The organism is Klebsiella sp. CN_Kp113, assembly GCF_040064585.1.
In the GTDB taxonomy this organism is placed as follows: domain Bacteria; phylum Pseudomonadota; class Gammaproteobacteria; order Enterobacterales; family Enterobacteriaceae; genus Klebsiella; species Klebsiella michiganensis.
This window is the reverse complement of sequence record NZ_JBEAID010000017.1, coordinates 230,177-287,847: the sequence shown is the minus strand read 5'-3', so window position 1 is coordinate 287,847 and position 57,671 is coordinate 230,177. Positions and strand designations below refer to the sequence as shown.

Annotated in this window: 52 protein-coding genes and 7 tRNA genes (1 of these 59 cut by a window edge); 47 read left to right on the top strand and 12 right to left on the bottom strand. The window is 54.6% G+C overall.

Going from position 1 to position 57,671, the window contains the following annotated elements:
• The 5 genes from ABLV30_RS09755 to seqA form a co-directional block, all read right to left on the bottom strand.
• Positions 1-519, bottom strand: partial view of an erythritol/L-threitol dehydrogenase gene (locus ABLV30_RS09755; RefSeq protein WP_004848867.1) — the 5' portion only. 555 nt of this gene lie to the left of the window's left edge; only the first 519 of its 1,074 coding nucleotides appear in the window; the start codon lies at positions 517-519; its stop codon lies off the left edge, out of view.
• Positions 520-635: 116 nt separating this feature from the next.
• A complete protein-coding gene (locus ABLV30_RS09750; protein WP_057173517.1) occupies positions 636-1,433 on the bottom strand; it encodes a DeoR/GlpR family DNA-binding transcription regulator in 798 nt (265 codons plus the stop codon).
• A 322-nt stretch (positions 1,434-1,755) separates the two neighbouring features.
• Positions 1,756-2,175, bottom strand: a complete 420-nt coding sequence (locus ABLV30_RS09745) for an arginine:ornithine antiporter (RefSeq protein WP_219558079.1) — start codon at positions 2,173-2,175, stop codon at positions 1,756-1,758.
• Between the two features lie 57 nt (positions 2,176-2,232).
• Positions 2,233-3,873: a phosphoglucomutase (alpha-D-glucose-1,6-bisphosphate-dependent) gene (gene pgm, locus ABLV30_RS09740; RefSeq protein ID WP_014228422.1), complete on the bottom strand. Its 1,641-nt coding sequence runs from the start codon at positions 3,871-3,873 to the stop codon at positions 2,233-2,235.
• A 31-nt stretch (positions 3,874-3,904) separates the two neighbouring features.
• Entirely contained in the window at positions 3,905-4,453 is a 549-nt protein-coding gene (gene seqA / locus ABLV30_RS09735; RefSeq protein ID WP_049104014.1) for a replication initiation negative regulator SeqA, read from the bottom strand.
• 184 nt (positions 4,454-4,637) lie between these two features.
• Here seqA and ybfF point away from each other — a divergent pair, with 184 nt between their 5' ends.
• The 8 genes from ybfF to ABLV30_RS09695 all read left to right on the top strand — a co-directional run bounded on the left by ybfF (position 4,638) and on the right by ABLV30_RS09695 (position 12,295).
• Entirely contained in the window at positions 4,638-5,411 is a 774-nt protein-coding gene (gene ybfF, locus ABLV30_RS09730) for an esterase (RefSeq protein WP_014837821.1), read from the top strand.
• Between the two features lie 133 nt (positions 5,412-5,544).
• Positions 5,545-5,838: a LexA regulated protein gene (gene ybfE, locus ABLV30_RS09725; RefSeq protein ID WP_025106386.1), complete on the top strand. Its 294-nt coding sequence runs from the start codon at positions 5,545-5,547 to the stop codon at positions 5,836-5,838.
• A gap of 149 nt (positions 5,839-5,987) precedes the next feature.
• Positions 5,988-6,518: a flavodoxin FldA gene (gene fldA, locus ABLV30_RS09720; RefSeq protein ID WP_004100234.1), complete on the top strand. Its 531-nt coding sequence runs from the start codon at positions 5,988-5,990 to the stop codon at positions 6,516-6,518.
• 291 nt (positions 6,519-6,809) lie between these two features.
• On the top strand, positions 6,810-7,262 hold the full coding sequence (fur, locus tag ABLV30_RS09715; RefSeq protein WP_004130476.1) for a ferric iron uptake transcriptional regulator: 453 nt from the start codon (positions 6,810-6,812) through the stop codon (positions 7,260-7,262).
• A gap of 129 nt (positions 7,263-7,391) precedes the next feature.
• The gene (gene tcuR, locus ABLV30_RS09710) at positions 7,392-8,318 is read left to right on the top strand and encodes a tricarballylate utilization LysR family transcriptional regulator TcuR (protein WP_148851328.1); all 927 of its coding nucleotides are present in this window, start codon (positions 7,392-7,394) and stop codon (positions 8,316-8,318) included.
• 97 nt (positions 8,319-8,415) lie between these two features.
• A complete protein-coding gene (tcuA, locus tag ABLV30_RS09705) occupies positions 8,416-9,819 on the top strand; it encodes an FAD-dependent tricarballylate dehydrogenase TcuA (RefSeq protein WP_049083030.1) in 1,404 nt (467 codons plus the stop codon).
• Complete coding sequence (gene tcuB, locus ABLV30_RS09700; RefSeq protein ID WP_154924786.1) at positions 9,806-10,945, top strand: tricarballylate utilization 4Fe-4S protein TcuB; 1,140 nt, start codon at positions 9,806-9,808, stop codon at positions 10,943-10,945. Before tcuA ends, tcuB begins: the two co-directional genes overlap by 14 nt.
• A gap of 54 nt (positions 10,946-10,999) precedes the next feature.
• Entirely contained in the window at positions 11,000-12,295 is a 1,296-nt protein-coding gene (locus ABLV30_RS09695; RefSeq protein WP_265801481.1) for an MFS transporter, read from the top strand.
• 52 nt (positions 12,296-12,347) lie between these two features.
• Here ABLV30_RS09695 and chiQ read toward each other — a convergent pair whose 3' ends face one another.
• From chiQ to nagE, 4 genes are all read right to left on the bottom strand, one after another.
• Positions 12,348-12,680, bottom strand: coding sequence for a ChiQ/YbfN family lipoprotein (gene chiQ / locus ABLV30_RS09690; RefSeq protein ID WP_004848843.1), 333 nt, complete (start codon positions 12,678-12,680; stop codon positions 12,348-12,350).
• Between the two features lie 46 nt (positions 12,681-12,726).
• The gene (gene chiP, locus ABLV30_RS09685) at positions 12,727-14,130 is read right to left on the bottom strand and encodes a chitoporin (RefSeq protein ID WP_004130464.1); all 1,404 of its coding nucleotides are present in this window, start codon (positions 14,128-14,130) and stop codon (positions 12,727-12,729) included.
• 437 nt (positions 14,131-14,567) lie between these two features.
• On the bottom strand, positions 14,568-16,235 hold the full coding sequence (glnS, locus tag ABLV30_RS09680) for a glutamine--tRNA ligase (RefSeq protein WP_116280171.1): 1,668 nt from the start codon (positions 16,233-16,235) through the stop codon (positions 14,568-14,570).
• 178 nt (positions 16,236-16,413) lie between these two features.
• Positions 16,414-18,366, bottom strand: a complete 1,953-nt coding sequence (gene nagE / locus ABLV30_RS09675; protein WP_004848836.1) for a PTS N-acetyl glucosamine transporter subunit IIABC — start codon at positions 18,364-18,366, stop codon at positions 16,414-16,416.
• A 312-nt stretch (positions 18,367-18,678) separates the two neighbouring features.
• Between nagE and nagB the strand changes: the two genes are divergently transcribed.
• From nagB to ABLV30_RS09610, 13 genes are all read left to right on the top strand, one after another.
• Positions 18,679-19,479, top strand: coding sequence for a glucosamine-6-phosphate deaminase (gene nagB / locus ABLV30_RS09670; RefSeq protein WP_004130458.1), 801 nt, complete (start codon positions 18,679-18,681; stop codon positions 19,477-19,479).
• A 60-nt stretch (positions 19,480-19,539) separates the two neighbouring features.
• On the top strand, positions 19,540-20,688 hold the full coding sequence (gene nagA, locus ABLV30_RS09665; RefSeq protein ID WP_014228413.1) for an N-acetylglucosamine-6-phosphate deacetylase: 1,149 nt from the start codon (positions 19,540-19,542) through the stop codon (positions 20,686-20,688).
• An 8-nt stretch (positions 20,689-20,696) separates the two neighbouring features.
• Positions 20,697-21,917, top strand: coding sequence for an N-acetylglucosamine repressor (locus tag ABLV30_RS09660; RefSeq protein ID WP_025106389.1), 1,221 nt, complete (start codon positions 20,697-20,699; stop codon positions 21,915-21,917).
• Between the two features lie 45 nt (positions 21,918-21,962).
• Complete coding sequence (locus ABLV30_RS09655) at positions 21,963-22,715, top strand: HAD-IIA family hydrolase (protein WP_004100215.1); 753 nt, start codon at positions 21,963-21,965, stop codon at positions 22,713-22,715.
• Between the two features lie 278 nt (positions 22,716-22,993).
• Positions 22,994-24,655, top strand: a complete 1,662-nt coding sequence (gene asnB, locus ABLV30_RS09650) for an asparagine synthase B (protein WP_025106390.1) — start codon at positions 22,994-22,996, stop codon at positions 24,653-24,655.
• 229 nt (positions 24,656-24,884) lie between these two features.
• Positions 24,885-24,961: transfer RNA gene (locus ABLV30_RS09645), tRNA-Met, on the top strand.
• A gap of 8 nt (positions 24,962-24,969) precedes the next feature.
• Positions 24,970-25,054, top strand: a tRNA-Leu gene (locus ABLV30_RS09640).
• A 34-nt stretch (positions 25,055-25,088) separates the two neighbouring features.
• Positions 25,089-25,163: transfer RNA gene (locus tag ABLV30_RS09635), tRNA-Gln, on the top strand.
• Positions 25,164-25,197: 34 nt separating this feature from the next.
• Positions 25,198-25,272: transfer RNA gene (locus ABLV30_RS09630), tRNA-Gln, on the top strand.
• 21 nt (positions 25,273-25,293) lie between these two features.
• Positions 25,294-25,370, top strand: a tRNA-Met gene (locus ABLV30_RS09625).
• 45 nt (positions 25,371-25,415) lie between these two features.
• Positions 25,416-25,490, top strand: a tRNA-Gln gene (locus ABLV30_RS09620).
• 97 nt (positions 25,491-25,587) lie between these two features.
• Positions 25,588-25,662 (top strand) — tRNA-Gln (locus tag ABLV30_RS09615).
• A gap of 124 nt (positions 25,663-25,786) precedes the next feature.
• On the top strand, positions 25,787-26,368 hold the full coding sequence (locus ABLV30_RS09610) for a hypothetical protein (protein WP_025106391.1): 582 nt from the start codon (positions 25,787-25,789) through the stop codon (positions 26,366-26,368).
• Between the two features lie 7 nt (positions 26,369-26,375).
• On the opposite strand, the gene ubiF is transcribed toward ABLV30_RS09610, so the two are convergent.
• Positions 26,376-27,551, bottom strand: coding sequence for a 3-demethoxyubiquinol 3-hydroxylase (ubiF, locus tag ABLV30_RS09605; protein WP_025106392.1), 1,176 nt, complete (start codon positions 27,549-27,551; stop codon positions 26,376-26,378).
• Positions 27,552-27,759: 208 nt separating this feature from the next.
• On the opposite strand from ubiF, the gene miaB reads away from it, so the two are divergent.
• The 11 genes from miaB to ABLV30_RS09550 all read left to right on the top strand — a co-directional run bounded on the left by miaB (position 27,760) and on the right by ABLV30_RS09550 (position 40,830).
• The gene (gene miaB, locus ABLV30_RS09600) at positions 27,760-29,184 is read left to right on the top strand and encodes a tRNA (N6-isopentenyl adenosine(37)-C2)-methylthiotransferase MiaB (RefSeq protein WP_004111391.1); all 1,425 of its coding nucleotides are present in this window, start codon (positions 27,760-27,762) and stop codon (positions 29,182-29,184) included.
• A gap of 144 nt (positions 29,185-29,328) precedes the next feature.
• Positions 29,329-30,375, top strand: coding sequence for a PhoH family protein (locus tag ABLV30_RS09595; protein ID WP_004134159.1), 1,047 nt, complete (start codon positions 29,329-29,331; stop codon positions 30,373-30,375).
• Positions 30,372-30,839, top strand: a complete 468-nt coding sequence (gene ybeY / locus ABLV30_RS09590; RefSeq protein ID WP_004130446.1) for an rRNA maturation RNase YbeY — start codon at positions 30,372-30,374, stop codon at positions 30,837-30,839. The genes ABLV30_RS09595 and ybeY overlap by 4 nt, the downstream gene beginning before the upstream one ends.
• 98 nt (positions 30,840-30,937) lie before the next feature.
• Positions 30,938-31,816: a CNNM family magnesium/cobalt transport protein CorC gene (gene corC / locus ABLV30_RS09585; RefSeq protein WP_004130445.1), complete on the top strand. Its 879-nt coding sequence runs from the start codon at positions 30,938-30,940 to the stop codon at positions 31,814-31,816.
• Between the two features lie 22 nt (positions 31,817-31,838).
• Complete coding sequence (gene lnt, locus ABLV30_RS09580; RefSeq protein WP_265801486.1) at positions 31,839-33,377, top strand: apolipoprotein N-acyltransferase; 1,539 nt, start codon at positions 31,839-31,841, stop codon at positions 33,375-33,377.
• 356 nt (positions 33,378-33,733) lie between these two features.
• Positions 33,734-34,645: an amino acid ABC transporter substrate-binding protein gene (locus ABLV30_RS09575; RefSeq protein WP_004848819.1), complete on the top strand. Its 912-nt coding sequence runs from the start codon at positions 33,734-33,736 to the stop codon at positions 34,643-34,645.
• Positions 34,646-34,808: 163 nt separating this feature from the next.
• Positions 34,809-35,549 carry an amino acid ABC transporter permease gene (locus ABLV30_RS09570; RefSeq protein ID WP_014837812.1) on the top strand — a complete coding sequence of 247 codons (741 nt, stop codon included), beginning with the start codon at positions 34,809-34,811 and terminating at the stop codon, positions 35,547-35,549.
• A complete protein-coding gene (gene gltK, locus ABLV30_RS09565) occupies positions 35,549-36,223 on the top strand; it encodes a glutamate/aspartate ABC transporter permease GltK (protein WP_004848815.1) in 675 nt (224 codons plus the stop codon). The genes ABLV30_RS09570 and gltK overlap by 1 nt, the downstream gene beginning before the upstream one ends.
• On the top strand, positions 36,223-36,948 hold the full coding sequence (locus ABLV30_RS09560) for an amino acid ABC transporter ATP-binding protein (protein WP_004848813.1): 726 nt from the start codon (positions 36,223-36,225) through the stop codon (positions 36,946-36,948). Before gltK ends, ABLV30_RS09560 begins: the two co-directional genes overlap by 1 nt.
• A gap of 410 nt (positions 36,949-37,358) precedes the next feature.
• Positions 37,359-38,987 carry a ShlB/FhaC/HecB family hemolysin secretion/activation protein gene (locus tag ABLV30_RS09555; RefSeq protein WP_265801529.1) on the top strand — a complete coding sequence of 543 codons (1,629 nt, stop codon included), beginning with the start codon at positions 37,359-37,361 and terminating at the stop codon, positions 38,985-38,987.
• Between the two features lie 55 nt (positions 38,988-39,042).
• Positions 39,043-40,830, top strand: coding sequence for a filamentous hemagglutinin N-terminal domain-containing protein (locus tag ABLV30_RS09550; protein ID WP_048261230.1), 1,788 nt, complete (start codon positions 39,043-39,045; stop codon positions 40,828-40,830).
• A 198-nt stretch (positions 40,831-41,028) separates the two neighbouring features.
• On the opposite strand, the gene ABLV30_RS09545 is transcribed toward ABLV30_RS09550, so the two are convergent.
• Positions 41,029-41,511, bottom strand: a complete 483-nt coding sequence (locus ABLV30_RS09545; protein WP_014228404.1) for a zinc ribbon-containing protein — start codon at positions 41,509-41,511, stop codon at positions 41,029-41,031.
• A 226-nt stretch (positions 41,512-41,737) separates the two neighbouring features.
• On the opposite strand from ABLV30_RS09545, the gene leuS reads away from it, so the two are divergent.
• The 15 genes from leuS (at position 41,738) to lipA (ending at position 57,139) form a co-directional block, all read left to right on the top strand.
• Positions 41,738-44,320, top strand: coding sequence for a leucine--tRNA ligase (gene leuS, locus ABLV30_RS09540; protein WP_265801488.1), 2,583 nt, complete (start codon positions 41,738-41,740; stop codon positions 44,318-44,320).
• 14 nt (positions 44,321-44,334) lie between these two features.
• A complete protein-coding gene (gene lptE, locus ABLV30_RS09535) occupies positions 44,335-44,925 on the top strand; it encodes an LPS assembly lipoprotein LptE (RefSeq protein ID WP_004130425.1) in 591 nt (196 codons plus the stop codon).
• Complete coding sequence (gene holA / locus ABLV30_RS09530; protein WP_265801490.1) at positions 44,925-45,956, top strand: DNA polymerase III subunit delta; 1,032 nt, start codon at positions 44,925-44,927, stop codon at positions 45,954-45,956. The genes lptE and holA overlap by 1 nt, the downstream gene beginning before the upstream one ends.
• Complete coding sequence (gene nadD / locus ABLV30_RS09525) at positions 45,949-46,599, top strand: nicotinate-nucleotide adenylyltransferase (protein ID WP_004848799.1); 651 nt, start codon at positions 45,949-45,951, stop codon at positions 46,597-46,599. The genes holA and nadD overlap by 8 nt, the downstream gene beginning before the upstream one ends.
• A 46-nt stretch (positions 46,600-46,645) precedes the next feature.
• Positions 46,646-47,275 carry an adenosylcobalamin/alpha-ribazole phosphatase gene (locus ABLV30_RS09520; protein WP_064358430.1) on the top strand — a complete coding sequence of 210 codons (630 nt, stop codon included), beginning with the start codon at positions 46,646-46,648 and terminating at the stop codon, positions 47,273-47,275.
• A gap of 221 nt (positions 47,276-47,496) precedes the next feature.
• On the top strand, positions 47,497-47,814 hold the full coding sequence (gene rsfS, locus ABLV30_RS09515; RefSeq protein ID WP_004100162.1) for a ribosome silencing factor: 318 nt from the start codon (positions 47,497-47,499) through the stop codon (positions 47,812-47,814).
• Positions 47,815-47,817: 3 nt separating this feature from the next.
• Positions 47,818-48,285: a 23S rRNA (pseudouridine(1915)-N(3))-methyltransferase RlmH gene (rlmH, locus tag ABLV30_RS09510; protein WP_348865595.1), complete on the top strand. Its 468-nt coding sequence runs from the start codon at positions 47,818-47,820 to the stop codon at positions 48,283-48,285.
• Between the two features lie 27 nt (positions 48,286-48,312).
• Complete coding sequence (gene mrdA, locus ABLV30_RS09505; protein ID WP_004130417.1) at positions 48,313-50,214, top strand: peptidoglycan DD-transpeptidase MrdA; 1,902 nt, start codon at positions 48,313-48,315, stop codon at positions 50,212-50,214.
• Positions 50,214-51,326 carry a peptidoglycan glycosyltransferase MrdB gene (gene mrdB / locus ABLV30_RS09500; RefSeq protein ID WP_004100156.1) on the top strand — a complete coding sequence of 371 codons (1,113 nt, stop codon included), beginning with the start codon at positions 50,214-50,216 and terminating at the stop codon, positions 51,324-51,326. The genes mrdA and mrdB overlap by 1 nt, the downstream gene beginning before the upstream one ends.
• 10 nt (positions 51,327-51,336) lie before the next feature.
• Positions 51,337-52,437, top strand: coding sequence for an endolytic peptidoglycan transglycosylase RlpA (gene rlpA / locus ABLV30_RS09495; protein ID WP_348865594.1), 1,101 nt, complete (start codon positions 51,337-51,339; stop codon positions 52,435-52,437).
• Positions 52,438-52,580: 143 nt separating this feature from the next.
• The gene (dacA, locus tag ABLV30_RS09490) at positions 52,581-53,780 is read left to right on the top strand and encodes a D-alanyl-D-alanine carboxypeptidase DacA (RefSeq protein ID WP_014228398.1); all 1,200 of its coding nucleotides are present in this window, start codon (positions 52,581-52,583) and stop codon (positions 53,778-53,780) included.
• 106 nt (positions 53,781-53,886) lie between these two features.
• A complete protein-coding gene (gene ybeD / locus ABLV30_RS09485) occupies positions 53,887-54,150 on the top strand; it encodes a DUF493 family protein YbeD (protein WP_004100153.1) in 264 nt (87 codons plus the stop codon).
• 100 nt (positions 54,151-54,250) lie between these two features.
• Entirely contained in the window at positions 54,251-54,895 is a 645-nt protein-coding gene (gene lipB / locus ABLV30_RS09480) for a lipoyl(octanoyl) transferase LipB (RefSeq protein WP_014228397.1), read from the top strand.
• Between the two features lie 137 nt (positions 54,896-55,032).
• The gene (locus ABLV30_RS09475) at positions 55,033-55,986 is read left to right on the top strand and encodes a YbeF family transcriptional regulator (RefSeq protein ID WP_049079605.1); all 954 of its coding nucleotides are present in this window, start codon (positions 55,033-55,035) and stop codon (positions 55,984-55,986) included.
• Positions 55,987-56,173: 187 nt separating this feature from the next.
• On the top strand, positions 56,174-57,139 hold the full coding sequence (gene lipA / locus ABLV30_RS09470; protein WP_004848774.1) for a lipoyl synthase: 966 nt from the start codon (positions 56,174-56,176) through the stop codon (positions 57,137-57,139).
• A gap of 226 nt (positions 57,140-57,365) precedes the next feature.
• Here lipA and tatE read toward each other — a convergent pair whose 3' ends face one another.
• Positions 57,366-57,569 (bottom strand): twin-arginine translocase subunit TatE, encoded by a 204-nt coding sequence (gene tatE, locus ABLV30_RS09465; protein WP_004130411.1) that lies wholly within the window; start codon positions 57,567-57,569, stop codon positions 57,366-57,368.
• Positions 57,570-57,671: the final 102 nt, after the last annotated feature.

The following is a 57,671-nucleotide window of genomic DNA, read 5'->3' as shown; positions in this document are numbered from 1 at the left end:
TACCGTGTGGATTGCGCAGGCCATAGGTTCGATCAGCGCGGCATCTTCTTCGCTTAATGATTCAGGAATTTTGTGAATAATCGCCCGTTCGGAAAAACGCATATATTCAGCCATACCGCCATCGGCGACATCCTTCTGGAAACCGTAAATATCATGGGTTTCGCACATCCAGTATTTGCCTGTTTTACAGAAACGGCACTCATGGCAGGGGACAATCTGTTCAGCCAGGATGCGATCGCCAATTTTTAATTGATATTTTTCAGCGGAGCCCGGGCCTAATTCGGCAACCCGACCGTAAAACTCATGGCCGGGCACCACCGGCGTTTTCACCCACGGATTATCGCCCCAGAACATCGGCGCGCCGTCCTGGGCCTTGCAGTCGCCGGCGCAGATTCCACACCCGTCAACCTTAATGACCACTTCCTTTTCTTTGGCGACCGGGCGGGGAATTTTCTCAAAGCGATAATCCTGGGGACCATGGCAGACAACCGCTTTCATATCTTCAGGTAATTGTTCCATCGTAAACCTCTTTTTCGGATAAATAATGAAGAGGGATGGTATTGCTGGCGCAATACCCCTCCATCGGGCACAAGGGCTATTCAATAATAATGCCGGTAGAATATCTGGCAGAGCGGCTATTTAGTCTCGACAATATGTACCTGGTGCTGGCGATAGGTATCAGCTGGTAATTCGTTAGTGATCAACACATCAATATCCGCCAGATCGCATATTTTATAGAGTGAATAGCGTTCAAACTTACTGCTATCGACCATCAGGATTTTTTGATCGGCAACTTTCAGCATCTCCTGCTTCAGCCGGACGTTGACTTCATTGCTGTCTTTTATTTCCAGCCCGACGTCGAGACCCTGGCAAGAAAAAAACAGCTTATTGACCTTAAAGTTGTTGATAATGAACTCGGCGACCGGACCGTGAAAATCACCGTGGCGCTCAGAATATTCACCCCCAACGCTGACTATTCTTATTTTCTTACGACAGGCTAAGGTTTGAATAATATTCAAAGAATTGGTAATCACGGTCAGCTCGATGTCAGGCAGCTGGCGCGCTAAAAACCAGCAGGAGCTGCTATTATCCATGATAATGCACTCATGCTCATGAATAAACTGCAGCGCGCCTTTAGCAATACGCATCTTACGTTCCGGCTGCTCTTTGGTGCGCTTAATAAAGGCCTCGGCTTTATCGACAAAGTTCCCGTGATTTGTCGGCGTATCGGCAGCTAAAAATGATGCATTATTTTCAGAAATCATTGCACCGCCAAAGCTGCGAACTATTTTTTTATTTCTCGCCAGCGCGGTTAAATCCCGGCGAATGGTTTCTGGAGATACACCGAATATCTGTGAGAGCTCATTAACTCTGGCGCATCCTTTTTCTACGACATATTCCACAATTAATGAATGACGTTTAACTTGTAACATAGACGTTCTCAAGAAAGCATTCAGGATTTAATGACATAAATATAACAAAATCGTCCATATCAGTAAGTGACATAAATCATACAAAATCAAAACAAGTTTTTAGCTTTTTTTAGTTTGAAGTTGATCATATATATGAGGCAACTTTCATTTTGGATGGAATAAATTTGTGATTAAAATCGCAGAATTAGCCGTGATTGTTCGTTTGCTTTAGCCGTATATTCGCTAAAACGGGCAAACCCGGTCAAAGCAATAATACCCGTTTATGCCCGATTCAGTCAGCGTAATATCCGCCAGGCCTGTGCCGTCTGGATAACACATAACGTCAAACCTTGCGGCATCGCCATAGTGTCACGACTTTTGCCGCCTCTGAGACCAGCAGCAGAGCAATAAAGAAGGCCGCGCTTTTCAACGCCACCGCCTGCGCCAGCCAGACCACCAGCGAAAGCGACGGGAGCATAAAGGCCAGACGCAGCGGCGTCTGCGCATAGGCCAGCCACGGCGCATAGCGGCTCTGGTGCCAGAAGAGAATCATCGACGCGGGAATGCTGATAGTCAGAATAAAATGAAGGGTAAACAGCCAGGCGGCCGCGGAGCCCCAGGTTTGCAGCAGCGGTAAAAATGAGAGGATATCGTCGTAAAGCGGTACTCGCCGGTGGTAGATGTTCCAGCCAATAAACTGCAAGAGATAAAAGAGATCCATCCCACCCCAAAACCAAAAAACCTTCTTTCGTTCCAGATTCATCGCTATCCCTGCGAAAAAAAACAGGCCCTGAAAAGGGCCTGTTTATCGTGCGGTCAATTACGCGTTTTTCAACACTTCGCTGACAATCTCTACCGCTTCCTTCTCAATCTGCTGACGATGTTCAGCGCCGAGGAAGCTTTCGCAGTAGATTTTATAGGCATCTTCGGTACCTGACGGACGCGCGGCGAACCAGCCGTTGTCGGTCATCACCTTCAGACCGCCAATCGCCGCCCCGTTGCCCGGCGCCGCGGTCAGACGCGCGGTAATCGGATCGCCTGCCAGGGTACTGGCGCTCACCATTTCCGGGGAGAGCTTAGACAGCGCCGCTTTCTGGGCAGACGTCGCGGAAGCCTGCAGACGGTTGTAGCTTGGCGCACCAAAGCGCTCTGCCAGTTCGTCGTAGTGCTGCTGCGGGTTTTTGCCGGTGACTGCGGTGATTTCCGCCGCCAGCAGGCACATGATGATGCCGTCTTTGTCGGTAGACCACGGCGTGCCGTCAAAGCGCAGGAACGACGCTCCCGCGCTCTCTTCGCCGCCGAAGCCGAAGCTGCCGTCAAACAGGCCGTCAACGAACCACTTAAAGCCAACCGGTACTTCCACCAGTTTGCGCCCCAGATCGTTGACTACGCGGTCAATCATCGCCGAGGAGACCAGGGTTTTACCGACGGCCACATCTTTGCCCCACTGCGGGCGATGCTGGAACAGGTAGTTAATCGCCACCGCCAGGTAGTGGTTCGGGTTCATTAACCCGGCCGGCGTGACGATACCGTGACGGTCGTAATCCGGGTCATTGGCGAAGGCCAGGTCAAACTTGTCGCGCAGCGCCAGCAGGCCCGCCATCGCGCACTCGGAGGAGCAGTCCATGCGGATTGCGCCGTCTTTATCGAGGTGCATAAAGCGGAAGGTCTGATCGACGTGGTCGTTAACGATGGTCAGGTTGAGATTGTAATGCTCAGCGATACGCTTCCAGTATTCGATACCGGAGCCGCCCAGCGGATCGACGCCCAGCGTCAGTCCGGCTTTCTGGATCGCCGCCATATCGACGATATCCGCCAGCCCTTCAATAAACGGCTGCACCAGATCCTGCTCTGTGACGTGGCCGGAGGCCAGCGCCGCATCAAGAGAAATACGCTTCACGCCCTGCAGACCGGCAGCCAGCAGTTCGTTGGCGCGATTCTCTACCACCTTAGTCACGTTGGTATCCGCCGGGCCGCCGTTAGGCGGGTTGTACTTGATACCACCGTCTTCCGGCGGGTTGTGGGACGGCGTGATAACAATACCGTCAGCCAGCGGGCCGCCCTTCTTGTTGTGCACCAGAATCGCATTGGAAATCGCCGGCGTCGGGGTGAAGCCGTTGTTTTCCTGAACGATGACGTCAACGCCGTTCGCCGCCAGCACTTCCAGTACGGAAATGAAAGCCGGTTCGGAGAGTGCGTGAGTGTCCTTACCGACATAGCATGGGCCGGTGATCCCGTTCTTCGCGCGATCTTCAGCAATTGCCTGAGCAATCGCCAGAATATGCTGCTCGTTGAAGTTGTGGCGCGCCGCGCTGCCGCGGTGACCGGAGGTGCCAAACTTCACTGCATGTTCCGCGTTGCCAACTTCCGGCTTCAGCACATAGTACTGGGCAGTCAGTTGGGCGACGTTAATCAAATCACTCTGTTGCGCAGGTTGACCCGCGCGCTTATCGATTGCCATTGCCTGATCCTTCTGGTGCAAAGTTAACTAACTAGATCGTACCGCAAACCTTTTCGATCAATTCCGCAGGGAACTGCATTGACTGCATGATATGTTCGATCATGCTGCATTTGCGACCGGTATTGGTATTTGTAATGACCCACCACGGCGTTCCCGGTACCTGCTTAGGTTTCGTCTGATTACCGTTTTTCTGCAGCGTGCGTTCATCCTCAGCGAAATAAACGCGGGTGCGCCCGTGCAGGGACTCGGTCGCCTCGGCAAACGCTTTGCTGTCTAAGGCGTAGAGGGTGGTCAGAACCAGCATGAAACGGTTTACCGCGCGCTTTTGTTCGGCGTACTCATCAGATAACAGCAGCTCACGCATGGCGCGAACTTTATCTTTCAGAGGATTAGCGGGTTTCACTTCAGCGACAGGCGTTGGCGCAGGGACCGGAGCGGCTTTCGCTACCGGTGCGACAGGCTGGGAAACGGCGGAAAACTTCAACATGCGCCGTAAAATGTCGGATGCGCTCTCGCCAATATGCTTGGTGTGGCTGGCAATATAGCTATAGAGTTCATCATCAACTTCAATTGTTTTCATCTTAATCCAGTGCGATATCTTTTTCTGAATACAAGTTGTCGGGATTATAGGGACAAATCCCAACCGCGGATAGCGTCAAACCAGGATGGCGGTAAAACTCGGATATCTTCCGGGTCTTGCAGCCGGATGGCAGAATGTCCAACATAATACCCTAACCCGACGGAGCGAAAAAAAGAACTTTGCCATGAAATTAAATAGCCGAGCGCAATCTGCACAGAATCCGCACAATAATCCCCCTATCGTCCTGGTCCACGGCCTTTTTGGCAGCCTGGATAATCTTGGGATCCTCGCCCGCGATCTGGTTCTCGATCGCGATATTATCCAGGTCGACATGCGAAACCACGGCCTTTCGCCGCGCTCGCCTGACATGACCTATCCCGCGATGGCCCAGGATCTGCTTGATATTCTCAATGAATCACAGATTGAGAAAGCCACCTTTATTGGTCACTCAATGGGCGGTAAAGCGGTGATGGCGCTGAGCGCGCTGGCCCCGGAGCGCATCGCGGGCCTGGTCGCCATTGATATCGCCCCGGTGGATTATCACGTCCGCCGCCATGATGAAATCTTCGCCGCCATCAATGCCGTCACCGACGCGGGGGCCGCTACGCGTCAGCAGGCGGCGACGGTCATGCGCCAGCACCTTAACGAAGAGGGCGTGATTCAGTTTCTGTTAAAATCTTTCGTGGACGGCCAGTGGCGGTTTAACGTACCGGTGCTGTGGGAGCAGTACGATAATATCGTCGGCTGGCAAACCGTTCCGCCCTGGCCGCATCCGGCGCTGTTTATTCCGGGCGGCAACTCCCCCTACGTCACCGATGCCTACCGCGAGACTTTATTAGCTCAGTTTCCCCAGGCGCGCGCGCACGTTATCGCCGGCGCCGGGCACTGGGTGCATGCAGAAAAACCGGAGGCCGTTATCCGCGCGATCCGTCGTTATTTGACCTCTATCGCCGCGTAACTGCCTAAAATATACTCGACCGCGCGGCTTAATGCCCGCGGCCGTTGGCGCAGCCCGTCGCCTGATGTATTATGGCGCGCTGTCTGCATCGGCTATGCCCGATAGCTTGTTTCCCCCGAAGTCACTCTGAATCATGGCAAAAGAACAAACGGACCGTACGACATTAGATTTGTTCGCAACTGAGCGTCGGCCGGGTAGACCGAAAACGAATCCGCTTTCGCGCGATGAACAGCTGCGCATCAACAAACGCAATCAGCTTAAACGCGATAAGAGTCGCGGTCTGAAGCGCGTGGAGCTAAAGCTCAATGCCGATGCTGTCGATGCGCTTAATGAGCTGGCCGAAGCCCGTAACATGAACCGCAGCGATCTCATCGAAGAGATGCTGATGAACCAGCTGGCAGCCCTGCGCGACCAGGATAAAGCCTAAAACCCTCAAAAAATAAGCTTTCGTGTAGCAGAGTGTGCAGTTGGGCGTGATTGCTGTTTCCGCGCCCTTCTCAGTTCTGCTATCATTGCCCCTATCTGCGGGCATTACGCCACTACCACATCATTAAGTTTCAAGAGGTTATTTTACTCATGGCAATCATCGGCATCTTTTTTGGCAGCGACACCGGCAACACCGAAAATATTGCAAAAATGATCCAAAAGCAGCTTGGTAAAGACGTTGCTGATGTTCACGACATTGCCAAAAGCAGCAAAGAGGATCTGGAGGCTCACGATATCCTGCTGCTCGGCATTCCCACCTGGTACTACGGCGAAGCCCAGTGCGACTGGGACGATTTTTTCCCGACGCTGGAAGAGATCGATTTCAATGGCAAACTGGTGGCTCTGTTTGGCTGTGGCGATCAGGAGGACTATGCTGAATACTTCTGTGATGCGCTGGGGACTATCCGCGATATCATCGAACCGCGCGGCGCAACTATCGTTGGCCATTGGCCGACCGCCGGCTACCATTTTGAAGCCTCTAAAGGCCTGGCCGATGACGATCACTTTGTTGGCCTGGCCATTGACGAAGACCGTCAGCCTGAGCTGACTAACGAACGCGTGGAAAAATGGGTAAAACAGATTTCTGAAGAGCTGCACCTCGAAGAAATCAAGAATGCCTGAGTCTGAACGGCGTAATCCTCAGGTTTCGCCGAATTGATAGATAAAAGCAATCAAAGTTATAGCTACAAGTTTTTAACTTTTAATCACATATCTGTACAATGTCCTCTGATTTAACGGGGTCGCGTGAAGCACTTTGTAGCGAGTGCCTCGTTTTTGACAGCATACAAGGCCCGATGCTTGCAGTTTTCATTTCACCATGGCAGTTCTATAATGAGACGCATTACATCGGGTGATTCTCTGTATTACTTCCGCTGATGGAAGTAGATCGTTTAGCAACAGGACAGATTCCGCATGACTGACAACAATACCGCATTAAAGAAAGCTGGCCTGAAAGTGACGCTTCCGAGATTAAAAATCCTGGAAGTGCTGCAAGGACCGGATAACCATCATGTCAGTGCGGAAGACTTATACAAACGCCTGATTGATATGGGTGAAGAGATTGGCCTGGCCACCGTCTACCGCGTACTGAACCAGTTCGACGACGCCGGCATCGTCACCCGTCATAATTTCGAAGGCGGTAAATCCGTTTTTGAACTGACGCAGCAGCATCATCACGATCACCTGATTTGCCTCGACTGCGGCAAAGTGATCGAATTTAGCGATGATTCCATTGAAGCGCGCCAGCGTGAAATTGCCGCAAGGCACGGTATTCGCCTGACTAACCACAGCCTGTACCTGTACGGCCACTGCGCAGAAGGCGACTGCCGCGAAGATGAACATGCCCACGACGCGGCAGAAAAATAATCACCGCATCGTATACCGCCCAAAGCCAGCCTGAAGGTTGGCTTTTTTTTGCCCGGAATCTGCCGCCTCTTTCTCTCGCGCTGCAATACGTTTACTGTCAGTGCATCCTGACGTGTACGGAGAGTCGACATGGAGCTTCGCCAGCTACGCTATTTTGTGCGCATTATTGAAACCGGCAGTATGGGCCGCGCCGCGCTTGACCTGGATATCGGCGTCTCCGCGCTTAGCCAACAGATGGCGCGCCTGGAGAATGAACTCGCCATCCGTCTGCTGCAGCGGACGTCTCGCGGCGTCATGCCGACCAGCGCCGGCCTCGCCTTCTACTCCCAGGCGCAGCTCGCGCTGCGTCACGCCGATGATGCGGTTCTCGCCGCGCGCGAGGCGCGCCTTTCCGGCCACGTCAGCGTCGGTATGGCCCCCAGCACCGCCTCCGTTCTCGGGGTGCCTTTTATTCACGCGATGCGCGAAAGCTATGCCGACGTCCGCCTGCATTTGGTCGAGAGCCTCTCCGGTAACCTGGAACGCATGATCAACACCCGCCAGCTTGACTTAGCTATCGTGTTCCAGAAGGAGAAGCTTGTGCGCTGGAGCGCCAGGCCCATCCTTGAAGAGCGTCTGTTTCTGATTGGCACCCATGACGTCCTGTCCCCCCTTCCCGAAGCGAGCATCTCGCCTGGCCAGCTGGCCGCTATCCCGCTGATTATGCCAAGCCTGGGGCATGGACTGCGCGGCAGGCTGGAAGCGATCTGCCAGGAGCATGCCCTGAGCGTCAATGTGGTGGCTGAAATCGACGGCCTGGCCCTGCTGATGCGCGCCGTCCGCGACGGGCTCGGCGCCACTTTGCAGCCGGGGGCGGCAATTTCCCATCTCGACAGCGAGTCCCTGAGAGTGATCGGCGTCGACAATCCGATACTCAGTCGACCTAATTTTCTCGTCAGCCTTTCCGATGATGAGCTGACTCCGGCAGGCCTTGCGGCCCGCGTAATACTGGCGAAAGTCATGCGTCAGCTGGTTGAGTCGGGTCGCTGGCCCGGCGCCAGCCTTTACGCAAACTAAACCCCCCTTTAGCAATACGCCATAGCGTCCAGCCGGCCGTAACGCATACATTTCCATTACAAATTTAACAATCAAGCAAAGCGTAATGGAGCCATAAATGGTGGATGTACTGGTCATTGGCGGCGGCAATGCCGCGCTATGCGCCGCCTTAACCGCCCGGGAAGCTGGTGCGTCCGTGCTGCTGCTGGAGGCCGCGCCGCGGGAATGGCGAGGCGGCAACTCTCAGCACACGCGGAATCTTCGCTGTATGCACGATGCTCCGCAGGATGTTTTGGTCGACAGCTATCCGGAAGAAGAGTACTGGCAGGACCTGCTGCGCGTCACCGAGGGCAACACCAACGAAGCGCTGGCGCGCCTGGTGATCCGCACCTCATCGCAGTGCCGGGACTGGATGCGCCAGCACGGGGTTAACTTTCAGCCGCCGCTCTCCGGCGCCCTGCACGTGGCCCGCACCAACGCCTTTTTTATGGGCGGCGGCAAGGCTCTTATAAATGCCTATTACCGCAGCGCGGAGCAGATGGGCGTAAAGATCCGCTACAACACGCCGGTACAGGCGCTCGAATTAGATAACGGCGAATTCGTCGCCGCGCTGGCGGGCGAAGAGAGGATCGTCGCCAAAACCTGCGTCCTCGCCGCCGGCGGATTTGAATCTAACCGCGAGTGGCTGCGTGAAGCATGGGGACAGAACGAGCGCGGTGAATGGCCAGCCGATAACTTTCTCATCCGCGGCACCCGCTTCAATCAGGGCGTGCTGCTCAAGTTTATGATTGACGCCGGGGCTGACATTATTGGCGACCCCTCGCAATCCCACTGCGTCGCCATTGACGCCAGGGCGCCGCTCTACGATGGCGGGATCTGCACGCGCGTGGACTGCGTGTCGCTGGGGGTGGTCGTCAACCGCGATGCCGGGCGCTTTTATGATGAAGGGGAAGATTTCTGGCCCAAACGCTATGCCATCTGGGGCAGGCTGGTCGCCCACCAGCCGGGGCAAATCGGCTACTCGATCATCGACAGCAAAGCGATCGGCCACTTTATGCCGCCCGTTTTCCCCGGCGCCCGGGCCAATACCATTGAAGAGCTGGCTCGCCAGCTGGGGCTGGACGCGGAACGCCTGGCGCAAACCATCGCCCGCTACAATGCCGCCTGTACGCCGGGCCAGTTCGATCATACCCGGCTTGATAACTGCGCGACATCCGGCCTGACGCCGCCGAAAACCCACTGGGCGCGGCCCATCGATACCCCGCCCTACTACGGCTATGCCCTACGGCCGGGGATCACCTTTACCTACCTTGGGCTGTATGTTAATGAACGCGCCGCCGTCCATTTTGCGGGCAAGCCGAGCCGCAACCTGTTCGTCGCCGGCGAAATGATGGCCGGCAACGTGCTGGGCAAGGGGTATACCGCCGGCGTGGGCATGTCCATCGGTACGACGTTCGGCCGCATTGCCGGCCAGCAGGCCGCCCGCGCGGCACAGCAGGAGACACACCATGAAATCGCTTGAAATGCTGATCATTGACGCGCAAATCATCACCGAGTCGGAAGCGGAAGTTGAACGGGTGATGCAGGTCTGTAACGCCTGTCGCTATTGCGAAGGGTTTTGCGCCGTGTTTCCGGCCATGACCCAGCGCCTGGCTTTTGGCAAAGCGGATATAAACTACCTGGCCAACCTGTGCCATAACTGCGGCGCCTGCCTGCATGCCTGCCAGTACGCGCCGCCGCACGAGTTTGCCATTAATGTCCCGAAGGCGATGGCGGAAGTGCGCCTGGAGACCTATCAACACTATGCTCAGCCCGCGGCTTTCGGCAGCCTGTATCGTCGGGCCGGCGTAACCACGGTACTGGCGCTGGTCGGCGGGCTGATCCTCTTTCTGCTGCTGGCGATGGGGCTCAAAGGCTCCCTGCTTCATCCACCGCTGGCCGGCGATTTCTACCAGATTTTTCCCCATAACCTGCTGGCGTGGATGTTTGGCACGGTCTTCATACTGGCCATGGGGTTACTGATGGCCGGGGTGATCCGCTTCTGGCGCGAGATCTCGCCGGGTCAGCCTCAGGCCATCGACATCGCTAAAGCCTCGCATAATGCGCTCACGCTGAAGTATCTCGACGGCGGGCACGGTAAGGGCTGCAACGAGGCCGATGACGCGTTTACCCTGCTGCGCCGCCGTTTCCATCACTTTACCTTCTACGGGTTTCTGCTCTGTTTCGCCGCCACAGTGGTAGCCACGGGTTATCACTATATCGCCGGCTGGGAGGCCCCCTACCCGTTCTTCAGCGTACCGGTTGTGCTGGGCACGCTCGGCGGCATCGGCCTGCTGGTGGGCCCGGCGGGTTTGCTATGGCTGAACCTGCGCCGCTCGCCGCTGCACGGCGACCCGCGGCAAAAACCGATGGATCGCGGCTTTATTCTGCTGCTGCTGCTGACCAGCTTCACCGGCCTCGCCCTGCTGGCGGGACGAGACACCTCGTGGATGGGCATTCTGCTTGCCATTCACCTCGGCGTGGTGATGGCGCTGTTTTTGACCCTGCCATACGGAAAATTCGCCCACGGATTTTATCGCTGTGCGGCGTTACTCAAGTGGGCGATTGAGAAACGACGCGGAAAACAGGCGGCAGTCGCAGGCGACTAGTCCGCTCCTCTTACCTCTATAAAAACAAGATAAAGACAATGGAGAGCAACCCCTATGACGCAACCCTCATCGCGCGCCGGTACCTTTGGCGCCATTCTCCGCGTGACCAGCGGTAATTTTCTCGAACAATTCGACTTTTTTCTGTTTGGCTTTTACGCCACCTATATCGCCAGAACGTTCTTTCCGGCGGAGAGCGAGTTTGCGGCGTTAATGCTTACCTTCGCCGTGTTTGGTTCGGGCTTTCTGATGCGCCCCATCGGCGCGATAGTGCTGGGGGCCTATATTGACAGAATCGGGCGGCGTAAAGGGCTGATGGTGACGCTGGCAATTATGGGCTGCGGGACGCTGCTGATAGCGCTGGTTCCCGGCTATCAAACCATCGGCGTTCTCGCCCCCGTTCTGGTATTAGTGGGTCGCCTGCTGCAGGGATTCTCGGCGGGCGTCGAGCTCGGCGGCGTGTCGGTCTATCTGTCGGAAATCGCCACGCCGGGGAAAAAAGGGTTCTATACCAGCTGGCAATCCGCCAGCCAGCAGGTGGCTATCGTCGTCGCGGCGCTGATTGGCTACGCGCTGAATGAAACGCTCGGCCACGATGAGATTGCCGAATGGGGCTGGCGTATTCCCTTCTTTATTGGCTGTATGATTATTCCGCTGATTTTTGTGCTGCGGCGTTCGTTGCAGGAAACCGAAGCCTTCCTGCAGCGCAAGCATCGCCCTGACACGCGGGAGATCCTGAGCACGATTGCCAAAAACTGGCGCATCATCACGGCGGGGACCTTGCTGGTGGCGATGACCACCACCACCTTTTATTTTATTACCGTCTATACGCCGACCTACGGTAGAGCCTTTCTGCATCTGAGCGCCCGCGACAGTCTGCTGGTGACCATGCTGGTCGGCATCTCTAACTTTATCTGGTTACCGATTGGCGGGGCAATTTCTGACAGAATAGGCCGTCGGCCGGTGCTGATGGGCATAACCCTGCTGGCGCTGCTCACTACCTGGCCGGTCATGCACTGGCTCACCGCCGCGCCGGATTTCACCCGCATGACGCTGGTCCTGCTCTGGTTCTCGTTCTTCTTTGGGATGTATAACGGCGCGATGGTGGCCGCCCTGACGGAAGTGATGCCGGTCTACGTCCGCACCGTGGGCTTTTCACTGGCCTTTAGCCTCGCCACCGCGATCTTCGGCGGCCTGACGCCGGCCATTTCCACCGCGCTGGTCGAGATAACGGGCGACAAAAGCTCGCCGGGCTGGTGGCTGATGTGCGCCGCGCTATGCGGCCTGGCCGCTACCGCGATGCTCTTCGTACGCCTGGGCTGCGGCTACCAGCCGGCAGAAATACCCCGCTAAAATAGCAACGGGCGGAGTTGACGCTCCGCCCGTTTGCTTGCCGCCGTCTGGCTTAACGCGGCGTATTGTTGCTGTGGATCTCTTTCCAGATCTGGTCGCAGCGCGCCTCTACAGCCTGATCGTTCCCGGTTTTGCGCGCCTGGATGCACTGCTGATAATCCAGCACCCGCACGCTTTCCTGGGTCGCGAACTGCTGATGCTGTTTCTCCTGCTTCAGCACGTTCAGTACGCTCTGACAGGCTTCAACTTTATCCGGATTGCCCTCTGCGGTATTAATGCAGGCGCTGTAGGCATCTTTTAACTTTGAGTCTTCCTTAGGCGCTGGCGACTGAGTACAGGCAACCAGACCTGCTGCCATAATGGCGACAAGTATTAACTTTTTCATCATGAACCTCGGGAAATTGCGGCGGGTTTCCCCCGCCGCAGTGGCATCAGAAAATGGTGAACGGAGCAATAACCATGAACTTCACGTCGCGCTCATCCTGGAAGATGTTGCCGTAACCACCGCTCCAGCTTGGGATATCGGAGTGGTTGTCGTATTGCGTAAAGTGGAGTTTGAACAGCGTGCCCTTAGCGCGTCCTTCCTGAACGGTGTACATGGCATCCAGGCTATAGGCGGACTCTTCCAGGCGTTTATCCGGGTTGTAGTACGCATCAGGCGAGGACATTCTCCCCGGCTTCGCATCCCAGGCATAAACGTAGGAGGCGCCGAAGGCCCAGCCCGGCATGTTCCAGTTCTTCATGTCATACATCGCGCCGAAGAACACCGCTTTTTCACCGTTGGCGTTGAAGTCCGAACGGTTATCCCACCAGATATCCAGTCGCCCGTTAGACGATGCGTAAGTTGGCGTCATACGCTGCAGGAAGTAGCCCTGCTGACCATCAGCTTTAACCCAGGTTCCTTCCAGACGCAGGTCCAGAACGTCGGCAACCTTATAGCCAAAGGTCAATGCCTGCAGCCACGCGGTACCGTCATAGATATCGTTAACCCCGCCGTTGCTGACCTTATCGCGGGTGCCGTAGAACTGATAGCTGGTGGTTAACGGCGTGCCTGCAACATCAAACTTATAGCTGGCCTTGGCAAAATACTGGTCGATATAACCCTGTGCCTGACCAAACGCCGCTTCCAGCACAAGGTCGTTTTTAAAATCATATTTGGCGCCAAGAGAGTGAAGGTAATCCACCTTGGTTTTCTTGTCGTTCTGGTAGAACTCATCCATCTCAATGTGCCACGGCGCTTTATATTCGTTCGTCCACATATAGGAGAAACTCAGCGCGCCCGCATCGCCGTAGTCAAAGTTCGCACCGGCTTCAGCCCCCTGATAGGTACCCGGCATAAAGCTCCAGTGCGGTGCCAGCAGCGTCTGGCCGGTTGGCTGAATATAGCCCGCGCGCGCCCAGGTCGGGCCAAATTTAAATTTTGCGGCTGCTTTATACAGGCTGATCCCGCTCTTATCGCCGGAATAGTCTTCATCGTAGGTTTTATTGCGCGAGGAGAAAGCGATTTCGTTCGGGTGACCGCTCTCGCTGCTTTCGCCCATTTCGATGGCGGTAAAGGCAGCAACGTCAATACCGAACATATCGGCGGCATAGCCGGACTGGAAGTCGAGGTTGGCGTTCCAGGTGGAGTGCGACAGGTTAGTTTTATATTTATCGCCGTCGGTCACATCTTTACGGTCGCGCTCACGCTGCCAGTAATAGATGCCGCCGGTTAACGTTGAATCATCAATGAACCCTTCTGCTTTTGCATCCGGCACCATTGCAAATCCTGACAGGGCTGTGACACCGGCAATAGCCAGCGCCAGCGTACTACGTTTGCCACTAAACGTACGCATATGCATATCCTCTTTGACGTTTTAAAGTGCGGTTACCAATGGCAACGCGCAAAAAAATAAAATAAGACTGCTTAAAAAGTGGTGCGGTAAAAATTCGCATAACCACTAGGTATAGACTATTTTTCGTGACGCGAATTATCAATCTCTTTCGCCGACCAAAGATGAAGATTATGACAAAGCGCACATAATTTATGTCTTTTTGTTTCAGTCGTAGATGTCACACTTTTTTCGGGTGAAGTGCTTGCAAAAAAAGAGAAAATTAGGGGAAATGAAAGCGATTACATATTTATATGCAATAGATGGAAAGGGTTAAAAAAAGCGGTTATTACAATCTGTAAACAAGATTAATTCGCATCGCAAAAATATGAGGATTTAATTCTCTGATTCTGAATAAAAAAAACGCCGCAGTAAGCGGCGTTCTCAATAACGGCGGGTAGCTACGCGCCGACTTTCGCCCATGTGTCGCGCAGACCGACGGTGCGGTTAAACACCAGCTGGGTTGCGGTTGCATAGCGGCTATCCAGGCAGAAATAACCTTCGCGCTCGAACTGATACGCTTTTTCCGGCTGCGCCTGCGCCAGGCTCGGCTCGGCAAAACCCTGCTTGATCACCAGCGACTCCGGATTCATCACCGAGAGGAAGTCCTCCGCCGCGCCCGGGTTCGGTACGCTGAACAGGCGATCGTACAGGCGGATTTCTACCGGCAGCGCGTGCGCCGCGCTCACCCAGTGAATCACGCCCTTCACCTTGCGGCCGTCGGCCGGATCTTTGCTCAGGGTATCGTCATCGTAGGTGCAGAAGATAGTGGTGATGTTGCCTTCCGCATCTTTCTCCACGCGCTCCGCTTTGATCACGTAAGCGTTACGCAGGCGAACTTCTTTGCCCAGCACCAGACGCTTGTACTGCTTGTTCGCTTCTTCGCGGAAGTCGGCGCGATCGATCCAGATTTCGCCGCTGAACGGCACCTCGCGGCTGCCCATCTCCGGTTTATTCGGATGATTCGGCATGGTCACGATTTCGCTGCCGCCCTGCGGATAGTTTTCGATAACCAGCTTAACCGGGTCGATAACGGCCATCGCGCGCGGGGCGTTTTCGTTCAGATCTTCACGGATGCAGGATTCCAGCGAAGCGATTTCGATGGTGTTGTCCTGCTTGGTCACGCCGATGCGTTTGCAGAACTCGCGGATGGATTCAGCGGTATAGCCGCGACGGCGCAGACCGGAAATGGTCGGCATACGCGGGTCATCCCAGCCCTCAACGTGCTTCTCGGTCACCAGCTGATTCAGCTTACGCTTGGACATCACGGTGTATTCGAGGTTGAGGCGCGAGAATTCATACTGGCGCGGATGCACGGGGATGCTGATGTTATCCAGCACCCAATCGTACAGGCGGCGGTTATCCTGGAACTCGAGAGTACACAGCGAGTGGGTAATCCCTTCCAGCGCATCGCTGATGCAGTGGGTAAAGTCGTACATCGGGTAGATGCACCACTTGCTTCCGGTCTGGTGATGGTCGGCAAACTTAATGCGGTACAGCACCGGATCGCGCATCACGATAAACGGAGAGGCCATGTCGATTTTCGCGCGCAGGCAGGCTTTACCTTCGGCAAATCCACCGCTGCGCATTTTTTCAAACAGCGCCAGGTTCTCTTCCACGCTGCGATCGCGGTACGGGCTATTTTTACCCGGCTCTTTCAGCGTGCCGCGGTACTCACGGATCTCTTCCGCTGACAGTTCGTCAACGTAGGCCAGACCTTTATTGATCAGTTCAACCGCATACTGGTGCAGCTGATCGAAATAATCAGACGAGTAGCAAACATCCCCGGACCAGTGGAAACCTAACCACTGCACGTCGTTTTTAATCGACTCAACGTATTCGATATCTTCCTTCACCGGGTTGGTGTCATCGAAACGCAGGTTGCATTGGCCCTGGTAATCCTGAGCGATACCAAAGTTCAGGCAAATAGACTTCGCGTGGCCAATGTGCAGATAGCCGTTCGGTTCCGGTGGAAAACGGGTATGAACGGTGGTGTGCTTACCAGTAGCCAGATCTTCATCAATGATCTGACGAATAAAGTTAGTCGGGCGGGCTTCTGCCTCACTCATCGTGGGTTCCTCAAAGCGTAAACAACGTATAACGGCACATGATCTTACAAGCAGGGCGTAGAGACAACTATTAGTTACGCAAAATAGCGATCGGAAGGAGATTATGGGGGTGTTTGCGGTAAAAAAAAGCGGCGCAGGTTTCGCTGCGCCGCTGAGGCATAAACGCCACTCAGGAGTCTTATTTGCCTTTAATTTCGTATAGCGGCGTCTGGCCTGCAACCACTTTACCGGTTGCCTGAATAACCAGCGCGCTGTAGTCGTCGCTATTGCTGCATACGACCGGGCTAATCATCGAGCGCGCGTTAGCGTTCAGGAACTCAAGATCCAGTTCCAGAATCGGCTGACCCGCTTTCACTTCCGCGCCCTCTTCCACCAGACGTTTAAAGCCCTGGCCGTTAAGCGCGACGGTATCGATACCCATATGGACGACGATTTCCGCACCGTTTTCAGTTTCCAGACAGAAAGCATGGTTGGTGTTGAAAATCTTCACCACGGTGCCTGCCGCCGGCGCAACAACAATCTTATCGGTCGGTTTCACCGCCACGCCGTCGCCGACGGCTTTGCTGGCGAACGCTTCATCCGGTACCTGCTCCAGCGCTACAATGTCGCCGGTAATCGGCGAAACCAGCGCTTCGACGGTTTTCGCGTTAGCGACAGCCTGCGGTTTAGCAGCCTGAGCGGCTACGGGTGCGCTGTGAGACGCTGCAGCCGCCGCGGCAACCGGGCCACGGGCAACCACTTTCTTCATTTCATCGCCGACGGATTCGGCTTTCGCACCCACGATAACCTGGATGGTCTGCTTGTTCAGTTTAACCACACCGGAAGCGCCGAGGCGCTTACAGGCCGCGTCGTTAACCAGCGCAGAGTCCGCCACGGTCAGACGCAGACGGGTAATACAGGCATCAATCGCTTTCAGGTTATCCGTACCGCCGACCGCCGCGATGTAGTTGGTCGCCAGCTGGGTTAAACCTTCTTCGGTATTGCTGTTGGCCTCTTCAGTGACCACGTCATCCACTTTATCTTCACGACCCGGCGTTTTCAGATTGAACATGCGGATTACCGCGCTGAACAACAGGAAGTAGATAACGAAGAACACAACGCCCATCACAATCAGCATCCAGACGTTTTTACTGGCTGCCGGCAGGCTGTACATCAGCACATAGTCGATAGCGCCTGCGGAGAAAGAGAAGCCCGCGTGGATACCCAGCGCCGTCGCAACGAACAGGCTGATACCGGTCAGGATGGCGTGCAGGAGATACAGCAGCGGCGCCAGGAACATGAACAGGAATTCCAGCGGCTCAGTCACACCGGTCAGGAACGCGGTGATGGCAACCGACAGCAGCATACCGCCGACCATCGGACGACGCTCTTTCGGGGCCGCGAAATACATCGCCAGCGCCGCACCCGGCAGACCGAACATCATGATCGGGAAGAAGCCGGACATGAACATCCCCGCGGTGCCGTCACCCGCATAGAAGCGGTTGATATCACCGTGGAACACGGCGCCAGCAGCGTTGGTGAATTCACCAATCTGGAACCAGGCGATGGTGTTCAGCACCTGATGCAGACCCGTCGGGATCAGCAGACGGTTGATGAAACCAAAGATACCGGAGCCGAGCGCGCCCGCGCCCACAATCCATTCACCACCTGCATGGATGGCGTTCTGCACCGGCGGCCAGACGTAGCCGAAGATGGCTGCCAGCACCAGGCAGAAGAAGCCGGTTGCGATAGGTACAAAGCGTTTGCCGCCGAAGAAGCTCAGGAAGTCAGGCAGTTTGATACCCGACCAGCGGTTATAGACGGCACCGCCAACCAGACCGGTAATGATACCCGCCAGGACGCCCATGTTGATGGCCGGGTTGATGGTGACCATCGCTTTCGTCAACACGAAGTAACCAACCGCCCCCGCCAGCGCTGCGGCACCGGCGCTGTCTTTCGACCAGCTGGATGCGACGCCGATAGCGAAAATCAGCGCCAGGTTGTCAAAGATTGCCCCGCCCGCCTGGGCGATAAACGAAATGTTAAGCAGATCCGGTTGACCGAATCGCAGCAGCAGCGCCGCGACCGGCAGCACTGCGATAGGGAGCTGTAACGCCCTACCGAGTCGCTGAAAAAAACCTAAAATATTCATCTTATTCCCCCTATGAGACCCCGATAAGGCTCATTAAAGCCACTTTATTATTGTGTAACCTGGTTAAATTTTTAACTTACCTGCAAAGTGTCTGAAAAATTAATTCGTCTCGCAAATTAAATGGGTATTTTTTGTGACAATAGTCACCAAATATCGTATTCACCTCCGCCTTTGACTGGCTAACAACGAAAACTTATTTTATCATTCAAAAAATCAACACGGATTGACCCCGCTCGGCGCAGTTGCTGCGATACTCTTAATAGTATGCTGGCGCCAATCCGCCAGGTTCTAATTTAACTATAGAGGTGAACAATGAGACTGATCCCCCTGGTAACAGCTGAACAAGTCGGTAAATGGGCTGCCCGGCATATCGTTAACCGCATCAATGCGTTCAAACCGACTGCGGACCGTCCGTTTGTCCTGGGCCTGCCTACCGGCGGTACGCCTCTGACCGCTTATAAAGCCCTGGTTGAGATGCACAAAGCAGGCCAGGTTAGCTTTAAGCATGTTGTCACCTTCAACATGGATGAGTACGTTGGCCTGCCGAAAGAGCATCCGGAAAGCTATCATAGCTTTATGCATCGCAACTTCTTTGATCACGTTGATATCCCGGCGGAAAATATTAACCTGCTGAATGGTAACGCGCCGGATATTGATGCAGAATGCCGTCGCTATGAAGAAAAAATTCGTTCTTACGGTAAAATCCACCTGTTTATGGGCGGCGTGGGTAACGATGGCCACATCGCTTTTAACGAACCAGCCTCTTCTTTGGCTTCACGCACACGCATCAAAACCCTGACCCATGATACTCGCGTAGCGAATTCCCGTTTCTTCGACGGTGACGTTGACCAGGTGCCTAAGTACGCGCTGACCGTTGGCGTGGGCACGCTGCTGGACGCGGAGGAAGTGATGATTCTGGTGCTGGGTCATCAGAAAGCGCTGGCGCTGCAGGCGGCGGTGGAAGGCAACGTAAACCATATGTGGACCATTACCTGTCTGCAGCTGCACCCGAAAGCGGTGGTGGTCTGCGATGAGCCGTCCACCATGGAACTGAAAGTTAAGACACTGAAATATTTCAACGAGTTAGAAGCCGAAAATATCAAAGGTCTGTAATGTAGTCTCGTCCCGCGGCTGCCCCCGCGGGACAACCATTTTTGACAACCGGGGGTCGTAATGTATGCATTAACCCAAGGCCGGATTTATACCGGTCATGAAATTCTGGATGACCATGCGATTGTTATCGCCAATGGCCTTATCGAACGTATCTGTCCTCAGACTGAACTGCCCACCGGGATCGAACAGCGCTCGGTTGATGGCGCGATCCTTGCCCCCGGTTTTATCGACGTCCAGCTTAACGGCTGCGGCGGCGTGCAGTTCAACGACACGGCGGACGCGGTCACCGTTGAAACGCTGGAGATTATGCAGAAGGCCAATGAACGCTCAGGCTGCACCAGCTATCTGCCCACGCTGATCACCTCCAGCGACGACCTGATGAAACAGGGCGTACGCGTGATGCGCGAATACCTGCAAAAACATCCTAACCAGGCGCTGGGTCTGCATCTTGAAGGCCCGTGGCTGAATATTGTTAAAAAAGGCACCCACAACCCGGACTACGTACGCAAACCGGATGCCGCGCTGGTGGATTTCCTGTGCGAAAACGCGGACGTGATAACCAAAATCACGCTTGCGCCGGAACGGGTGGAACCGGAGGTTATCCGCAAACTGGTGGCCGCCGGCATCATCGTCTCCGCCGGTCACTCCAACGCGACGCTTAAAGAAGCGAAAATCGGTTTCCGCGCCGGGATTACCTTTGCTACCCATCTGTTTAACGCCATGCCGTATATTACCGGCCGTGAGCCGGGCCTGGCTGGCGCGATTTTCGACGAGCCGGATGTCTACTGCGGCATCATCGTCGATGGTATGCACGTCGATTTCGCTAACGTGCGCCTCGCTAAACGCTTGAAAGGCGACAAGCTGTGTCTGGTTACCGACGCGACGGCGCCGGCGGGTGCCAATATTGAGCAGTTCATTTTTGCCGGTAAAACAATATACTACCGGAACGGCCTGTGCGTAGATGAGAACGGTACCCTCAGCGGCTCTTCATTGACCATGATTGAAGGGGTGCGTAACCTCGTTGAGCATTGCGGCATCGCGCTGGATGAAGTGTTGCGTATGGCGACGCTCTACCCTTCCCGCGCCATTGGCGTAGACAAACAGTTAGGCAGCATTGCCCCGGGGATGGTCGCTAACCTGACCGCATTCACCCGTGATTATAAAATCACCAAGACCATCGTTAATGGTAACGAGGTCGTCACTGAGTAAGTAAAAGTATGACAGCAGGCGGACAGGCTCAAATTGGTAACGTCGATCTCGTAAAACAGCTGAACAGCGCGGCCGTCTATCGGCTCATCGATCAGCACGGCCCCATCTCGCGTATCCAGATTGCGGAACAAAGCCAGCTTGCCCCTGCCAGCGTAACCAAAATTACGCGTCAGCTTATTGAACGCGGACTGATCAAAGAAGTCGATCAGCAGGCCTCCACCGGGGGCCGCCGCGCCATCTCCATTGTTGCCGAAACCCGCGGCTTCCACGCCATCGGCGTACGCCTTGGCCGCTACGACGCCACCCTGACCCTCTATGATTTAAGCAGCAAGACTCTTGAAGAAGAGCACTACCCGCTGCCGGAAAGAACTCAGGAAACGCTGGAACACGCCCTGCTTAACATCATCGCCACCTTTATGGAGAGCTGTCAGCGTAAAATCCGCGAGCTGATCGCCATTTCGGTGATCCTGCCGGGGCTGGTCGATCCGGAAAGCGGCGTCATTCGCTATATGCCGCATATTCAGGTGGAAAACTGGGGGCTGGTTGAAGCGCTGGAAAAACGCTTTAAAGTTACCTGCTACGTCGGCCACGATATTCGTAGCCTCGCGCTGGCGGAGCACTACTTTGGTGCGAGCCACGACTGTGAAGACTCCATTCTGGTGCGCGTACATCGCGGAACCGGCGCAGGGATCATCTCCAACGGGCGGATTTTTATTGGCCGTAACGGTAACGTCGGGGAAATCGGCCATATCCAGGTCGACCCGTTAGGCGAGCGCTGCCACTGCGGTAACTTCGGCTGTCTGGAAACCGTCGCCGCCAATGCCGCTATTGAACATCGCGTTCGTCATCTGCTGGAACAGGGTTATCAGAGCAAAATCTCCCTCGATGACTGTTCGATCAAAACGATCTGCAAAGCCGCGAATAAAGGCGATGCGCTGGCCTGTGAGGTGATCGAGCACGTTGGCCGCCATCTGGGTAAAACCATCGCTATCGCCATTAACCTGTTTAATCCGCAAAAAGTGGTGATTGCCGGGGAGATCGTGGAAGCGGAAAAAGTCCTTCTGCCGGCAATCGAAGGCTGTATTAATACCCAGGCGCTGAAGGCGTTTCGCAAAAACCTGCCGGTAGTGCGATCCACGCTCGATCATCGCTCAGCCATTGGCGCTTTTGCCCTGGTAAAGCGTGCGATGCTCAACGGGACTCTGCTCCAGCGTTTGCTGGAAAGCTAAAGCCGCTTTATAGTTTCGCCTTTCTCCAACGATGTCGGACAGTTCATGACCATTCAAAACGTAATTTGTGATATTGACGGCGTGCTGATGCACGACAATGTGGCCGTGCCGGGCGCCGCTGAATTCATCAAACGCATACTCGAGAAAGAGATGCCGCTGGTGATGCTGACCAACTACCCTTCTCAAACCGGTCAGGATCTGGCAAACCGCTTTGCGACGGCGGGAATCGATGTTCCTGATACCGCCTTTTATACCTCAGCAATGGCCACGGCGGATTTTCTGCGTCGCCAGGAAGGCAAAAAAGCCTATGTGGTCGGGGAAGGCGCGCTGATTCACGAACTGTACAAAGCCGGCTTTACCATCACCGACGTCAATCCGGATTTTGTTATCGTCGGTGAGACGCGCTCCTTTAACTGGGAGATGATGCATAAGGCCGCTTTTTTTGTCGCCAACGGCGCGCGCTTTATCGCCACTAACCCGGATACCCACGGTCGCGGCTACTACCCGGCCTGCGGGGCGCTGTGCGCCGGTATAGAAAAAATCTCCGGTCGTAAGCCGTTCTACGTGGGGAAACCGAGCCCGTGGATTATCCGCTCCGCGCTCAATAAAATGCAGGCGCATTCGGAACAGACGGTGATCGTCGGCGATAACCTGCGAACGGATATTCTGGCAGGCTTCCAGGCCGGTCTGGAAACCATTCTGGTACTTTCCGGGGTTGCCACGCTCGATGATATCGACAGCATGCCGTTCCGCCCTTCCTGGATTTATCCCTCCGTTGCGGAAATCGATATCTTCTAAATAAAACCACGTCCTGCGACGTGGTTTCTTATTTCTAAGCCTCTCCTGAACGCTTTTATCTAAAAAAAAAGCGCTATTACTAAATATTCAGCAACAAAAGCGCTCAAAACATACTCTTTTTTCACTATTCGACAATCACAATTGCATTATTTCCTTTTCCTGCCGTAAACCCCTTGCGCCCTCCGCGCCTTTGCGGCATTTTCTAAAGCATGCACTGAGGCTTCGCAATAAGACGAAGTCTGCACAACATCAAACAAGACAGGGTAACGGAGAAGGCTATGTGTTCGATTTTTGGCGTACTGGATATTAAAACTGACGCGGGTGAGCTGCGTAAAAAGGCACTGGAGCTTTCCCGACTGATGCGCCACCGTGGTCCGGACTGGTCCGGCGTCTATGCCTGTGATAAAGCCATCCTGGCGCATGAACGCCTGTCGATCGTCGACGTCAACGCCGGCGCGCAGCCGCTGTATAACGCCGCTAAAACTCACGCTCTCGCCGTCAACGGTGAAATCTACAACCACCAGGCGCTGCGCGCGGAATACGGCGACCGCTATGCGTTCCAGACCGGTTCCGACTGCGAAGTTATCCTCGCGCTGTATCAGGAAAAAGGCCCGGACTTCCTCGACGATTTGCAGGGGATGTTTGCTTTCGCTCTCTACGACAGCGAAAAAGACGCGTATCTGATTGGTCGCGACCACATCGGCATCATCCCGCTGTATATGGGTCACGACGAACACGGTAACTTCTACGTTGCCTCTGAAATGAAAGCGCTGGTTCCGGTTTGCCGCACGATTAAAGAGTTCCCGGCAGGCAGCTACCTGTGGAGCAAAGATGGCGAAATCCGCGAGTACTACCAGCGCGACTGGTTCGACTACGACGCGGTCAAAGACAACGTCACGGACAAAAACGAACTGCGTCAGGCGCTGGAAGAGTCGGTGAAAAGCCACCTGATGTCCGATGTTCCGTACGGCGTACTGCTCTCCGGCGGCCTGGATTCATCGGTGATTTCCGCCATCACCAAAAAATATGCCGCGCGCCGCGTCGAAGATCAGGAAAAATCAGAAGCCTGGTGGCCGCAGCTGCACTCCTTCGCCGTCGGCCTGGAGGGCGCCCCCGACCTGAAAGCCGCGCAGGAAGTGGCTAACCATCTGGGTACCGTGCACCACGAGATCCACTTTACGGTGCAGGAAGGCCTGGACGCCATCCGCGATGTTATCTATCACATTGAAACCTACGACGTGACGACGATTCGCGCGTCAACGCCAATGTATCTGATGTCGCGTAAAATCAAAGCCATGGGCATCAAAATGGTGCTGTCCGGCGAAGGTTCTGACGAAGTATTTGGCGGCTACCTCTATTTCCATAAAGCGCCCAACGCCAAAGAGCTGCACGAAGAGACCGTGCGCAAACTGCAGGCGCTGCATATGTTTGACTGCGCTCGCGCCAACAAAGCGATGTCCGCCTGGGGCGTTGAAGCGCGCGTCCCATTCCTGGATAAGAAATTCCTCGACGTGGCAATGCGTATTAACCCGCAGGATAAAATGTGCGGCAACGGTAAAATGGAAAAACATGTCCTGCGTGAATGTTTTGAATCTTACCTGCCGGCGAGCGTCGCCTGGCGCCAGAAAGAACAGTTCTCTGATGGCGTTGGTTACAGCTGGATCGATACCTTAAAAGAAGTGGCCGCTGAACAGATTTCCGATCGGCAGCTGGAAACCGCCAGCTTCCGCTTCCCGTACAACACGCCTTCCTCGAAAGAAGCGTATCTGTACCGTGAGATTTTCGAAGAGCTGTTCCCGGTACCGAGTGCGGCCGAATGCGTTCCTGGCGGCCCTTCCGTCGCATGCTCTTCAGCAAAAGCGATTGAGTGGGACGAATCTTTCAAAAAAATGAACGATCCGTCGGGACGCGCGGTTGGCGTACACCAGTCGGCCTACTAACCGACGCTGTTTTCAAAACGGACTCTTCGGGGTCCGTTTTTGTTTTGTGCCTTATTTAAGCCGTTAAAAACGATAAATAACCAATAATTGCCGATTATTGCACCACGCTGTTCGCAACCTAACCAAACAGTTACGTTCAGTCCATTTTCGATGAAAAAGGGGTTGACGCTTCAAGGCTCAATACGCATAATGCGCCCCGCAACGCCGATAAGGTAACGCGCAAAAAGATGGCTACGTAGCTCAGCTGGTTAGAGCACATCACTCATAATGATGGGGTCACAGGTTCAAATCCCGTCGTAGCCACCATCTTTTTTGCGGGAGTGGCGAAATTGGTAGACGCACCAGATTTAGGTTCTGGCGCCGCAAGGTGTGCGAGTTCAAGTCTCGCCTCCCGCACCATTTACTCGTTCGCGTTGCGGTAAAATATTTTTGTTGGGGTATCGCCAAGCGGTAAGGCACCGGTTTTTGATACCGGCATTCCCTGGTTCGAATCCAGGTACCCCAGCCATATTTTCGATGTTTGCGGTTCACCGCGACGGTATTGGGGTATCGCCAAGCGGTAAGGCACCGGTTTTTGATACCGGCATTCCCTGGTTCGAATCCAGGTACCCCAGCCATCGAAAATAGAGTAAGATTTTGGCTACGTAGCTCAGCTGGTTAGAGCACATCACTCATAATGATGGGGTCACAGGTTCGAATCCCGTCGTAGCCACCATACAAAGGAATTATTGATTCAGTTCGATAAATCCAAAAGAATTGTTGGGGTATCGCCAAGCGGTAAGGCTCTGGTTTCTGATACCAGCATTCCGAGGTTCGAATCCTCGTACCCCAGCCAATTTTAAAAGTCGCCCACGCTGTGCGCGCACCCGTTGGAGTATCTCCAGGCGCTAAGCCACCGGTTTGACCCCGGTACGAAATGGTCAACGTAAAATTGGGGTATCGCCAAGCGGTAAGGCACCGGATTCTGATTCCGGCATTCCGAGGTTCGAATCCTCGTACCCCAGCCAACAAAAAGCAAAAAGCTCGCTTCGGCGGGCTTTTTGCTTTATGAATTCCGAAAAAAGCTGACCTGAAGTGTACCTCGTTCTCAGCTCTGATAAATTACAGAGTCAATGAGTAAAAGGATTTACGATGAACTATCAGGTTTTCCCTCTCTTTACCCGCACCATAACCTTGCTCTTTTTTCTGATCGGCTTCGCTTTCTGCCTGTTCGGGATTTCAGCCTTACTAACCTACAGCATCGTGGTTGGTTTGTTTTTTCCCGTCGGCATATCCATGCGCCTGCATCGGCTCAACGAAACGGGCCTCGCGCTAACGCTCACCGAGGATACCCGCTGGATAACCTACATTCATGGCTTCCCGGCTAAGGAGCAGAGAGACGTCATTAAGAATCCCTGTTTTTGGTCAACAGAAAGAACGCGGCAATTTTTTCTTCGCTGCTTTGCGAGCAAGATGATTCTTCAGGCAGCATGTATCGCCATCCTTGCCTGTGACGTTCTGTCTTCCGAAGGCGACGCGGTAACTGCCATCCTTGCGCTGCTGGCGCTGCTGTTCCTGCTCTATATGTCAGGTAAAAGCGCCTATTCCTTCTATTTGCTCGCCACGAATCAGTGGCAGTGCGAATCCCTGACAACCTCTGGCGGCAGTATCTGGTATCAGGGATTCTTGCCCAAAAAAGAGGGTAAAGACACGCTGTTTGCGCGATTATTTTGAATGCGGATTATAGCCCCAACGCGTATTTCAACGCCTGACGCTTCAGTCCGCCGGCGCGCTCGGCCGCCATCAGCCCAATGTTTCTCAGCATACGCACCGGGGGCAGATCGTTGCTAAACCCGGCGTAAAACAGATCCATCCCAGACTGCATAATAAAGTTGTCCGCCTGACGGCGCGTCTGGTAGCGCTTAAGTACCGGCAGGCTGGCCCACTCTTCGCCGTGGGCTTTTGCTCTGCCAAGAATATCGAGCAGCGCATCGACATCGCGATAGCCGAGGTTAACTCCCTGCCCCGCCAGCGGATGAATGGTGTGCGCAGCATCGCCCACCAGCGCCAGCCCCGGCTTAACATACTGCAATGCGTGGCGGCGGGTGAGCGGGAAGGCGCCCGCGCTCAGCGGCGTAATCTCTCCCAGCCGCGACGGGAAGTGGCGAGTAATTTCCTGCTGTAGCTGAGCCATGCTCATGCCCTGCAGCTGGCGGATCCGCGCCGGCGCGTCGTACCACACCAGCGAGGCCCAATGATCGAACAGCGGTAAAAACGCGCGCGGCCCCGCCGGAGTGAACTGCTGCCAGGTGCTGTCGCCGGGATCGTCCGCACACTGTACGCTGATCAACATACAGGATTGCTGATACTGCCACGCGTGGATGCCGATTCCGGCCAGCTGACGCACCTGCGAACTGGCGCCGTCCGCGCCCACCACCAGCCGCGCATCAAGCTGGCTGCCGTCGGTCAGCGTTAAGGAGGCGTACGTTTCTTCCCGACGCATCTCCTGGAGCGATGTCCCCACCTGCAGCGATATGCGCTCATGGGCTTCCAGCGCCTGCCACAGGGCTCGCTGCAGGACGTTATTCTCCACCATATAGCCCAGTTCCGGCAGCTTCAGCTCCGCGGCATTGAAGACAACATGGGCGCTTTCCCACTCCCAGGTTTCTAGCTGGCGGTACGCATGGGCGCGCATGGACCGCACGCTGTCCCAGACGCCGAGGCCTCTCAGCAGCCCTACCGATGACGCGCTGATTGCCGAAATACGCACGTCAGGCGGTGAAGACGCATCAAAAACCGGTGGCGCGTTTTTTTCAATGACCGTCACCGTAAAGCCCAGCTGCGCCAGGCCAAGCGCGAGGGCGCCGCCAACCATCCCGCCGCCGACGATAACGACATCTGTTGCATGAATTGTCATGGCTATTATCCTTAAACCCGAATCCCCTCAGTTTACCGGATTTTTATTCGGCTTGTGGTGATTACGGTCGTACTGGTCAGGGCGCGGTCAAAGCATTACAATACGCGCCCTGCAATCCTGGCTTTATATCCGTCACCCTTCACATTGCAGAGCAACATCCGGTGAAGACGCTGACTTTGGGTATACCTAATTAAGCATGAGCAAGTCGATGACAAAAAAACTCCATATTAAAACCTGGGGCTGTCAGATGAACGAATACGATTCATCAAAGATGGCCGATCTGCTGGATGCCACCCACGGGTATCAACTCACTGAAGTGGCGGAAGAAGCGGATGTGCTGCTGCTCAATACCTGCTCAATCCGTGAGAAGGCTCAGGAAAAAGTATTCCATCAGCTAGGACGCTGGAAGCTGCTGAAAGAGAAGAATCCCAACCTGATCATCGGCGTTGGCGGCTGCGTGGCCTCTCAGGAAGGCGACCATATTCGCCAGCGCGCCCACTACGTCGATATTATTTTTGGGCCGCAGACCCTGCACCGTCTGCCGGAAATGATCAACTCGGTACGAGGCAACCGCAGCCCGGTCGTCGATATCAGCTTCCCGGAAATCGAAAAATTCGACCGCCTGCCGGAACCGCGCGCCGAAGGCCCAAGCGCCTTTGTTTCCATCATGGAAGGCTGCAACAAGTACTGCACCTACTGCGTGGTGCCCTACACCCGCGGTGAGGAAGTGAGCCGCCCAAGCGACGATATCCTGTTTGAAATCGCCCAGCTTGCGGCTCAGGGCGTGCGTGAAGTCAACCTGCTCGGGCAGAACGTAAACGCCTGGCGCGGGGAAAACTATGACGGCACCACCGGTAGCTTTGCCGATCTCCTGCGTCTGGTTGCGGCGATCGACGGTATCGACCGGATCCGCTTTACCACCAGCCATCCCATCGAGTTCACCGACGATATCATTGAGGTTTACCGCGATACGCCGGAGCTGGTCAGCTTCCTGCACCTGCCGGTACAGAGCGGTTCCGACCGCGTGCTGAACCTGATGGGCCGAACCCACACGGCGCTGGAATATAAAGCGATTATCCGCAAACTGCGCGCGGCGCGTCCGGATATTCAGATCAGCTCCGACTTCATCGTCGGCTTCCCTGGCGAAACCACTCAGGATTTCGAGCAGACCATGAAGCTGATTGCCGATGTGAATTTCGATATGAGCTACAGCTTCATCTTCTCCGCGCGTCCGGGAACGCCGGCGGCCGATATGGTCGACGACGTACCGGAAGAGGACAAGAAGCAGCGTCTGTATATTCTGCAGGAGCGCATCAACCAGCAGGCGATGGCCTGGAGCCGCCGTATGCTCGGCACCGTGCAGCGCATTCTGGTGGAAGGCACCTCACGTAAGAGCATCATGGAGCTGTCTGGCCGCACCGAAAATAACCGCGTGGTGAACTTCGAAGGCTCGCCTGAGATGATCGGCAAGTTTGTCGATGTCGAGATCACCGACGTCTGGACAAACTCCCTGCGCGGTAAAGTGGTGCGCACCGAGGACGAAATGGGTCTGCGCATCGCGGAAACCCCGGAGTCGGTGATTGCCCGCACCCGTAAAGAAAACGATCTTGGCGTCGGTATCTACCAGCCATAATCCGTTCAGGCCTGCCGGCTCCGGCAGGCCTTGTATTTCCTCTCCTGAACCCAATATCTAAAGCGATGCTTGCGCCATATTCCGATGACGTGAATAATTTCCTGACCGGCTACCTTCCGGCTATCTATGTATAAGAGGAACAGCTTGAATACAGACACTCGCGAAATCACCCTTGAGCCCGCGGACAACGCCCGTCTGCTGAGCCTGTGCGGCCCGTTTGATGACAACATTAAACAGCTGGAACGCCGCCTCGGCATCGAGATTAACCGTCGAGACAACCACTTTAAACTGACCGGTCGGCCGATTTGCGTCACCGCTGCGGCGGATATCCTGCGCAGTCTGTACGTCGATACCGCGCCGATGCGCGGCGAAATCCAGGATATTGAACCGGAACAAATTCATCTGGCGATCAAAGAAGCCCGCGTGCTGGAGCAGAGCGCCGAAAGCGTGCCGGACTACGGTAAGGCCATCAATATCAAAACCAAGCGCGGCGTGATTAAGCCGCGTACGCCGAATCAGGCGCAGTACATCGCCAATATTCTCGACCACGACATTACCTTCGGCGTCGGCCCTGCCGGGACCGGGAAAACCTACCTGGCGGTCGCCGCCGCGGTAGACGCGCTGGAGCGCCAGGAGATCCGCCGTATTCTTCTGACCCGTCCGGCGGTTGAGGCCGGCGAAAAACTGGGCTTCCTGCCCGGCGATTTGAGCCAGAAAGTCGACCCGTACCTGCGGCCCCTTTACGACGCGCTGTTCGAGATGCTCGGCTTCGAGAAAGTCGAAAAGTTGATTGAGCGCAACGTGATTGAAGTCGCGCCGCTGGCCTATATGCGCGGCCGTACGCTGAACGATGCGTTTATCATTCTCGACGAAAGCCAGAACACGACCATTGAACAGATGAAAATGTTCCTGACCCGTATCGGCTTTAACTCTAAAGCGGTCATTACCGGCGACGTCACGCAGATTGACCTGCCGCGCAGCACCAAATCGGGCCTGCGCCACGCGATTGAAGTGCTGGCGGAAGTCGATGAGATCAGCTTCAACTTCTTCCATAGCGAAGACGTCGTGCGCCACCCGGTGGTCGCCCGCATCGTTAACGCCTATGAAGCCTGGGAAGAAGCAGACCAGAAACGTAAAGCAGAACTGGCCGCCGAGCGCAAACGCGAAGCCCAGGAACAGGAGCATAAATGAGTCAGGTCATTCTCGATTTACAGCTGGCTTGCGAAGATAACAGCGGAATGCCGGATGAAGCCCTGTTTCAGCGCTGGGTCGATAGCGTTATCCCGCAGTTTCAGGAAGAGTCGGAGCTGACGATTCGCCTGGTTGATGAAGCGGAAAGCCACGAGCTGAACCTGACCTATCGCGGGAAGGACAAACCGACTAACGTGCTCTCTTTCCCGTTCGAAGCCCCGCCGGGTATCGAAATGCCGCTGCTTGGCGACCTGGTCATCTGCCGTCAGGTGGTTGAACAGGAAGCGAAAGAGCAAGGTAAACCGCTGGAAGCGCACTGGGCGCATATGGTGGTCCACGGTAGCCTGCATCTTTTGGGCTATGACCACATCATTGATGAAGAAGCGGAAGAGATGGAATCCCTCGAAACAGAGATAATGCTTGCTCTGGGCTATGAGGATCCGTACATTGCCGAGAAGGAATAACCCGTTGCCGGCTTTGCCGGCGACTGGCCGCTATGCCGGGCGCTGAGTATACGCGTGACGAGCGACTATTTAACTAACATGAGAACCCATACGACGCCATGAGCGACGACAATTCACACAGTAGCGACACAGTAAACAGCAAAAAGGGATTCTTCTCCCTGTTACTCAGCCAGCTCTTTCACGGTGAACCCAAGAATCGTGACGAACTGCTGGCGCTGATCCGTGATTCCGGGCAAAACGACCTTATCGACGAAGATACGCGCGATATGCTCGAAGGGGTAATGGATATCGCCGACCAGCGCGTCCGCGACATCATGATCCCCCGCTCGCAGATGATTACCCTGAAACGCAACCAGACGCTGGACGAGTGCCTCGATGTGATCATCGAATCGGCCCACTCGCGTTTCCCGGTGATCAGCGAAGATAAAGATCACATCGAAGGGATTCTGATGGCCAAAGATCTGCTGCCGTTTATGCGCAGCGATGCCGAAGCCTTCAGCATGGAAAAAGTGTTGCGTCCGGCGGTTGTCGTGCCCGAGAGCAAGCGGGTTGACCGCATGCTGAAGGAGTTTCGCTCCCAACGTTATCATATGGCTATCGTTATCGATGAGTTTGGCGGCGTCTCAGGTCTGGTGACCATTGAAGACATCCTTGAGCTCATCGTCGGTGAAATAGAAGACGAATACGACGAAGAAGAAGATATCGATTTCCGTCAGCTGAGCCGCCACACGTGGACGGTGCGCGCGCTGGCCTCAATCGAAGATTTCAACGAAGCGTATGGCACCCACTTCAGCGATGAAGAGGTCGACACCATCGGTGGTCTGGTCATGCAGGCGTTTGGTCATCTGCCTGCCCGCGGCGAGTCTATCGACATTGATGGTTACCAATTCAAGGTCGCAATGGCTGACAGTCGACGTATTATTCAGGTACATGTAAAGCTTCCTGATGATGCCCCGCAGCCGAAGCTGGAAGACTAATCCAACGGGACGATTAACCTAAATGGTATTTGCCTCTCTTATTGAACGCCAGCGCGTACGTTTGCTGCTGGCGCTGTTATTCGGAGCCAGCGGAACGCTGGCTTTTTCACCTTATGACTTCTGGCCCGCAGCCCTTATTTCGTTAATTGGCCTGCAAGGTTTAACCCTCAACCGACGTCCCCTGCAAAGCGCCGCGATTGGCTATTTCTGGGGATTAGGGCTGTTCGGCTCCGGTATTAACTGGGTCTACGTGAGCATCGCGCAGTTCGGCGGTATGCCCGGTCCGGTCAACGTTTTCCTGGTGGTTCTGCTGGCGGCCTATCTGTCGCTCTATACCGGATTATTTGCCGGCATTCTTTCGCGCCTGTGGCCGAAAACCAGCTGGATACGCGTTGCCATCGCCGCCCCGGTGATATGGCAGGTTACCGAGTTTCTGCGCGGCTGGGTGCTGACCGGCTTCCCGTGGCTACAGTTCGGCTACAGTCAGATTGACGGCCCGCTCAAAGGCCTGGCGCCCGTGATGGGCGTTGAGGCGATTAACTTCCTGCTGATGCTCGTCAGCGGCCTGCTGGTATTGGCTATCGCGCAGCGTAACTGGAAGCCGCTGATTGCCGCCGTCGTGCTGTTCGCCCTGCCCTTCCCGCTTCGCTACATTCAGTGGTATCAACCGCTGCCGGCGCGCGCGACCACGGTTTCGCTGGTACAGGGCGATATCCCCCAGGCGATGAAATGGGACCAGAATCAGCTACTCAACACCCTGAAAACCTATCTGGATCTCACCCAGCCGCATATGGGTAAATCGCAGCTGATCGTCTGGCCGGAGTCCGCGATTCCGGATCTGGAAATTAACCAGCAGCGCTTCCTCAGCATGATGGACGACCTGATGCGGTCGAAAAATAGCTCGCTGATCACCGGCATCGTCGATGCGCGTCTGAACGCGCGGAATCGCTACGATACGTACAACACCATTATTACGCTGGGCAAAGATAACCCATACAGCTACGACTCAAAGAATCGCTACAACAAGAATCATCTGGTGCCGTTTGGTGAGTTTGTGCCGCTGGAATCGATTCTGCGTCCGCTGGCGCCGTTCTTCGACCTGCCAATGTCCTCTTTCAGCCGCGGGCCGTACGTGCAGCCGCAGCTGGTGGCGCATAATATGCGTCTGACGGCGGCTATCTGCTACGAGATCATTCTTGGCGAGCAGGTGCGGGATAACTTCCGCCCGGATACGGATTTTCTGTTAACCATTTCGAATGACGCATGGTTCGGCAAATCTATCGGCCCCTGGCAGCACTTCCAGATGGCGCGAATGCGCGCGCTGGAGCTGGCCCGTCCGCTGCTGCGCACCACCAATAACGGCATTACCGCGGTCATCGGCCCACGCGGTGAAATACAGGAGATGATCCCGCAGTTCACCCGCGCCGTATTAACCACCAAAGTGACCCCAACGGCAGGACTGACGCCGTACGCGCGTACGGGGAACTGGCCGCTGTGGGCGTTAACCGCCTTGTTTGGCTTTGCTGCGCTGCTGATGAGCCTGCGCCAGCGCCGTCAATAATTGCTTCTCCCGCGGCGGCACTCGTCGCCGCGGTCATCTCCCTTCTTATCCATTCTGGCACGACCATTGCTTAATAAATACATGTCGCAACGCGATCCTCGGGGGTACAACCCGGTTGCACCACCATCGATCGTCAGGCGGCGCTATTTTGGTGCAATGGGGGATTTTTGCCTTTAAATGGTGCGGTGCGCTTCGCAAAAATCAACAATATAAGAGCAAAATCTTTACATTAAGCCAAACTAAATGCTAACAAACACATACAAATGCTGCACGCAAAGACGGCAGCGATAAAAAAGCACACACATTCACAATGGGTATCAATAGCGTCTGACGGCGCTGAGGATAAGGAGTCGGATATGCAATTACGTAAACTGGCCGCAGCAATGCTGGTCATGGGCCTCACCGCTGGGGTGGCGCATGCAGAAGATGCGGCATCCACCGCTGGCCAGAGCACTCTGGATAAAATTGCCAAAAACGGCGTTATCGTCGTTGGTCACCGTGAATCATCCGTTCCGTTCTCTTACTATGACAACAAGCAGCAGGTCGTTGGCTACTCTCAGGACTACTCGAATGCGATCGTTGATGCCATCAAGAAGAAGCTGAACAAACCGGATCTGCAGGTCAAACTGATCCCTGTCACCTCACAAAACCGTATTCCGCTGCTGCAAAACGGCACGTATGATTTCGAATGCGGCTCCACCACCAACAACCTTGAACGCCAGAAACAGGCGGCCTTCTCCGATACGATTTTCGTCGTCGGTACCCGTCTGCTGGTGAAAAAAGGCGGCGCGATTAAAGATTTCCCGGACCTGAAGGATAAAGCCGTCGTCGTCACCTCCGGCACCACCTCCGAAATTCTGCTGCACAAGCTGAACGACGAGAAAAAAATGAATATGCGTATTATCAGCGCAAAAGATCACGGTGACTCTTTCCGTACTCTGGAAAGCGGTCGCGCGGTGGCCTTTATGATGGATGACGCGCTGCTGGCGGGCGAACGTGCGAAAGCGAAAAAACCGGATAACTGGGAGATTGTCGGTACCGCTCAGTCTCAGGAAGCCTACGGCTGCATGCTGCGCAAAGATGACCCGCAGTTCAAAACGCTGGTCGATGAGACGGTCGCCCAGGTTCAGACCTCCGGTGAAGCCGAAAAATGGTTCGATAAGTGGTTTAAAAATCCTATTCCGCCAAAGAACCTGAATATGAACTTTGAACTCTCTGACGAGATGAAAGCGCTGTTCAAATCACCTAACGATAAAGCTCTTAACTAATTAAAAAAACAAAGGGCGGGGAATCCTGCCCTCCCGATTGTTGCTACGGCGCGGACAGACTATACGGCGGCTGGTCGTTCCCCAGCGGCCGCGAATACCGAAACAGGCTGAGCAACAATCTTCGAGGGTAGCGCTGCTACCCTTTTTTTTCCAGGAGTCATTTATGTCAATAGACTGGAACTGGGGAATATTCCTGCAACAGGCCCCGTTCGGCAACACCACCTATTTAGGCTGGCTGTGGAGTGGTTTTCAGATCACCGTCACCCTGTCGGTAACGGCCTGGATTATCGCATTCTTTGTAGGTTCGCTCTTCGGTATTCTCCGTACGGTCCCGAACCGTCTGCTGTCGACTATCGGCACCTGCTACGTTGAACTTTTTCGTAACGTTCCGCTTATCGTTCAATTTTTCACCTGGTATCTGGTGGTGCCTGAACTGCTGCCGGAAAACATCGGCATGTGGTTTAAGTCCGAGCTGGATCCGAATATTCAGTTTTTCGTTTCTTCGATGCTGTGTCTGGGATTGTTTACCGCCGCGCGCGTCTGCGAGCAGGTTCGTTCCGGTATTCAATCCCTGCCGCGCGGCCAGAAAAACGCCGGGCTGGCGATGGGGCTAACGCTCCCGCAAACTTACCGTTACGTTCTGCTGCCCAACGCCTATCGCGTTATCGTGCCGCCAATGACCTCTGAAATGATGAACCTGGTGAAAAACTCGGCCATCGCTTCCACCATTGGTCTTGCCGATATGGCCGCGCAGGCGGGCAAGCTGCTGGACTACTCGGCCCATGCCTGGGAATCGTTTACCGCTATCACCCTCGCCTACGTGTTTATCAACGCCGTTATTATGCTGATCATGTACGTGGTCGAACGTAAAGTCCGCCTGCCGGGCAATATGGGGGGTAAATAATGTACGATTTTGACTGGAGCTCCATTATTCCTTCCATGCCATACCTGCTGGCAGGGCTGGTGATTACCTTAAAAATTACCGTGACCGCGATTGTTGTCGGAATTGTGTGGGGGACGATCCTGGCCGTGATGCGCCTGTCGAGCTTCCTGCCGCTGGCGTGGTTCGCCAAAACCTACGTTAACGTTTTCCGCTCCATTCCGCTGGTGATGGTACTGCTGTGGTTTTATCTGATTGTTCCCGGGTTCCTGCAGAACGTGCTTGGCCTGTCGCCGAAAACCGATATCCGCCTGATTTCGGCGATGATCGCCTTCTCCATGTTTGAAGCGGCCTATTACTCGGAAATTATCCGTGCCGGCATTCAGAGTATCTCGCGCGGCCAGTCCAGCGCCGCGCTGGCGCTGGGCATGACCCACTGGCAATCCATGAAGCTGGTGATTCTGCCGCAGGCCTTCCGCGCCATGGTACCGCTGCTGCTGACGCAGGGCATCGTCCTGTTCCAGGATACCTCGCTGGTTTATGTTCTGAGCCTGGCCGACTTTTTCCGCACCGCCTCAACTATCGGCGAGCGTGATGGAACCCAGGTAGAAATGATCCTGTTCGCAGGCGCCGTATATTTTGTGTTTAGTCTCAGCGCATCGCTGTTGGTCAGCTGGTTGAAGAAAAGGACTGTGTAATGATTACCCTGAAAAATGTTTCAAAATGGTATGGTCACTTTCAGGTGCTGACCGATTGCTCCACGGAAGTGAAAAAAGGCGAAGTGGTGGTGGTCTGCGGGCCTTCGGGTTCGGGTAAATCAACGCTGATTAAAACCGTAAACGGCCTGGAGCCCATTCAGCAAGGTCAAATCATCGTCGACGGCACCACCGTCAACGATAAAAAGACCAACCTGGCCAAACTGCGTTCGCGCGTCGGGATGGTATTCCAGCACTTTGAGCTGTTCCCGCATTTATCGATTATCGAGAATCTCACCCTGGCGCAGGTCAAGGTGCTCAATCGCGACAAAGCCGCCTCCCGGGCGAAAGGGCTTAAGCTGCTGGAACGCGTGGGGCTTTCCGCTCATGCCGAAAAATTCCCCGCCCAGCTCTCGGGCGGCCAACAGCAGCGCGTGGCCATCGCCCGCGCGCTGTGTATGGATCCTATCGCCATGCTGTTTGATGAACCCACCTCCGCGCTGGATCCGGAGATGATTAACGAAGTGCTGGACGTTATGGTTGAACTGGCAAATGAAGGGATGACCATGATGGTGGTCACCCATGAAATGGGCTTTGCGCGTAAGGTAGCCAACCGGGTTATCTTTATGGATGAAGGAAAAATTGTCGAAGACGCCGATAAAGAAGCGTTTTTTGCTAACCCGCAATCTGAACGCGCCAAAGACTTCCTCGCCAAAATTCTGCACTAATCTTCCGGCGTGTACGGTACCGTACACGCCTTTTATCTCTTCCCGCTCCTGTCTCTCTCCATAGTTATGGCAATAGCTTTGCCGCTCTCAAATACGCGTCATAAATATATCCAGCCTCACGCCAAATAATTCACGACCTGAAACGCTCAATTCAACAAAAATTCACTCTTTACATCGTGGATTACATAATCTGTCATAGATAACATGGCGCGAATTTGACAACAACGCTGAGCGCCGGCAGCGGATTTTTTTGATTTTAGAAAATTAAGATTCTTAAGATTGAGAACCCGGCTTCGTTAACCCTACTCAGTTAACGCTAAACATTCTTGACAAGGCTATAACGGACGAGTGAAACAAATGGATATTGCTTCGTGAATAATAAAAGTCTCATAACCTCCCTTTCTCTTTATATTCTGTTAACCGCATCGACATTGGCGAATGTATCGATTAGCAATACCAATCAGGTGGAACAGGATAAGGCACGTCAAAGCGCATTGGCACCAGCACAGCAGGAATATTCGGCATCAGGTACAGGATTGCAAAAATATAAACTCGCCTTTCCACTTGAAGCAACCTGCCGATATATCAACCATGTTGAAATTATTTCCGCTGACCACAAGTTGACCCGCGGTCTGTTAGGTAATATCGCTCGCCAGGCAGAAAAAAAGTGCCTGGGTATTGAAGGCATACGTCTACTCACCACAACCTTGCAAAATGAACTCATTGCCCGGGGATATATCACTTCGCTTATTGATGTACCTTCACAATCCCTGAATGATGGCATTCTGAGCATCACGTTGAGCTATGGCTATATCGGCAATATTAGCTGGGCTGCCGGCAATAGCGCGACAACCAGCCTGTGGAATGCCATACCGGCTAAAACAGGGGATATTCTGAAGCTAACCGAACTGGAACAGGGGATGGCTAACTTGCAGCGTTTACCCGGCTCATCGGCGCAGATGAAAATCATGCCGGGTAAGAACCATGCGGAAAGCGATATCCAAATCTCCCGGCATCTGGCACGAAACTGGCAAGTAGGCGCATGGCTGGATGATGCAGGAAGCCGTAGCAGCGGGCGTTACCAGGCCGGTGGCGCGCTTTATCTTTATGACCTGACGACGCTAAATGACATTTTCTATTTATCCATGGGGGGCGATGTCGAGTTTAATCAACATAACGATGGCAACCAGAATAAAAGCCTCTATTATTCTATTCCCTTTGGATTTTGGTCACTCAATCTTTACGGTTCACAAAGTGAATATCGTCAGCAGTTCAATGGCAGATACTCCACCATTGAATATAAAAGCAAAAATGATTATGCCAGCGCAACCTTAACGCGTCTAATTTCGCACACCCGCCAGCAAAAAACAACCATTGATGCGCGAATAGCAAAAAGTACCTCACATTATTATTTTGGTGGCAGCGAACTGAGCGTTATGCGCAAACAGAATCCTGCCTGGGATATTACGGCACATCATCAGCGATATTTTACCCATACAATCGTAGATGCCAGCCTGGGCGTACAGCGTAGCCTTCCCTGGCTCAGTTCAATGCCAACTCCGGAGGAAAAAGCCGGTCTGTACAGTAAGCTTTCGCGCATTATTCATGCCGACCTTCAAGCCTTAATGAAGTTTGAATCAACGGGGGATAAATTCAGCTATGCTCCGCATATTAATATACAAATTAGCCCCGATATCTTATCCGCAGACAATCAATTTAATATAGGCAATCGTTGGACGGTACGAGGTTTTGACGGTGAAAGAACCCTTTCAGGAAATCAAGGCTGGTACTGGCGCAATGATTTCATCTGGGATATGCCCGCCCCGGAACGACAGCTGTACTTAGGCATAGACGTTGGACGCATTACAGGAACAGAGCAGTACGGAAATGGCAAAGTCATGTCTGGCGCCACGGTGGGAATACGCGGAAGCATAATTTCAACTCAGTATGATTTATTCATCGGAACCCCACTGATAAAGCCAAACGGTTTTCATACAGACCCTGCAAACCTGGGATTTTCATTACAATGGAGGTATTAAAATCAGTTTTTCAACGCATCAGTTAACCTCATTTATTTCTAAAGGACTCTATTAAATGTTTAAATTCAATTTAACCTATGTTGCGCTAGCAGCAGCATTGAGCTCAAGCTTTGTTTATGCCGACCCGACAACTTACACCCATTTATCAGGCGCCAAAGTCATTGATATTGAAAAACCCAATGCCGCCGGCGTCTCACATAATATGTATCGTGAGTTTAATGTTGATAGTAAGGGTGTTGTTCTGAACAATAGCCCCAGCGATCTCTCCCATGCGACGTTGGGGAATATCGCTAAAAATAACAATCTGACTAATGGTAGTGCTTCTGTTATTCTTAACGAAGTTACCTCAAACCGTGCAAGCTCACTGAATGGATTTATTGAAGTTGCGGGTCAGCGAGCTGATGTGGTTATTGCTAACCCCAATGGTATTTCCTGCTCAGGATGTAGTTTCATCAACACCAATAAGGCGATTTTAACGACAGGAAAGGTAACATTCTCTGATACTGGCGCTATCGCCAGTTATGACGTTACCGGGGGTAAACTGTCCATCGACAAGAATGGAATGGATGCCAGTAATAGCTATGCGGTTCTGCTCGCCGATGCGATAGCCATTAACGGTACGGTTAATGCTACGAACGCGATAGTGGCCGCAGGAAACTTCACCTTTGATAACGGCTCTGGCGCGATAACCTCAGCGGGCAAAGCGGCAACGGCACGGCAGTATGTTTACCCTGAATATAGTATCGACATTAGTAATCTTGGCGGCATCAAAGCCAATAGTATTACTATGGTTGGCAATAATTTAGGTTTTGGCGTTCGAAATAAAGGCGCTATTGTTGCTAACACCAGCCTCTCTTTGACCAGCTTTGGCTCACTCACCAACGAAGGCTCTATCGCCAGTAATGGTATGATGACTCAGGTACTCTCTGCAGGCAATTTTAAAAATACGGGAAATATATCCTCGAATAATATCGCCTTACTGAACAGCCTCAGTTCGATAAGCAATAGTGGAACCATTTCCAGCACAGGAAATTTATTAGTCAACGCATCCGGAAATATCGAAAACACGGGTAAATTCAAAGCGGCCTCCACATTGAGCGTAATGACTAACGGTAACCTGAAAACGACATATGGTTCCAATTTACTTTCAGATAATCAGTTGACAGTCACCGCCGCCGGTAACATTGAAAACGGAGGCTCGACCAGAGGTAAAAACACAACGGTCACCTTCGGAGGAGACACGCTTAAAGTCACTGGCAATATTTTTGGCTACGATACTCTGCTGGTTCAGGCGAAAATAAATGACCAGATAACATCCGGGGAAATTACCAATTCTGGTACCACCTCCGGCGGCAACGTGACCGTAAAAACCGATGGTACTCTGGCGTTAACCAAAGGTAGCTTTATGGAAGCGACTGATACGCTGACGACAAAAAGCTACTGGCTTAAAAATGAAGGTTATATGGGAGCCGATACGATAGCTATTGATAACTATGTCACCCACAACTATGGGGCTATTGTTGGTCAGAATAATGTTGGCGTTAAAACCTATCATGAGCTTTATAATGAAGGCGAAATTTTAAGCTCATCAAATATGACGCTGGATACACGAAATCACGGTAATATTACTAACCGTTCTCACATAGGAGCTGGCGGCACTTTAACCATGTCAGTTAATAAAGTGGTTAACGGAGGATACCGCTGCGGTTTCCTGGGGTGGGCAACCTGTGGCAAAGGCACGATTTCCACGACTAATCTGGTTTTAAATTCCTCACATAAATACGCCAGTGAAATGGGCGGCACTCAGCAGTTTAAGAGCGCGACCATTAACACCATCAATTAACATGAAGTTATCATTGAAAATGCGCGTCTTTTTTTAAAAGAAAGTTAATGCTGGTGCTTCGGCACCAGCATTTTTACGCATACAGATGAAGGGTTAGCCTGCCCTTTAAAAGGAAGGCCAATATATTAACGCGCTTTATATTGGCCCTCGGGCTGGCTTAACGCCAGTGTAAAGGCTCCGCAAATATCTCTCACGTATTTACGGCTCGAATGGCCGGCGCTGGAACTGATCGTGCCCGCATTTTGGACAACGCGGTAGCACATCCGGCGTATAAACCGGCAGATGGTAATGGCACTTCTCACACACCAGATTGCCGAGCCCCACGACTTCGCCGCTGTGATAGACGCCGTGGTGGCTGAGATCCTGGAACACCTCGCGCCACTCAAGCTGAGTTTTATCGGTAATATCCGCCAGCTCCTGCCACAGGCTCTCTTTGATCACCCGCATAAAGACGCTATCAGTCAGCTCATCCTGACTCTCTTCATAACTGAGCGCGAACTCTTCCAGATCGCGTCTGACAGCGCGGATAACATTCTCGATTTCGCTCTGCGTTAACTCGCCGGACTGGCTAATCTTGACCCTGGCCTGCTCCACCAGCGCATCAATATCGCGTTCTCCATTGCGTAACCGCTCGCTGAGCGTCGACACCAGCTCTCGGTAGAATTGAGCAACCTTGTTCATCTTTTCGCCTCCGGTGTGGTTAACTTCTTCTTATGATAGACGTTATCTGCGGATTGCTCTGCCAGCCAAGCCACAGAGTCGCGAAATATTCTCCACCGCTTTCATCTCTGTAAGTGTGTGAAAGGCTGTTTTGACGTTGGCGTTTGGGCTATGCTATGCCGATCTGAGATAACACATCCATTGGCTACATTTTGTAGCTGTATTGAAAACAGGACCACTGGCTGCCATGCAAGAGCAATACCGCCCGGAAGAGATAGAATCAAAAGTCCAGCAACACTGGGACGAGAAGCGTACCTTTGAAGTTACCGAAGACGAGAGCAAAGAGAAGTATTACTGCCTGTCGATGCTTCCCTATCCTTCTGGTCGACTACACATGGGCCACGTGCGCAACTATACCATCGGCGACGTGATTTCCCGTTACCAGCGTATGTTGGGCAAAAATGTTCTGCAGCCTATCGGCTGGGATGCGTTTGGTCTGCCTGCGGAAGGCGCCGCGGTGAAAAACAACACCGCTCCGGCCCCGTGGACCTACGACAATATCGCCTACATGAAAAACCAGCTGAAAAAGCTGGGCTTCGGCTATGACTGGAGCCGTGAAGTGGCAACCTGCACCCCGGAATACTACCGCTGGGAGCAGAAGTTCTTCACCGAGCTGTATAAAAAGGGGCTGGTCTATAAAAAAACCTCCGCGGTAAACTGGTGCCCGAACGATCAGACCGTTCTGGCGAATGAACAGGTTATCGACGGCTGCTGCTGGCGCTGCGACACGAAAGTTGAGCGTAAAGAGATCCCGCAGTGGTTTATCAAAATCACCGCCTACGCTGACGAGCTGCTGAACGATCTGGATGACCTGGATCACTGGCCTGATACCGTTAAAACCATGCAGCGCAACTGGATTGGCCGCTCCGAAGGCGTCGAAATCTCCTTCGACGTTAACGACTACGCCGACAAGCTGACCGTTTATACCACCCGCCCGGACACCTTTATGGGCTGTACCTACCTGGCCGTCGCTGCGGGCCACCCGCTGGCGCAGCAGGCAGCAGCCAATAACCCCGCGCTGGCGACGTTTATCGACGAATGCCGTAATACCAAAGTTGCCGAAGCCGAAATGGCAACCATGGAGAAAAAAGGCGTCGATACTGGCTACAAAGCGATTCATCCGCTGACCGGCGAAGCGATCCCGGTATGGGCGGCAAACTTTGTGCTGATGGAGTACGGCACCGGCGCGGTGATGGCCGTTCCGGGTCACGATCAGCGCGACTACGAGTTTGCCAGCAAGTACGGTCTCAACATCAAGCCGGTCATCCTGGCCGCTGATGGCTCCGAACCCGATCTCTCCGAACAGGCGCTGACCGAAAAAGGCGTGCTGTTCAACTCCGGCGAATTCGACGGTCTGGATCACGAAGCTGGCTTTAATGCCATCGCGGATAAGCTCGCGTCTCTTGGCGTCGGCGAACGTAAAGTGAACTACCGTCTGCGCGACTGGGGCGTTTCCCGTCAGCGCTACTGGGGTGCGCCGATCCCAATGGTGACCCTTGAAGACGGTACCGTGATGCCGACGCCGGAAGATCAGCTGCCGGTTATTCTGCCGGAAGACGTTGTGATGGACGGCATCACCAGCCCAATCAAAGCCGATCCTGAGTGGGCGAAAACCACCGTTAACGGCCAGCCGGCACTGCGCGAAACCGATACGTTTGACACCTTTATGGAGTCTTCCTGGTACTACGCGCGCTACACCTGCCCGCAGTATGACCAGGGTATGCTCGACCCCGAAGCGGCCAACTACTGGCTGCCGGTCGATATCTATATCGGCGGTATCGAACACGCCATTATGCACCTGCTCTATTTCCGCTTCTTCCACAAGCTGATGCGCGACGCGGGCATGGTGAACTCTGACGAACCGGCTAAACAGCTGCTTTGCCAGGGCATGGTGCTGGCAGATGCCTTCTACTATGTTGGCGAAAACGGCGAGCGTAACTGGGTCTCTCCGAAAGAGGCGACCACCGAGCGCGACGAGAAAGGACGTATCGTTAAAGCCTTCGATCCGCAGGGTCGCGAGCTGGTCTATACCGGCATGAGCAAGATGTCCAAGTCGAAAAACAACGGCATCGACCCGCAGGAGATGGTGGAACGCTACGGCGCGGACACCGTGCGTCTGTTTATGATGTTCGCTTCTCCGGCCGACATGACGCTGGAGTGGCAGGAATCCGGCGTGGAAGGTGCGAACCGCTTCCTGAAACGCGTCTGGAAACTGGTTTACGAACACACTACCCTGGGTGAAGCCCCTGCGCTGGACGTTGCCAGCCTCAGCGAAGATCAAAAAGCGCTGCGCCGCGACGTGCACAAAACCATCGCGAAAGTGACCGATGACATCGGCCGTCGTCAGACCTTCAACACCGCGATTGCGGCGATTATGGAGCTGATGAACAAGCTGGCGAAAGCGCCGCAGGAAAACGATCAGGATCGCGCGCTGATGCGTGAGGCCCTGCTGGCCGTGGTTCGCATGCTCAACCCGTTCACCCCGCACGCCAGCTTTACCCTGTGGCAGGAGCTGGGCGGCGAAGGCGATATTGACAACACGCCGTGGCCGGTCGCTGATGAAAGCGCAATGGTTGAAGACACGACTCTGGTCGTGGTCCAGGTAAATGGTAAAGTTCGTGGTAAAATTACCGTTGCGGTGGATGCAACTGAAGAGCAGGTTCGTGAGCGCGCGGGTCAGGAGCATCTGGTCGCGAAATATCTCGACGGTGTGACCGTACGTAAAGTGATCTACGTTCCGGGTAAACTGCTCAATCTGGTCGTTGGCTAAGCGCAGGAGGAAGCGTGCGATATCTGGCAACATTGTTGTTATCTTTGGCGGTGTTAATCACCGCCGGTTGCGGCTGGCACCTGCGTAGCACTACGCAGGTTCCGACCGCAATGAAAACCATGATCTTCCAGTCGGGCGATCCCAATGGACCATTAAGTCGTGCTGTCCGTAATCAGCTGCGTCTGAACGGCGTTGAACTGGTCGATAGCAGTACCCTGCGCAAGGATATTCCTTCCCTGCGTCTGGAGACATCGTCCATTCAGAAAGATACAGCATCTATTTTCCAGGACGGCCGTACTGCGGAATATCAGATGGTGATGACGGTAAATGCCAGCGTCCTGATCCCAGGCCATGATATCTATCCCATCACGACCAAAGTCTACCGCTCGTTCTTCGATAACCCGCAGGCGGCGTTAGCGAAAGATGCCGAGCAGGACATGATCGTTCAGGAAATGTACGACAAAGCCGCGGAGCAGCTGATCCGTAAGCTGCCGAGCGTACACGTTGCGGATGTCGAAGCCACCAAAGAGGATGAGAAGCCGGTCACGACGACCCCAGCCGCTTCAACCTCCGGCAATCGCGTCTCCACCACGCTGGGTAACTGATGATTCGGTTGTACCCGGAACAGCTCCGCGCGCAGCTCACTGAAGGGCTGCGCGCGGCCTATCTGCTGCTTGGCAACGATCCGCTGCTGTTGCAGGAAAGCCAGGACGCCATCCGCGAAGCCGCGGCCGCCCAAGGCTTTATCGAACATCACACCGCCACCGTTGATGCCAGTACCGACTGGCCTGCCCTGTTCTCGTTAAGCCAGGCCATGAGCCTGTTTTCCAGCCGCCAGACGCTGCTGCTCATCCTGCCCGATAATGGCCCTAATGCGGCAATTAACGAACAGCTCGCGACGCTTGTCGGCATGCTGCATGAAGATTTATTGCTCATCGTTCGCGGTAATAAGCTGACGAAAGCGCAGGAGAACGCCGCATGGATGACGGCGCTGACCAGCCGGGCGGTGCAGGTAAGCTGCCAGACGCTGGAATATGCCCAGCTGCCGCGCTGGCTCGCCGCGCGCGCAAAGCAGAATAATCTGCAGCTTGATGACGCGGCCAGTCAGCTGCTGTGCTACTGCTATGAAGGTAATCTTCTGGCGCTGGCGCAGGCTCTGGAGCGTCTGTCGCTGCTGTGGCCGGACGGTAAACTGACGCTGCCGCGGGTTGAGCAGGCGGTGAATGATGCCGCGCATTTCACCCCCTATCACTGGGTTGATGCGCTGCTGGCCGGGAAAAGTAAGCGCGTACTCCACGTTCTGCAACAGCTGCGTCAGGAAGGCAGCGAGCCCGCTATCCTGCTGCGCACCCTACAGCGCGAGCTGCTGCTGCTGGTCAACCTGAAGCGGCAGTCGGCCCATACGCCGCTGCGTTCGCTGTTTGACAAACATCGCGTGTGGCAGAACCGCCGCCAGCTGGTTAGCGATGCGCTGGCCCGCCTCAGCGCCGACCAGCTGCGCCAGGCCGTGACGTTGCTGACCCGTGCCGAACTCACCTTCAAGCAGGATTACGGGCACTCCGTATGGCCCGAGCTGGAAAGTCTCTCTTTATTGCTCTGCCATAAAGCGCTGGCAGACGTTTTTATTGATGGTTGATATGACTCAGTTACTGGCAATGTACGGCGGCACCTTCGATCCGGTGCATTATGGTCACCTTAAACCGGTGGAAATTCTGGCCAACCAGATTGGCCTTAATCAAGTCACCATCGTGCCCAACAACGTGCCGCCGCACCGCCCGCAGCCCGAAGCCACCAGCGACCAACGCAGGCATATGCTGGAGCTGGCCATCGCGGATAAGCCGCTGTTTATCCTCGACGATCGCGAACTCAAGCGCGACACGCCGTCATACTCCGCGCAAACCCTGCGCGAGTGGCGCCAGGAGCAAGGGCCAAAACGGTCGCTGGCGTTTATTATTGGCCAGGATTCGCTGCTCACCTTTACCACCTGGCACGACTATGAAAGCATTCTTGATAACGTGCATCTGATCGTTTGCCGGCGCCCGGGCTATCCGCTGACCATGGCGTGCGAGCAGGATCAGCAGTGGCTGGACAAACATCTCACTCATGACGTAGAGCGGATGCATAGCAGCCCGGCGGGGGTTATCTACCTGGCCGAAACGCCGTGGTTTGATATCTCAGCCACCCTGATTCGCCAGCGTCTTGAATCCGGCGAATCCTGCGCGGACATGCTGCCGGAAACCGTACTCGACTATATCCATGAGCAGAAGCTCTACTGCTAGCCTTGCCACAAGGAGAGTCTCATAGACTCCTTTCGAGAGGGTCATCATGAAGTTATGGTTAGTTCGTCATGGCGAAACCGAGGCCAACGTCGCGGGCCTCTATAGCGGGCATGCGCCCACTGCGTTAACCGAGCGCGGAATCAAACAAGCGCAAACGCTGGGAAAGCGGCTGCGGGCCGTTCCGTTTCAGCGCGCGTTTTGCAGTGAGCTTGAGCGCACCCAGCACACGGCCAGCCTCCTGCTGGGCGACCGTGACGTCCCCCGCCAGTCCTTCGCCGCGCTCAATGAAATGTTCTTCGGCGACTGGGAAATGCGCCACCACCGCGATTTACAGCAGGAAGATGCCGAAAACTACGCCGCATGGTGCGCCGACTGGCAGCACGCGGCGCCCACCAACGGGGAGGGCTTCCAGGCGTTTGCCGAACGCGTCCGCGGCTTTACCGTCACCCTCTCTCAGTTTCGGGAACTTGACCATCTGCTTATCGTCGGTCATCAGGGCGTGCTTAGCCTCTTAGTCGCGCAACTTCTGAACATGCCGGATTCGGCGATGTGGCACTTCCCCATCGAGCATGGCGCGTGGAGCCTTGTCGATCTCCAGCCTGATTTCACCACGCTGCGCGTACTAAATAGCCGGGCCGTTTGGCTGGCGGAAGAAGAATTGCGCGCAGACCATTGACAGTGCAAAGCAGGCTGTTATTCTCCGCAGCCAGGCTGCATCCGCCATTTGAACTTTGCAGAAATTGTTTTACAAAAATGGCGATGCAATCATCGGCGATGGATGGGATGATAGCCGCCTTCACCGCCCGTTTATCGACATTTATCCCGACTTTGCCAACAGTTCGGGTATACTGTCAGGCTGTTTATTGTTATCACTCTTCACACACCCAGGGGGAACTCTTGCAGGGTAAAGCACTCCAGGATTTTGTTATCGACAAAATTGATGACCTGAAAGGTCAGGACATCGTAGCCATTGACGTTCATGGCAAATCCAGCATTACAGATTGCATGGTTATCTGCACAGGCACTTCCACGCGCCATGTTATGTCCATTGCCGACCACGTTGTGCAGGAGTCTCGCGCCGCCGGGATGCTGCCGCTGGGCGTTGAAGGCGAAGCCGCCGCGGACTGGATCGTGGTCGATCTCGGCGACGTTATGGTTCACGTTATGCAGGAAGAGAGCCGTCGTCTGTACGAGCTGGAAAAACTCTGGAGTTAGCGCGTGAAGCTGCACCTGGTAGCCGTTGGCACCAAAATGCCGGACTGGGTTCAGACCGGCTTTAGCGAATATCTGCGCCGTTTTCCAAAGGATATGCCGTTCGAACTGGTGGAAATTCCCGCCGGTAAACGCGGCAAAAACGCCGACATCAAGCGCATTCTCGAAAAAGAAGGTGAAATGATGCTGGCGGCTGCAGGCAAAAACCGCATCGTCACCCTGGATATTCCGGGGAAACCTTGGGATACGCCGCAGCTGGCGCGCGAACTGGAACGCTGGAAACAGGATGGCCGCGACGTTAGCCTGCTTATCGGCGGCCCGGAAGGCCTTTCACCCGCCTGCAAAGCGGCGGCGGAACAAAGTTGGTCGCTCTCAACGCTCACCCTACCTCACCCGCTGGTCCGCGTACTGGTGGCCGAGAGTCTGTATCGGGCGTGGAGCATTACCTCCAACCACCCTTACCACCGTGAGTAATGATGACCAGGGTAGACTAAGCAGCGAATGAAATTACAGAATTCTTTCCGCGACTATACGGCTGAATCCTCGCTGTTCGTGCGCCGGGCGCTGGTCGCTTTTTTGGGGATTTTGCTGCTTACCGGCGTACTGATCGCCAACCTTTATAACGTGCAAATTGTGCGTTACACCGACTATCAAACGCGTTCAAACGAAAACCGCATCAAGCTGGTCCCGATTCCGCCGAGCCGCGGCATTATCTACGATCGCAACGGCACGCCGCTGGCGCTCAACCGTACGATTTACCAGCTGGAGATGATGCCGGAGAAGGTCGACAACGTTCAGCAAACGCTGGATGCGCTGCGCGATGTTATCGACCTCACCGATGACGATGTGGCGAACTTTAAAAAAGAGCGCGCCCGCTCGCACCGCTTTACCTCTATTCCGGTGAAAGTTAACCTCAGCGAAGTGCAGGTCGCCCGTTTCGCAGTGAACCAGTACCGTTTTCCCGGCGTGGAAGTCAAAGGCTATAAGCGCCGCTACTATCCCTATAACTCCGCCCTGACCCACGTTATCGGCTACGTCTCTAAAATTAACGATAAAGACGTCGATCGCCTGGATAAAGAGGGGAAGCTGGCTAACTACGCCTCCACGCACGATATCGGCAAGCTGGGCATCGAGCGCTATTACGAAGATGTCCTGCACGGGCAAACCGGCTATGAAGAGGTTGAAGTGAACAACCGCGGCCGCGTGATTCGCCAGCTGAAAGAGGTCCCGCCGCAGGCCGGGCGCGATATCTATTTAACGCTCGACCTGAAGCTACAGCAGTACATTGAAACGCTGCTGGCCGGCAGCCGCGCGGCGGTCGTGGTCACCGACCCGCGCACCGGCGCAATCCTCGCGCTGGTCTCGACGCCAAGCTACGATCCCAACCTGTTCGTTGACGGTATTTCCAGCAAAGACTACTCCGGACTCCTCAACGATCCCAATACGCCGCTGGTTAACCGCGCGACTCAGGGCGTTTACCCACCGGCGTCGACGGTTAAGCCATACGTGGCCGTCTCGGCGCTCAGCGCCGGGGTTATTACCCGCAACACCAGCCTGTTTGACCCCGGCTGGTGGCAGCTTCCCGGCTCGGATAAACGCTACCGCGACTGGAAAAAGTGGGGCCACGGCCATCTGAACGTCACCAAAGCGCTGGAGGAGTCGGCCGACACCTACTTCTACCAGGTCGCCTACGACATGGGCATCGATCGCCTGTCGGAGTGGATGGGCAAATTCGGCTATGGCCACTATACCGGCGTTGACCTGGCGGAAGAGCGCTCCGGCAATATGCCGACCCGCGAATGGAAGCTCAAGCGCTTCAAGAAACCGTGGTACCAGGGCGATACTATCCCGGTCGGCATCGGACAGGGCTACTGGACGGCGACGCCTATCCAGATGAACAAGGCGCTGATGATCCTGATTAACGACGGCGTGGTTAAAGTACCGCACCTGCTGCAGAGCACGGTGGAGGACGGCAAACCGGTGCCGTGGGTTCAGCCGCATGAACCGCCGGTCGGCGATATTCACTCCGGTTTTTGGGAAATCGCCAAAGACGGGATGTTTGGCGTAGCCAACCGCGGCAACGGTACCGCGCATAAATACTTCGCCAGCGCGCCGTATAAAATTGCGGCCAAATCGGGTACCGCTCAGGTCTTCGGCCTGAAAGCCAATGAAACCTATAACGCGCACAGAATCGCTGAACGCCTGCGTGACCATAAACTGATGACGGCGTTTGCCCCTTACAACAACCCCCAGGTTGCCGTGGCGATTATTCTTGAGAACGGCGGCGCAGGTCCGGCAGTCGGTACCATTATGCGTCAGATTCTCGATCATATAATGCTGGGTGATAACAACACCAATCTGCCGAGTGAAAACCCGGCGGTAACGGCTGGGGAGGATCAATAATGACTGATAATCCGAATAAAAAATCGCTATGGGATAAAATCCACCTCGACCCCACCATGCTGCTTATCCTGCTGGCGCTGCTGACCTACAGCGCGCTGGTGATCTGGAGCGCCAGCGGTCAGGACATGGGCATGATGGAGCGCAAAATCGGCCAGATCGCCATGGGGATTGTTATCATGATCGTCATGGCGCAAATCCCGCCGCGGGTCTATGAAGGCTGGGCGCCCTATCTCTATATCTTCTGTATTATCCTGCTGGTGGCGGTTGACGCCTTCGGCGCCATCTCCAAAGGGGCGCAGCGCTGGCTGGATCTCGGCATCGTCCGTTTCCAGCCGTCGGAAATAGCCAAAATAGCCGTACCGCTGATGGTGGCGCGCTTTATCAACCGCGACGTTTGCCCGCCATCGCTGAAAAATACCGCTATCGCGCTGGTGCTGATTTTCCTGCCTACGCTGCTGGTCGCCGCGCAGCCTGACCTCGGGACCTCGATTCTGGTCGCCCTGTCCGGTCTGTTTGTCCTCTTTCTGTCTGGCCTGAGCTGGCGTCTGATTGGTATTGCCGTGGTGCTGGTCGCCGCCTTTATTCCCATCCTCTGGTTCTTCCTGATGCATGATTATCAGCGCCAGCGCGTAATGATGCTGCTCGACCCGGAAACCGATCCGCTCGGCGCGGGTTACCACATTATTCAGTCAAAAATCGCCATCGGCTCCGGCGGACTGCGCGGAAAAGGCTGGCTACACGGAACCCAGTCGCAGCTGGAGTTTCTGCCTGAGCGCCATACCGACTTTATCTTTGCCGTCCTGGCGGAAGAGCTGGGGCTGATCGGCGTGCTGATTCTGCTGGCGCTCTATATTCTGCTGATTATGCGCGGGTTGTGGATTGCCGCCCAGGCGCAAACCACCTTTGGCCGGGTGATGGCCGGTGGTTTAATGTTGATTTTATTCGTTTATGTCTTCGTAAATATTGGTATGGTAAGTGGTATTTTACCGGTGGTGGGGGTACCTTTGCCGCTGGTCAGCTACGGGGGCTCTGCCCTAATCGTATTGATGGCCGGGTTTGGTATCGTCATGTCGATCCATACTCACAGAAAAATGTTGTCGAAAAGCGTGTAAGGGGTTCGCGATGCGTAAGCAATGGCTGGGGATCTGCATAGCAGCAGGGCTGCTGGCGGCATGTTCGAGTGAAGACGTTCAACAGAAAACGGTCAGCACTCCACAGCCGGCCGTTTGCAATGGCCCAACGGTGGAGATTAGCGGCGCCGATCCGCAGTACGAAACGCCTAACGCCACGGCGAATCAGGATTATGAACGCGACGGCAAAAGCTACAAAATCGTCCAGGATCCGACTAACTTCACCCAGGCAGGCTTCGCAGCCATCTACGACGCCGAGCCTAACAGCAATCTGACCGCATCGGGAGAAGCGTTCGATCCCACGCAGCTTACCGCGGCCCATCCTACGCTGCCGATCCCAAGCTACGCGCGGATCACCAACCTGGCGAACGGCCGCATGATCGTCGTGCGCATCAACGATCGCGGGCCTTACGGTAACGATCGCGTGATTTCACTGTCCCGCGCCTCAGCCGATCGTCTGAATACCTCGAACAATACCAAAGTGCGCATCGACCCGATCGTCGTCGCACCGGACGGCTCGCTTTCCGGTCCGGGTATGGCCTGTACCACCGTAGCCAAACAGACCTACGCGCTGCCCGCCCGCCCGAATCTTGACGGCGACAGCGGCGCGGCAATGAGTCAACCCGCGCAAACTGACGTGCACGCCATCAGTAATTCAACGCTGAAGCCGGAAGACGCCACCGGCGCGCCGGTCAACAGCGGCGGTTTCCTCGGCGCCCCGACGCCGCTGAATAATGGCGTGCTGGAAGGCAGCGAGCCTGTCGTTCAAAGCGCGCCGGTGACCGCCCCGGGTTCAGTACAAGGCAGCGTTGCACCCGCCGTGGCCGCCACCGCTGCCGTAGCGCCTGCCGCAGCGGCCAGCGCCAGCGGCGATTTCGTCGTACAGGTCGGCGCCGTCAGCGACCAGGCCCGCGCGCAGCAGTACCAGCAGCGTCTGAGTCAGCAATTTTCCGTCCCGGGCCGCGTCACGCAAAACGGCGCGGTATGGCGTATTCAGCTCGGCCCATTCAGCAGCAAAGCGCAGGCCAGCACGATTCAACAGCGTCTGCAAAGCGAAGCTCAGCTGCAGTCATTTATTACTCGCGCCAACTAAAGGCATCGCACCCGCCTCCCCTGCTCGTTGCGCATGACAAAGTCATTAACAAAGTCGTGCGCAATGTCGGATGCTGGTTCGTAGTGCGTTTGTTATAGTAAGGCACTTTTTTTAACTCCATCACGGATGCCGTTGTTCAGACCATGAAGACCTCTTTTACCGCTCGCTTACTCGTTACGGCGCTCTCCGTGGCAGCGCTGTCCTCCGCTGCCCGCGCCGATGACCTGAATATCAAAACGATGATCCCAGGCGCCCCGCAGATTGACGCCGAATCCTGGATTCTTATTGATTACAACTCAGGCAAAGTCCTGGCAGAAAACAACGCCGACTCCCGCCGCGACCCGGCGAGCCTGACCAAAATGATGACCAGCTACGTGATTGGTCAGGCCATGAAAGCGGGCAAGTTTAAAGAGTCCGATCTGGTCACCGTGGGTAACGACGCGTGGGCGACCGGCAACCCGGTCTTTAAAGGCTCCTCGCTGATGTTCCTTAAACCGGGTATGCAAGTGCCGGTTTCGCAGCTGATCCGCGGCATCAACCTGCAGTCCGGCAACGACGCCTGCGTGGCGATGGCCGACTACGTCGCCGGCAGCCAGGATGCCTTCGTCAGCCTGATGAACAACTACGTTAACGCCCTTGGTCTGAAAAACACCCACTTCCAGACCGTACACGGCCTGGATGCCGATGGTCAGTTCAGCTCCGCGCGCGACATGGCGCTTATCGGCCAGGCGCTGATCCGCGATGTCCCGAATGAATACACCATCTATAAAGAAAAAGAGTTTACCTTCAACGGTATTCGTCAGCTCAACCGCAACGGGCTGCTGTGGGATAACAGCCTGAACGTCGACGGGATTAAAACCGGCCATACTGACAAAGCGGGCTATAACCTCGTGGCGTCGGCAACCGAAGGCCAGATGCGCCTGATCTCCGCCGTGATGGGCGGGCGCACCTACAAAGGCCGCGAGTCTGAAAGCAAAAAGCTGCTGACCTGGGGCTTCCGCTTCTTTGAAACCGTTAATCCGATTAAAGCCGGTAAAGAGTTCGCTTCTGAGCCCGCCTGGTTTGGCGATACCGATCGCGCCTCGCTCGGCGTGGATAAAGATGTTTATCTGACTATCCCGCGCGGTCGCATGAAAGATCTGAAAGCCAGCTACGTGCTGAATAACGCTGAGCTGCACGCGCCGCTGCAGAAAAATCAGGTGGTAGGCACCATTAACTTCCAGCTGGATGGCAAAACGATCGATCAGCGCCCGCTGGTCGTACTGCAGGAAATCCCGGAAGGCAATTTCTTCGGTAAAATCATTGATTACATTAAATTAATGTTCCATCACTGGTTTGGTTAAAAATCGACCACTTGAAAGTGTGATTTACATCCCCATATACTAGGTATCCTGATAACTCCCACACGTCGTGGGAGTTATTATTTTTTGTTGTAACACCGGAGCTGACATGAAAACCAAACTTAACGAACTGCTTGAATTCCCTACACCATTTACTTACAAAGTAATGGGACAGGCGTTGCCGGAGCTGGTTGACCAGGTGGTTGAAGTGGTACAGCGCCATGCACCAGGTGATTACTCTCCGACGGTAAAACCCAGCAGCAAAGGCAACTACCACTCTGTCTCTATTACCATCAATGCAACCCATATTGAGCAGGTAGAAACCCTCTACGAAGAGCTGGGCAATATTGAAATCGTTCGGATGGTGCTGTAAATCTCTTCCCCTGACCCGGCATCCACGCCGGGTCATTCTCGCTTTCTCGCTGTGATATACTGCCCCACTCAAATCATTCTCTCTCTGCGGAGACGTTGTTTTGCAGCACAATAAAATCCTCATCCGCCAGCTCGGCCTGCAACCTTACGAACCTGTCTCGCAGGCAATGCATGAGTTTACCGACACCCGCGACGATGCCACGCTGGATGAAATCTGGCTGGTAGAGCATTACCCGGTGTTCACACAGGGTCAGGCCGGAAAGGCCGAACATGTTCTGGTTCCCGGCGAGATCCCGGTTATTCAGAGCGATCGCGGCGGACAGGTCACCTATCATGGTCCCGGACAGCAGGTGATGTACGTTCTGCTGAACCTGAAACGGCGCAAGCTGGGCGTACGTGAGCTGGTTACGCTGTTAGAGCAAACCGTTGTGAATACCCTGGCGGAGTACGGTATTGAATCGCACCCGCGAGCAGACGCCCCCGGCGTCTACGTGGGCGATCGAAAAATCTGCTCCCTGGGTTTGCGCATCCGCAAAGGCTGCTCATTTCACGGCCTGGCGCTGAATATCAACATGGATCTGTCACCGTTCCTGAGGATTAACCCCTGCGGTTATGCCGGAATGGAGATGACCCAGATGCGCCAGTGGCTGCCCGATGCCCGTACGGAGACCGTGTCCCCACGCCTGGCCGCCAATCTGCTGGCGTTGCTCAACGATCCACCCGCGGAATATCTTCAAGGCCGCTAGCCATCACGTCCCGCTACCGCGGGACGTCACATTTATCCCTCAGGCGCGATTAAGCCTTTATTTTTGCAATCAATTATCACTAATAAAATAATTGTGGCCGCTATAATGGTGCTAATCATCACTAGCGGAAATACAGAGTGGAAGAAAATAACGCTCAGCGCGTACCAACCGAACGAGTTGACGATCGCTACGATCGGCAGATGTTTCGCATTTTGCGCAACATAGACCTCAATTTACTCACTATTTTTGAAGCTGTTTACGTCCATAACGGTATCGTTAACGCGGCAAAAATACTGAATATCACGCCGTCGGCGATTAGTCAGTCCCTGAACAAACTGCGTGCCCTCTTCCCTGACCCGCTCTTTATTCGCAAGGGCCAGGGCGTGACGCCAACGGCCTACGCCACGCATCTGCATAAGCATATCAGCCAGGGGATGGAGGCGTTTCTCAACGCCCTGGATTTAACCGGCAATACGCAGCGGGAACGGGTAATAACCGTTGCCACCTCCCCGGCTATCGGCGCGTTGATCATGCCGGTTATCACCAAAAAGCTGCGGAGCGTCTTTCCCCAGATTTTGCTGCACAACGTCGCCATTACCGACGCGGCCAGCCAGTTAAACCAGCGTCAGGTTGACCTGCTGGTCGATAGCTTCCCCCACAGCGGGCAGGCGATTACGCACCATGTGCTATTTCAGGATAGCGTACATATCTTCTGCCGGGCAGGGCATCCGGTCCTCGCGCTCCCCGCAAACTCAGCAAACCTGAGCCAATATGAATTCGCTCTCCTGCAGCCCGAAGGCCAGCGCTATACGACAATCCTGCGTCACCTGGAGGAGCATCTCGGCGAACGCCGCTATGGTTTCAGCAGCTACAATCTGTTAACTCAAGCAGCCCTGGTCAACGACAGCGATATGCTGGGGCTAATCACTTCCGGAATGTTTTCCCTGGTCGAGAAGATTTGGCCCTTAAAAATGCTCGATTTCCCGCCGCTGCGGGAAGAAAAAATTGATATTGCGCTGCACTATAACAAGCTCAGCGCGCAGGAGCCCTTGCTGAAAGAGATCGTAGAGACAATTCGTCAGGCTTTTTAGCCGATAAGGCACGAGAGGGAAAAGCATAAAACAACAACTATTTTACAATTTGCCCGGCCAGCAGGCTGCTTTATGCCCCGTATCAATGATATACTGCCTGCGTTTAATTCAAAAATAGTTGATAAATGCAACATTTACTTGAATTGATTCGCTTTCCTTCGTCACTCGCAACTGGAACACGCACGCTATGAGTAAACCCATTGTGATGGAACGCGGTGTAAAATACCGCGATGCCGATAAAATGGCCCTTATCCCGGTGAAAAACGTGGCAACTGAGCGTGAAGCTCTGCTCAGAAAACCGGAATGGATGAAAATCAAACTTCCGGCTGACTCGTCCCGTATCCAGGGGATCAAGGCAGCGATGCGTAAGAACGGCCTGCACTCCGTGTGCGAAGAAGCCTCTTGCCCTAACCTCGCGGAATGTTTTAACCACGGAACGGCAACCTTTATGATCCTGGGCGCCATCTGTACCCGTCGTTGCCCGTTCTGCGATGTTGCCCACGGTCGCCCGGTGACGCCGGACGCCAACGAACCGCAAAAGCTGGCGCAAACCATCGCCGATATGGCGCTGCGCTATGTGGTGGTGACTTCCGTGGATCGCGACGATCTGCGCGATGGCGGCGCTCAGCACTTTGCCGACTGCATCAGCGCGATTCGCGAAAAAAGCCCGACGATTAAAATTGAAACCCTGGTGCCGGACTTCCGCGGCCGTATGGATCGTGCGCTGGAAATCCTTCAGGCGACGCCGCCGGACGTGTTTAACCATAACCTGGAAAACGTGCCGCGCCTGTATCGCCAGGTCCGCCCGGGGGCCGACTACAACTGGTCCCTGAAGCTGCTGGAACGTTTTAAAGAAGCCCACCCGGAGATCCCGACGAAATCGGGCCTGATGGTGGGTTTAGGCGAAACCAATGCTGAAATCGTAGAAGTGATGCGCGATCTGCGCCGCCACGGCGTCACCATGCTGACGTTAGGCCAGTATTTACAGCCGAGCCGCCACCACCTGCCGGTACAGCGCTACGTCAGCCCGGATGAGTTCGAAGAGATGAAAGCCGAAGCGATGGCCATGGGCTTTACCCATGCTGCCTGCGGGCCGTTCGTTCGTTCCTCCTATCATGCCGATCTACAGGCCAAAGGCATGGAAGTGAAGTAATCTCTGCCTCGACCGCGGCGTGATATTTTTAGCGCAGCGGTCCGTTCTGCCGATGCGTTTCGTTACCCGCTAAAAATCCCACTCCGGTAACAGTTGGTTGCATCTTTTTCGTCAAAACCCAGTGCAAATAACAAAAGAGGCCGCAGCGCTATCGCTGCAGCCTCTTTGCCGACGCGGTTTATCCCCGCCGGTAGCGAGCCCCCTCGTTCAGGAAACTCGTCGCGAATTACTCTTTATGAGAGAGCTTCTGTGCCGGCGCTTCTTCAGCACTGGTCTTTTTCGCACTGTCATCGTCATCGTTCATGGCTTTTTTAAAGCCTTTGATAGCCGAGCCCAGGTCTCCACCCAGCGTGCGTAACTTTTTGGTACCAAACACCAGGATAATCAGCGCTGCGACTACCAGCAGTTTGGTAATACTAATCTCACCCATAGCTAACCTTCTTCTCTAATACAAGCTGCGAATACGCCATCATACACGCATACAATTAACGGCTATTTGACGCGCGGACACAATAGCAATCTGTAACAAGGT

Bases quoted from the DNA above. Each gene is read 5' to 3' on its own strand.
- ABLV30_RS09750 (WP_057173517.1), bottom strand. From the start codon at position 1,433: ATGTTACAAGTTAAACGTCATTCATTAATTGTGGAATATGTCGTAGAA.
- ABLV30_RS09745 (WP_219558079.1), bottom strand. From the start codon at position 2,175: ATGAATCTGGAACGAAAGAAGGTTTTTTGGTTTTGGGGTGGGATGGAT.
- pgm (WP_014228422.1), bottom strand. From the start codon at position 3,873: ATGGCAATCGATAAGCGCGCGGGTCAACCTGCGCAACAGAGTGATTTG.
- seqA (WP_049104014.1), bottom strand. From the start codon at position 4,453: ATGAAAACAATTGAAGTTGATGATGAACTCTATAGCTATATTGCCAGC.
- ybfF (WP_014837821.1), top strand. From the start codon at position 4,638: ATGAAATTAAATAGCCGAGCGCAATCTGCACAGAATCCGCACAATAAT.
- ybfE (WP_025106386.1), top strand. From the start codon at position 5,545: ATGGCAAAAGAACAAACGGACCGTACGACATTAGATTTGTTCGCAACT.
- fldA (WP_004100234.1), top strand. From the start codon at position 5,988: ATGGCAATCATCGGCATCTTTTTTGGCAGCGACACCGGCAACACCGAA.
- fur (WP_004130476.1), top strand. From the start codon at position 6,810: ATGACTGACAACAATACCGCATTAAAGAAAGCTGGCCTGAAAGTGACG.
- tcuR (WP_148851328.1), top strand. From the start codon at position 7,392: ATGGAGCTTCGCCAGCTACGCTATTTTGTGCGCATTATTGAAACCGGC.
- tcuA (WP_049083030.1), top strand. From the start codon at position 8,416: ATGGTGGATGTACTGGTCATTGGCGGCGGCAATGCCGCGCTATGCGCC.
- tcuB (WP_154924786.1), top strand. From the start codon at position 9,806: ATGAAATCGCTTGAAATGCTGATCATTGACGCGCAAATCATCACCGAG.
- ABLV30_RS09695 (WP_265801481.1), top strand. From the start codon at position 11,000: ATGACGCAACCCTCATCGCGCGCCGGTACCTTTGGCGCCATTCTCCGC.
- chiQ (WP_004848843.1), bottom strand. From the start codon at position 12,680: ATGAAAAAGTTAATACTTGTCGCCATTATGGCAGCAGGTCTGGTTGCC.
- chiP (WP_004130464.1), bottom strand. From the start codon at position 14,130: ATGCGTACGTTTAGTGGCAAACGTAGTACGCTGGCGCTGGCTATTGCC.
- glnS (WP_116280171.1), bottom strand. From the start codon at position 16,235: ATGAGTGAGGCAGAAGCCCGCCCGACTAACTTTATTCGTCAGATCATT.
- nagE (WP_004848836.1), bottom strand. From the start codon at position 18,366: ATGAATATTTTAGGTTTTTTTCAGCGACTCGGTAGGGCGTTACAGCTC.
- nagB (WP_004130458.1), top strand. From the start codon at position 18,679: ATGAGACTGATCCCCCTGGTAACAGCTGAACAAGTCGGTAAATGGGCT.
- nagA (WP_014228413.1), top strand. From the start codon at position 19,540: ATGTATGCATTAACCCAAGGCCGGATTTATACCGGTCATGAAATTCTG.
- ABLV30_RS09660 (WP_025106389.1), top strand. From the start codon at position 20,697: ATGACAGCAGGCGGACAGGCTCAAATTGGTAACGTCGATCTCGTAAAA.
- ABLV30_RS09655 (WP_004100215.1), top strand. From the start codon at position 21,963: ATGACCATTCAAAACGTAATTTGTGATATTGACGGCGTGCTGATGCAC.
- asnB (WP_025106390.1), top strand. From the start codon at position 22,994: ATGTGTTCGATTTTTGGCGTACTGGATATTAAAACTGACGCGGGTGAG.
- ABLV30_RS09610 (WP_025106391.1), top strand. From the start codon at position 25,787: ATGAACTATCAGGTTTTCCCTCTCTTTACCCGCACCATAACCTTGCTC.
- ubiF (WP_025106392.1), bottom strand. From the start codon at position 27,551: ATGACAATTCATGCAACAGATGTCGTTATCGTCGGCGGCGGGATGGTT.
- miaB (WP_004111391.1), top strand. From the start codon at position 27,760: ATGACAAAAAAACTCCATATTAAAACCTGGGGCTGTCAGATGAACGAA.
- ybeY (WP_004130446.1), top strand. From the start codon at position 30,372: ATGAGTCAGGTCATTCTCGATTTACAGCTGGCTTGCGAAGATAACAGC.
- corC (WP_004130445.1), top strand. From the start codon at position 30,938: ATGAGCGACGACAATTCACACAGTAGCGACACAGTAAACAGCAAAAAG.
- lnt (WP_265801486.1), top strand. From the start codon at position 31,839: ATGGTATTTGCCTCTCTTATTGAACGCCAGCGCGTACGTTTGCTGCTG.
- ABLV30_RS09575 (WP_004848819.1), top strand. From the start codon at position 33,734: ATGCAATTACGTAAACTGGCCGCAGCAATGCTGGTCATGGGCCTCACC.
- ABLV30_RS09570 (WP_014837812.1), top strand. From the start codon at position 34,809: ATGTCAATAGACTGGAACTGGGGAATATTCCTGCAACAGGCCCCGTTC.
- gltK (WP_004848815.1), top strand. From the start codon at position 35,549: ATGTACGATTTTGACTGGAGCTCCATTATTCCTTCCATGCCATACCTG.
- ABLV30_RS09560 (WP_004848813.1), top strand. From the start codon at position 36,223: ATGATTACCCTGAAAAATGTTTCAAAATGGTATGGTCACTTTCAGGTG.
- ABLV30_RS09550 (WP_048261230.1), top strand. From the start codon at position 39,043: ATGTTTAAATTCAATTTAACCTATGTTGCGCTAGCAGCAGCATTGAGC.
- ABLV30_RS09545 (WP_014228404.1), bottom strand. From the start codon at position 41,511: ATGAACAAGGTTGCTCAATTCTACCGAGAGCTGGTGTCGACGCTCAGC.
- leuS (WP_265801488.1), top strand. From the start codon at position 41,738: ATGCAAGAGCAATACCGCCCGGAAGAGATAGAATCAAAAGTCCAGCAA.
- holA (WP_265801490.1), top strand. From the start codon at position 44,925: ATGATTCGGTTGTACCCGGAACAGCTCCGCGCGCAGCTCACTGAAGGG.
- nadD (WP_004848799.1), top strand. From the start codon at position 45,949: ATGGTTGATATGACTCAGTTACTGGCAATGTACGGCGGCACCTTCGAT.
- ABLV30_RS09520 (WP_064358430.1), top strand. From the start codon at position 46,646: ATGAAGTTATGGTTAGTTCGTCATGGCGAAACCGAGGCCAACGTCGCG.
- mrdA (WP_004130417.1), top strand. From the start codon at position 48,313: ATGAAATTACAGAATTCTTTCCGCGACTATACGGCTGAATCCTCGCTG.
- mrdB (WP_004100156.1), top strand. From the start codon at position 50,214: ATGACTGATAATCCGAATAAAAAATCGCTATGGGATAAAATCCACCTC.
- rlpA (WP_348865594.1), top strand. From the start codon at position 51,337: ATGCGTAAGCAATGGCTGGGGATCTGCATAGCAGCAGGGCTGCTGGCG.
- dacA (WP_014228398.1), top strand. From the start codon at position 52,581: ATGAAGACCTCTTTTACCGCTCGCTTACTCGTTACGGCGCTCTCCGTG.
- ybeD (WP_004100153.1), top strand. From the start codon at position 53,887: ATGAAAACCAAACTTAACGAACTGCTTGAATTCCCTACACCATTTACT.
- lipA (WP_004848774.1), top strand. From the start codon at position 56,174: ATGAGTAAACCCATTGTGATGGAACGCGGTGTAAAATACCGCGATGCC.
- tatE (WP_004130411.1), bottom strand. From the start codon at position 57,569: ATGGGTGAGATTAGTATTACCAAACTGCTGGTAGTCGCAGCGCTGATT.